The sequence below is a fragment of the Streptomyces sp. NPDC059866 genome, from assembly GCF_042731325.1.
Classification (GTDB): Bacteria; Actinomycetota; Actinomycetes; order Streptomycetales; family Streptomycetaceae; genus Streptomyces; species Streptomyces flavusporus.
In genome coordinates, this window is record NZ_JBHWJT010000045.1 from 1 (window position 1) to 49701 (window position 49701).

Genomic DNA, 49701 nt, shown 5'->3' on the forward strand with positions numbered 1-49701 from the left:
CACCACCGGCGAAGGTCACGCATTCGACGCAAGAACTCTCGTTCCCCGCCGGGGAGTGGGCCTGCCGCCGCCCGGAGGCTCACTCATGCGTACCAGAACACGCTCAAGTGCCGTCCATCGCCACCTGTTCACAACCCCCGCAGAGCGGCGAGGGATCGCCCTCGACGAGGACGAGATCACTCTGGTCACCGCCGGCTGGAAGACGGCGGAACAGCTGGACGCGGACGGCCTCGCTGTCCTGATCCTGCGCGGCCCCTGCCACGCCGGCACCAGGTCGGTCTACGGCCCCGTCTCATTCGTCACCGGCTCGGGAGGGTCGTGAGCCGCCCGCGCCCCGGCCCGATCGGCTGGCCACCCGACCGGCCATCCGGCGCACCGACACGCTCGGTCACACCAGCCGGCCTCACCACCAGTGATCCGGGAGAAGCCCGTTGACCTGCATACGACTCGCCGACCTCGACGCCGACAAACTCATGCCCATCACCCGCGGCACCACCTCCTGGAACGCACGCGTCACCGCGATCCGGAAGATCTCCCCGGACATCCTCGCGCCGCAGGAAGTGATCGCCGACGAGAGCACCACCAGCCGCGACTCCTGGGAGCGCCAGGCCGCCGTGCTGATTCAGAACCTGGCCGAACGGTGCGGTCTGACCAGCAAGGTGAATGTCACCGACGGGCACCCTTACGGCACCGCCATGGCCGCGAACCGGCACCGCCCCTGGTGGACGGCGCTCATGTGGAACCCGGGCACCGTCCACCTCGTCGACGGCTCCTACCGGCCCTTCGGCGCGCCCGACTTCTGGCACGGATGCGCCACGGCCCGCTTCGACATCGGCTCCCGGGAGCCGATCCTCGTGGCCGGCTACGGGGCGCCCGTCGCGCGGGTACCGGTCGGCGAAGTCCTCGTCGTACCACAGCCCGTCCAGCCGGTCTCTCACCCACATCGCCGTCGTACTGCCCGGGTTGCTCGCCCGCGCGACCTGCGCAGTCAGAGACGGACCTGCTCACCGCAACGGGGGCGGAGGGACAACGGGCACCTCGACGACTGCATCGGCCATTGGAACGACCCGAACTGCGCCAGCAGGTGAAGGCGTGCCCGTGGGGAGGTCCGGTCGGCTGGGGGAAGGATCCCCTCCGCACAGCCGACCGGACGCTGCGAGCTGTCGCGTCGTCACTTGCGCGGTGGTGTGACCGGCGGCTTCTTCACCGAAACCTTTTTGGCGGCCGGACCGACGTCATGCCATCGCCCATCCGACCTGCACTCGTACTTGCGGCCATCACTCTTGATGACGGCGCCCTCGCTGTAGTTCTTATTTCCCCACGTGCAGGTCGCCGCGCCCGGCTCACCATCGGGTTGCGGCGGCAGGGCTTGTGCGGCTGTGGCCGGTCCGGCAAGAACACCGGCAGCGGTGGCGAGGCCGAGGACCGCCAGAAGCGTCCACCGACCGGCGGAGGTCTTGGTCGTGGTCATGAGGGAGGTCTGATCGGGTGGAAGGCATTGGCTCAAGGCTCTCCACGTGATCAGCCGCGGACCAGCCCCGGGAATTCGGGGCTTGACGTCAGGCGCCGGCTGTGGAAAAGGACGGGCTTCGGCTCCTGGCGTACCAACTCGGCAAGTTGCAGCAGGGTACGGTCAGCCGCACCGGTGGTCGCCGGCGCTTCTGCACGATCGGCCGCCACTGCAACCGCACAGTCCAACGGGTGCAGCCGAGTTGATGGCGATTCTTGAGAACGGCTCTGGTTGTGGCTGAGCAGAAGGCCGCTGAGCACAGCAGTCCCGCAACGAATGACCGTCTCAGCCCCGCGCTTGGAAGGGTGGACAAGCTCAGCGAATGCGGCGCTTGGCGAGGCGGCGGGCGAGACGCGGGAGGGCTGTGCCTACCAGGAGGGCGGCGAGGGGGAGAACGACGTCCGCCCATGGATCCCGGAGAGGCTTGTACGTCGCGGTGCCCTCCTTGATTTCGATGAACCCGATGGGCCGGGCCCCCGCTCCGCCGCCGCCTCCTCCGCCCTCGCCGGTCTTGTCCTTGCCGACTTCGCGTCCCGCGCCGCCGCCGAAGCCGAAGCCGACCTCGGCGACCGGTATGACGGTGATGCCCTCGCTGACCACGGGCTCGCCGTAGACGGCGGTCACCGAGGCCCGGCCGCCGAGTTTGTCGGCCAGGCGTTCCAGGAGGGTGACCGAGGCGTGGGCTGCGGTCATGTCCGCCAGCGGGACGGACTGTGGCGTGTCGTCCGAGGTGGTCATCGAGTGCCTTCCTGGTAGGGGCGTTCGGCGGTGCCGAGGATGAGGGTGCCGGCCGATGAGGGCATCCGGGTGGCAGGAAAGAGGAACCGGTCGACAGTGGTGACGGTGAAGCCGGCGGCGGTGATGGCCGTCTGGGTGTCACGGCCGGTGTGGCAGCCGCCCATCAGCCGGGGCCAGACGGTGGCATCGAGCCCGCGCTGGACGCGCCGCGCTGCGGGCGAGTCGGCCTGGACGTGCTCGAAGAACCGCAACTGGCCGCCCGGCCGCAGAACCCGGTGGAGTTCGGCGAGAGCGGTGTGCGGATCGGCCACGGAGCAGAGGGTCATGCTTACGATCGCAGCATCGAAGGAGGCGTCGGAAAAGGGCAGTTGCTCGGCTCGGCCGTCGTGTGTCTCCACCGGGACGGGGCGGTGGGGGCCTGTTGTTCGGCCAGAGCACGCAGGCGGGGTTCCGGTTCGACGGCGAGGACCCGTTTCATCTCGGGCGGGTAGTGGGGGAAGTTCAGTCCGTTGCCTGCGCCGACCTCGATGACCTCGCCGGACAGGCCGGCCGGCAACCGACGGCGGTGTTCGGTGACGCCGGCCTTCTCCAGGACCGGGGCGGCCGGCTTGGCGTAGAAGCGGGCGAAGACCGGGTGCTTGATGCGCTGGGTCATGGTGACCGTCTCCCTCTGCGGCAGCATCCCTGCGACGTCGCTGGGGCTACTCTGATATGCGGAGGGGTCGGCGCGCGACCCTCGTCCACCTCACGGACAGGGGCCGCGAGGTCACCGCCGGGCTCCGCGGGGGACGCGACGACCTGGCCGCCGTACTGTTCGCGGACATGCCTCCAGGGCAGCTCGATGACTTCGCCATTTCCCTGGCTCAGGTGATCGAGCGGCTCAAGGCCGTTGATCCCACCCGGCAGAGGTGATGGCCTGGGCAAGCCCGCAAGCCGTCGGAAGGCGTGGGGGGGCGGACGTCAGTTTTCGGCTCCCGTGCCACGGCGCGTCGGACGAGTGACACTGCGTCGGCGGTGAGGCGGAGGGCATACACCGACCGGTCGCCGGGGACGGGGCCGAGGTGGTCGTGGCCGGTCATCGGCCTCGGAGAGGTGCAGGTCCCCATGTTGGTGTGCCGAGTTCCCAACATTCCAAGTCGTCCCGCTCCACCAGGACGCGCGGCTCGTCGGCCGAAGGTGGCCGACGCCGTCCTGCACCGGCCCATGGCGCCGGTCGGCGGTCTCGGACCCCGGACTGGCGCTCAGTCATCCGCCACTGAGTCGTCACCCCCGTACGGGTGGCGGGATCCTCCGAGCGGGTCACCCGCATCACCGTGAGCTCGCACCGCTGCCTCACATGGGTTGGTCAGATAGCCCGATTTCTCGCCGGTCACGAGCGCAGCGATGAGTTTTCCCGGCCCGGAGAGTCTCACCACCGTTATCGGCAACACAGGAGGAACACGTGGCTCAGCTACTGCGAGTCCAGAACTTCAGCGTCTCGAGTGACGGGATCGGTGCAGGTGAGGACCAGAGCTTCGAGAGGCCGTTCGGCCACGCCTCTCCCGAGAGGCTGTTCGCCTGGGCCGGCGCCACGGCGAGCTGGCCCATGCGCACCGACCCCGGGGGGAGCCGGGGCCTCGACGACTACTTCACGCGGGACTACGCACGCAACATCGGCGCCGAGATCATGGGCCGCAACAAGTTCGGGCCCCAGCGCGGGCCCTGGCACGACCATGAGTGGCGCGGCTGGTGGGGTGACGAGCCCCCGTTCCGCACCCCGGTGTTCGTCATGACCCACCACAAGCGTCCTTCGTTCACGCTCTCCGACACCACGTTCCACTTCGTCGACGGCGACCCGGCCACGGTCCTCGAGCAGGCGCGGGAGGCGGCGCAGGGCAAGGACGTCCGACTCGGCGGCGGGGTGACCACGATCCGGCAGTTCCTGGACGCCGACCTCGTCGACACCATGCACGTGGCGGTCTCACCGGTGAAGCTCGGGTCCGGACTACGGCTCTGGGAGTCACCCGATGAGCTGCTCGACCGGTTCCACCTGGATGTCGTGCCCAGCCCGAGCGGCGTGACGCACCACCTGTTCTGGCGAAATTGAATTCTCCCCTCCCTGAAGGGGAGGGGAGTCCTGGCTCAGGCCGCCTCCTGGAGCAGCGCTCCAGGAGGTCTTCCGCCCTCGGCACCAGCCGGGTTGAGACCAGCCCGGACGAGCATCACGCGTGCGGAGTTCTTGTCCCGTGGGGAGGCGGTTCCGCACGCGGTGCAGGTGTAGGTGCGCTCACCCAGCGGCTGGGGGTCCCCCCACGCCCTTAAGGCAGTGGGGGAGCGTGCTTGGCTCTCGCATCGCAGTGCGCGCAGTCCATCGTGGTGTGCGCGGGGTGGACGAGGCGGACGTCCCGTCCGTGCTTGCGGCCCATCTCGATCAGGGCCTTCTTGGTGGCGCCGATGGCGGCGTCGGCGGCCTTGCGGGCCATGGTGATCCGGGCGAGGAACCTCGGACGGAAGTCCTCCACCGCGAGGGCGTCGTGGTCGCGCACGACCTTCTTGGCCCACTTGCGGCCGGTGTCCGCACGCTGCCAGGCGCCCTTCTGGTGCGCCTTCGCCCGCAGTCTCTTCGCCGCGCGGTAGCCGTTCGATCCGGCCTGTCCCTTCGCCGGTTTGCGGCGGGCCATCGTCCGGTCGTACCGGGTCAGCCTCGCCTGGGCCTTCCTGCCGTGTTCGGCGGGGGGAGGTCGTGGGCGTCGGATGTGGTGGTGGCGGTCTCCTGCACGCCCCAGTCGACACCGATCACGCGGCCGGTCTCCGGCAGCGGCTGCACCTCGGCGGGCACGACGAACGAGCAGTACCAGTGCCCCAGGCTGTCCTGGTACACGCGTACCGAGGACGGCTCAGCCGGCAGGTCCCGCGACCACACCACCGTCACCGCGACGCCCCCGGCCAGGTGCAGGCGGCCATCCCTGCGGCGGAAGCCGCGCCGGGTGTAGTTCAGGGTCGGCAGCGCCTCACGCTTGGTCTTCCGCGTCGGCATCCCGGCCCGGCGTGCCAGACGACACGCGCAGCCGGTAGGTGTACCGGACGTGCCCGGCCTCCGCGGCCGCCCTCACCTGCGTCATCTCGCCCCCCTTCACGGTCCCGGCCGGGACGCCATGGCATCCCGAACCCCGAAGGACCATACGTACGACGGCCGCACACACGTGCCTCGATCCCGCAGCCGCCACCCCAACCAGCGACTACATGCACGTGCGTTCGCATCACCTCGGCGGTGCCGACAGCGGTGAGGGCGCTCCGCGCCCTGAACCGGATGCGGCGACGTTCCGCGTCGCGACACCCGGACGCGATTCCGCCCGGCGTGAACGCCGGGGCATCCTCGCAACAACAGGTGAACTCGGCACCGCCACAAGGCCGCGCCGAGGAAGACGGGGTGGCCGTGGCGCGAGCGGGGCCGGGAGAGCGAGAGCGTGGCGACTCGTCTGTACGACTGACTGTCCCGATTGAGGTGGGACAAACCGCAAGAAGCGTTTTGGCCTGCGGTGAAGCGGCTCGTGTGCGGGCCTCCGGGACGGCCCCGAACGCGGGTGTACGAGACGGGAACTGAGACCGCGGGAGTCGCTTGCCGACGCTGCCGTCACGTTCACCGATCGTCCTGGCTGGCGCAGGTCACACCCCGGCGAGAGGGCTGTCCAAGTCACAGGGCAGGATCACCGAACTGCTCGAGCAGAACGTCGACAGGTGTGTGGCCCGTGGCGGCGGATGCGCCGTCGTCCGTACTCTGTTCCGCCCAGATGACCTTGCCCCGGGGTGTGTACCGCGTTCCCCAGCGCTGTGCGAACTGCGCCACGAGGAACAGCCCCCGCCCGCCTTCGTCCATGGTCGTCGCCCGCCGCAGGCGCGGCGAGGTGCTGCTGCCGTCCGACACTTCGCAGATCAGACAGCCCCCGTACAGAAGCCGCACCGTGACGGGCGGCGATCCGTACCGGATCGCGTTGGTGAGCAACTCGCTGACGATCAGCTCCGTGGTGAATCCGATGTCCTCCAGACGCCACTCCCGCAACTTCTCCGCGCAGTGCGCCCGCGCCGAGGGCACCACCGCAGGGTCCGACGGCACGTCCCACTGGGCCACGCACGAGGGCGGGAACAGCCGGGTACGTGCCACGAGCAGCGCGATGTCGTCGGAGGCATGCGCCGGCGTCAACGCATCGATCACCGCCTGACACGTCTCCTCCGCAGTACGCCCCCCGGCCCCGTCCAACGCCCGATGCAGCGTATCCAGCCCGACGTCCGGGTCGCGGGTGCGGTCCGACACCAAGCCGTTGGTGTACAGCACCAGTTGTGACCCTTCGGGCAGGTACAACTCGGCGGTCTCGAAGGGGTGGCCTCCCAGGCCGAGCGGGACCGATGCCGGCGCGTCGGAAAAGGTGACGGTCCCGTCCGGACTCACCACCACCGGGTCGGGGTGGCCTGCACGGGCCATCGTGCATTTCCCCGCTGTCGGGTCGTAGATCGCGTACAGACACGTCGTACCCGTCACGCCCTCGCCCTCGTGTCCCTCCGTGGCATTTCCGGTGCTCTCCTCGTTGTCCATGCGTACGACCAGGTCGTCCAGGTGCCCGAGCACCTCCTCCACGGGGAGGTCGAGGGTGGAGAAGTTGTGCACCGCGGTGCGCAGTCGTCCCATCGTCGCCGCGGCGTGCAGTCCGTGACCGACGACGTCGCCCATCGCCAGCGCCACTCGAGCGCCCGGCAGCGGGATGACGTCGAACCAGTCGCCACCCACCCCCGCCTCCGCCGGCAGATATCGCCAGGCCACCTCCAGTGCGTCCTGGTCCGGCTGCCCCCGCGGCAGCAGACTGCGCTGCAGCGTCACCGCCATCGCGTGTTCCCGGGTGAACCGCCGGGCGTTGTCGAGGGCCACCGCTGCCCGCGCGGCCAACTCCTCCGCGAAGGACACGTCCTCCGGTTCGAACGGCGGGGAGTCACCCGCCCGGTAGAAGCTCGCCACGCCCAGGGGCACACCCCGCGCCCGCAGCGGCACGGTGACCAGCGCGTGCAACCCGCGCTCCAGAGCCTCTCGAGCGCGATCCGGATCCTGCTCCTGCCAACCGTGAGCCTGCTGCAGGTCCGCCTCCAGTACGCCCCGTCCCTGCGGCAGCGTCCGCATCTGCGGGGTCCCCGGCAGGTATGTGATCACTTCGCCGAGGTGATACGCCGGCACCATCCGGTGCTCGCCGCTGGTCGCCACACGCCGAAGATTCCGCCATCCCTCGGCCGTCGGCTCTGATCCTTGCAACACCGAATCCAGCAGATCCACCGTGACGACGTCTGCGAACTGCGGCACGGCCACTTCGGCCAGCTCCTGGGCCGTACGCGTTACATCCAGCGTCGTCCCGATCCGCACCCCGGCCCCGTACAGCAGCTTCAGTCGCTCCCGCGCGGCCTCGGCCCGCCCCGAGACTGCAGCCAGCTCGGTCGTGTCCCGCAACGTCACCACGCTGCCTCCCTGGACAGCGTGCGGGAACGTGGGCCGCTTGTTCACCGCCAGCAAGCGGTCCTCCGCGAGATGCACCTCATCGGTCACCACCTCGGACGACATGATCAAGCGCCCGATCTGCTCCGGCAGCCCCAGCTCCCGCACATGGCGCCCCTGCGCCGCCGCCGGAAGGCCCAGCAGTCGCTGTGCCTCGTCGTTGGCCAGGACCAGTCGGCCGTCGGCGTCAGTGATCAGCACCCCTTCCCGCACAGCGTGCAGGACGGCCTCGTGGTGTTCGTACATCCGCGCCAGCTCCGCCGGCGCCAGACCGCGCGTCTGCCGCTGCAGCCGCCGGGACACAAGTGTCGTACCGGTCGTGGCCAGCACGAGCGCCGCCGCCCCGGCACCGAGGATGATCGGCAGCTGTGGCATCCACAGTCTCGCCACGTTCCTGACCGTGATCCCTGCGGAGACCAGGCCGACGACCGTGCCGCGGGAGTCGGTCACCGGCACCACAGCCTGCACGGCCGTGCCCTTGCCTGCGGGCAGAGGCGGGCCTCCGGCCTGCTCGATGACGGTACGCCCTTCCAGGGCCGGTTCGAAGGTGCCGACGAACTTCTTCCCGATCTCCTCCGGGTAGGGGTACGTATAACGAATTCCCTCTGTGCTCACGGCAACGATGAAATCCACGCCCGCTCGCTTCCGTGCCTCTTCGGCTCGCGGCTGCAGCACCGCGGACGGGTCCTGGCTGCGGAACGCCTGGACAACACCGGGGGCACTCGCGAATGTCTGGGCCGCGACGACCGACTCCCTGCGCCCCTGCTGCAGAGCGTCGTTTGCCGCCTGGAGCAGCATGGCAGCCACGGCAGTCACGACCAACAGCACCACGATCGCGACCTGGAGAAGGAACACCTGCCCGGCTGTGCTGTGCGGGTTCAGCAGGGAAGCGTGACGGTCGTGCGAACGTCCGGGGGGCGGATGACGCGGCGGAGTCGGATATCGCCTGATCGATGCCCGCATATACCTTTCATATCACCGCCGTGCGGGCCTGGACCGACGCAACCGACACCGTTGGCGGGCCCTGGTCCTGCCGGACATGCTGGAACAGAACTGCGCCCGTGCCACTGGGCCCGGGCTTGAACCGGCACCGGGCTTGAACCGTCTGGCGCAACGCCGGCGGGTGCCGCCGGCCGCAGCCGTGGCGCTCCGGCCGGTGTTCCGGAACGACAGGCATTCCGGGGCGTCCGGACCCCCGGAGCCCGGCGGTGGGGTCCTCCCGCCCTTTCGGCTCAGCCCGGCACCCCCTGACACGCGGATCGAACGGTGAGCGGTTCACCCCCATGTCCCCATGCGGGACGGAGAGCCACGAGACCTGGCGGGAGGACGACGGCGCGGCCGGCTCGAGGCGCTGTGCAGCCGGTGAGACCGCACATGGGTACGGCGCAACGCCCGGCTCCTGGAGGTGGACGAGGAGCGATGTGCCGGCCGGGTTCGGGTGAGAGTGCTGACCACGAGAGGGAGACCCGGGGAGATCGTGGACGAGTATGCGGCATCCTCATCCACCTGTCGGCCCCGCGCGGCTGACCGGCCGACGGCGACGGTCACCCAAGTGGCCTCGTCCGCAGGCACGGGGCCCGGCTGGGAATGCAGGCGATGACCGGCCCGGTGATCACGCCGACCACGTGAATTTCATGACCCACTCCCGCTGCACGGTTGGCGCCGCTGCGACGAGCTCGCGAGCGTCGGGCGCGTAAGGGCGTACCGGAAGCGAGCCCAGGCCCCCGACGATCAGGAGTGGGGCCACCTACGCGGAGAGCTCGGGAGCCCCTGCGGGCCGGCAGCGCACGGCGAGCGCGGCGATGTCGTCGTCGAGTCTTCCGCCACTGTAGTGGAGCAGGTCCCGGTGGAGCCGGTCCAGCAGCTCACGGGGCGGCGCCGGGCTGTGCTGCCGCATCCAGTCCGGCAGCGGGAAGAACTCGCCGGCGCGATCCCGGGTCTCCGAAACCCCGTCGGTGTAGAGCAGAATCTGGTCACCCGGAACGAAGGCGACGGTGTCGACGCAGTAGTCGCCTCCGACGAGCGCCGCGAGATTGAGGGGTGCCGAGGGGACGGTCGGCTCGAGGACCTGGACCTCCCCGCGCTGCACCAGCAGCGGTGGTGGGTGCCCGCAGTTGAGAACTCTGATGTGCCCGCCGCTGTACGGGATCTCGGCGATCAGAGCGGTGGCGAAGTGCTCCGGCTGATCGTGGGCGGGGGTCGCCATGCTGTAGCGGGCGATGCTGGTCTCCAGGCGACGGATGATGCCCTTCAGCTCGGGCTGGTCGTATGCGTTCTCCCTGAAGCAGTTGATCACCACCGAGGCCGCTCCCACCGCCGACAGGCCCTTGCCGCGCACATCGCCGATGAGCAGCCGAAGCCCGTACGGCGTGTCGGCCGCCTCGTAGAAGTCTCCTCCGATCCGGGCCTGCTCTTGGGCCGCCAGATACAGCGACTCGATTTCGACGTCACGGATCCGGCGCGGCAGCGGGCGCATCAGCACTTTCTGGGCTGCGTCCGCGACGAGCCGGACCTGGAAGAGCGTCTCCTCCCGTTGGAGTCGGAGATGGCTTGCATACGCGGCCGCCAAGGTGACGGCAACGATTGCAGCAGCCGTGTACGGCGTCCCCAGGTCGGAGTAGAAGAAGCTGAGCCCGATCATGACCAGTAGGCAGACCGCCCCCAGCAGGACCGTCGGGATTACCGACCACATCGCGGCGGCGAGGGCGGGTGCCGCGGGCAGCAGGCGACTGAAGGCGATCTCCCTCGGCGTGGAGAAGGCCAGGCCGGCAATGACGACGGTAAGGATCACCGGTGACATCAGTACGGCTTTCCCCTGGCCACCGTGGGGAGGGTGGCGGCGCCGCAGCCGTCCCGACTTGATCACAAAATGCATCTTATCGGGATTAAATGGGCACCTGCTGTGCTGCAGCAAGCACTCATGCACGACTGTCAGCCGCCTTGAACCGTCCCCAACAGGCCAGGCGACGACCCACGAGCCGCAAACGTTTCTCGCACAGGGCAACCGAGGGCTGGGATCGGTTGCGCCTCCGGCGCCGTCAGGACGCCGGAGGCGCGGCCCGGCAGGGCACAGGCCCCAACGTCACTGCGGCCTCCTGCATGTCGCACTCCTCCGGCAGCCGAGGCTCCATGCACCGTAACCGGTGCGAGCACCGCAGCCACAGGGCAACGACAGCCCGCCACGGCTGTGCGCATGGGCGGCGTCATACGCCGGGCCGATGCAGCGCCGGCCGCGAGGCGCCCGCCGGGACGCGAGGCGGACCGGGACGACCGGATAACTGCGGGTAGTCAGCGCTCACTGACCCACTCAGGTGAGGCCCTTCGTCCTCACCGTGGGCGGGGACGTCATGGCTGCGAAGGCAACCGTTCCTAAGCCCGAACGACTGCTGGACAGGGCGCGATCGTCGCCGTCATGTTCGACGGCGCGGGGACAGCAAAGCGCCTCAAGCGCGACGGCATCGGCACGTCGCTGCTGCCGGAGCGGCTAGGCCGCCTGACCTCCTCGGCAGATCCGACGGTTGGGCCGCGCCGAGCGGCTGATGCACCGCGCAACCGGTGACTGATGCCGCTCTGCCCGAGCACCGCGGCCTGCCCCTACCAGGGTCGCCGGCCCCACTGGTCGTCCAGCACGACCCGACCGCACCATTTACACATGCACGATATGAAGACCAATGAACGGACCAGCCAGGTTCCGGACATCACCAAGACAAGCAAGGCGCGATACCTGAGCGCAGCTGCCGCAGCAGCTGTGGCCCTCGCCTGCGGTGCAGCGCTCTCGCCGTCGGCGTCGGCCGCGGCGCCGGCCGAGAAGCACCGTGTGGAGACCTTCGAGCTGGTCGGCAAGCAGACCTCGGCCGGAGAAGTCGACCTGGGCAAGCCTGGAGTCAGCGTGGGTGATCAGCGGATTGTGCACGAGGATCTCTACCGTGACGGCAAGAAGGTGGGCGATCACAGCGCGGTCTGCACCTTCACCCAGGTCAGTCCGGCCGCCCTCCAGTGCCTGGGCACCTTCGCACTCCCCGAGGGACAGTTCACCGCGCAGTCACTGCTGCACCTGCCCGCTCCGCCCTCCGTCGACGTCAGCATCACCGGCGGATCCGGCGACTACCGCACCGCTCAGGGCTTTGTCCGCACCGTCCCCGCGGGCGAGACCGAACGACACTTCACCGTCCACCTGCAGCACTGACGAGTCCCCTGCCGGAGCGCGCCGACGGACGGACCAGCCGGCACGGCCCTGACCGAAGCCCCGGCTGCATCACGCAAGGCATGCCAGGCCGACCGCCCGGCTTCGGCAACACCCCGGAACGGAGATCATCTGCCGGGACAGAGCGAGCGCCTGCACGGAAGCGGTGCGCACCGCCGCCCCGGAAGCGGTCCAGGTTGCGCTGCCTCGTCCCGCCCGAGGGCGAGGAGCATGAGGAAGCGATGGAGCCGTCAGCCGGCCTCCCGCCGGGTTTCCAGGAGGGCCCCGACCTCGTCGACGTCGTCACCGGCCGGGAGGTCCGCCTCGCCTGTGGCGACTTCCGTTTCCTGGGTGAGTGCCTGCAGTTTGGTGCGTGCCCTGTCGAGGAAGTACGCGTACTTCTCCCGGATCTCGCCGCTCGGCTCCCGTCCGGACTCCCAGCCGCCGATCATGGAGGGACTCACCCCGAGGGCCTGCGCCACCTGTGTGCGCGACAGATTCAATCCCTCGCAAGCGCGCGCCGTTCCTCGACGGGCGACAGCGGGACCTCTTGCCTGACGCCGGCCAACACAGCGGCCCGGGCCGGCCCGGCCATCAGATCCAGCACGTCGATCTCGAAGTACGCGGCCACCGCACCGCAGTCGTCCAAGCTCCACGCGGCGCCTCCAGCTCGACGGCGACTCATCTGCGTCTGGCTCACTCCCAAAGCCGCTGCGAGGTCGGTCTGCGACTCGCCCGTAGCGTGCAGGAGTGCCGCCACCGACGATCGGACACACTCGGCCAAGGTCATCCGCATGCTGCAGCATCTACCACGTCAGTCACATTGATTATGCGAGATGCGTATAGCTTGAACCAAGGCGCACGCCGTGACTTCGACGCCGCCTCGGCGTGTGGGCTCCTACGGACAACCGTCACGAGCGAGCTGACGGGGTCGAAGTCGAAGAGGTCATCCCGCTTCTCCAACTGCACGGCACGTCCGGGAGTTGAAGGCTCCTCACACGGCTGGAACTCCATGAACACCCACATGAACAATGATCACCCATGTGAACAGCACTCGGGATTGGACCAGACCAAACTCTTGACAGGGGCTTTCCGTCACTTCTTAAATCACGTAGTGAACTAAGCGCTCGATCCCCACCCCGGCAGACGTAGTACCGCTCACGTTTCTGCAGGTCCTTCACGCGCGATCTGTCATATACATGCCATTACTCGCATTCTCTTAGGGCAGCACCGCCCGCGCCAGCCCGGCCGCAGCCATCGACCTGCGGTGCCGCCCGCCGAAATGGACGGTGACCCGATGACCACAAGGCTTCTACGCCAATCCGCGGTACGCAGTGCGCTGGACACAGCGGCTGCCACCGGCCAGATCACCGGTGTCGGCGGCAAGGGCGTGGACGTCGCGGGCGCCGCCACAGCCAACGGCACGGCCATACAGCTGTACGACCACAACGGCACCGCCGCCCGCGACATCGTCAACCCGCAGGCCGACGGCGCCTGGACGCGACAGTGACCGTCGACGACTTCCGCACCATTCTCGGCTACGCCCAACAGCGCCACCCGGCGCGGCTGACCTTCCGGTCGGCCAACCGCGACCGGCCGTGCACCGGCGGCGGGGCCGACACCTGCTCGGGAGTCTCCCATCGGCCATGGGACTTCACGCGGGTCTTCGCCCAGTACAACGGCTGACGCCCCCTCTTTCGGCCTCTCCTTCCTGCCCCCACACATGCCGCTTCGTCGGCACAGGAGACGACATGCTCAGACCCGCGCGCCCCCTCATCGGCGGCCGGCACGGCTCAGCCGCGACCCATGACCACGGCCGGTGGACCGCTGTCCTCGTGGCCGTCACCATGGCCGTCTCGATCCTCACCACCGCACAGCCCACCCAGGCAACCACCACCCCTACGGCGGCAACATCGCCGGACTCCGCCACAGCAGCCCTGCCCACGGGCTGGTCCACAGTCGTGAACAGCGGCAGCGGAAAGTGCCTGGACGCCCGAGCGGCCGGCACCGTGAACGGCACGGCGGTGCAGCAGTACACCTGTAACAACAGCACCGCACAGCAGTGGAGCTTCACACCGACCAGCGACGGCTTCGTGCGGATCGACAACCGCAATGACGCCCAGCAGGTGGTGGATGTGAGCAACGTGTCCACGGCTGACAACGCGGCCGTGCACCTGTGGACGTACGGCGGCGGCAACAACCAGCAGTGGCAGCCCGTCGACGAGGGCGGCGGCGCCTACCACTTCGTCAACCGGCACAGCGGCAAGTGCCTCGACGTCCCGTCCGCCTCGACGGCCGACAGCGTCCAGCTGGTGCAGTACACCTGCAACGGAACGGCCGCCCAGCGCTTCCACGTCGCGCCCGTGAGCACCGCGCCCGGGGACGTCGACCTCGGCCCCAACGTGGTCGTCTTCGATCCGTCGATGCCGTCCTCGACGATCCAGAGCCGACTGGACTCCATCTTCCAGCAGCAGGAGACGAACCAGTTCGGCTCCCAGCGCTACGCCGTGATGTTCAAGCCCGGCACGTACAGCAACGACGTCAACGTCGGCTTCTACACACAGGTCCTGGGCCTGGGCCAGTCACCCGACTCCGTCACCATCAACGGCGCCGTGCACGTGGAGGCAGACTGGTTCCCGCCGCAGAACGCCACCCACAACTTCTGGCGCGGCGCCGAGAACCTGTCGGTGAACCCCACGGGCGGCACCGACCGATGGGCGGTCTCCCAGGCCTCCGGATACCGGCGCATGCATGTCCGCGGCAACCTGGAACTCAGTGACGGCGGCTGGTCCAGCGGCGGGTTCATGGCCGACAGCAAGATCGACGGCCAGGTCCGCTCCGGCACCCAGCAGCAGTGGCTGACCCGCAACTCCCAGCTCGGCAGCTGGACCGGTTCCAACTGGAACATGGTCTTCGTGGGCAGCCAGGGCGTGCCCGGCACCAGCTTCCCCAACCCGCCCTACACCACGGTGAACCAGACCCCCACCGTGCGGGAAAAGCCGTTCCTCTACGTGGACAACGCAGGCGCCTACAAGGTATTCGTCCCTTCCCTGCGGACCAACTCCTCGGCCACCACCTGGGCGAACGGAACCGCCGCAGGCACCTCGCTCGGCATGGACCAGTTCTTCGTCGTCAAACCGGGCGCGAGCGCCGCACAGATCAACGCCGCTCTCGCCGAAGGCAAGAACCTGCTGGTCACCCCCGGCGTCTACCATCTCAACCAGACCCTGCAGGTCACCCGTCCCGACACCGTCGTCCTCGGACTCGGCCTCGCCACATTCATCCCGGACAACGGCATCACCGCCATGACGGTCGCCGACGTCGACGGGGTGAAGATCGCGGGCATCCTCTTCGACGCAGGCACCACCAACTCGCCCACGCTCATGGAGGTCGGCCCGGCCGACGCCGCCGCCGGCCACGCGGCGAACCCCACCTCCCTGCACGACGTCTACTTCCGGGTCGGCGGAGCCGCCGTGGGCAAGGCGACCACCAGCCTCGTCGTCAACAGCGACCACGTCATCGGCGACCACCTGTGGATCTGGCGCGGCGACCACGGCAGCGGCATCGGCTGGAACACCAACACCGCCGACACCGGACTCGTCGTCAACGGCGACAACGTCACCATGTACGGCCTGTTCGTCGAGCACTACCAGAAACACCAGACCATCTGGAACGGCAACGGCGGACGCACGTACTTCTACCAGAACGAAATGCCCTACGACCCGCCGAACCAGGCCGCCTGGATGAACGGCTCCACGCAGGGCTACGCCGCCTACAAGGTCGCCAACTCCGTCACCAGCCACCAGGCCTACGGACTCGGCAGCTACTGCTACTTCAACGTCAACCCGTCCGTCACCGCCGAGCACGCCTTCGAAGTGCCCAACAACCCGAACGTGCGCTTCCAGAACATGGTGACCGTCTCACTCGGCGGCACCGGGACCATCCGGCACGTCATCAACGACCGAGGCGGCCCGTCCAACTCCTCCACCAACGTGGCCAACCTGGTGAACTACCCCTGAGGCGGCTCACAACACGGCTGCTGATGCTGCTGGCGCTGGTGCTGGGGCCGACCGCCCCGGCCCACGCCGGGCCCCCTTCCGTCGCGACCCAGGGCTCCCTTCAAGGTCATCGCCTTCTACAACGGCACCTGGGACGCCGCGCACATCGACTTCGTCAAGGAAGCCAACGAGTGGTTCCCGCGGCCCGCCGCAGCGAACAACTTCACCTGCACAGCGGCAACCGACTGGGACCTGCTCGCAAACGGCGAGGTCAACAACTACCAGGTCGTCCTGTTCCTGGACGACGCACCGCACACCACGGCCCAACGCGCCGGCTTCGAACGCTACATGCGGGCGCGTCGATGCGGTCCCTGGAGCGCAAGTACGGCGTGACCCACCGGACCGTCCGCAAGGCGGCGAACTCCGATCCTGCGCGGCGACGGCTGATGCCGTCACTTGCCGGTGTGCCCGGTCGCCGATGCCCGTAGGTTCTCGATGGCGTTGTCCAGCGCCGCCTCGAGGTGGCTCGTGTCGCCCGTGGACATCATGATCGCCACGCCTCCCTGGATTCCGGCCAGCAACGCCGCGGCCGCCCGGTCCACGTCGAAGGCCGACGACACCAGGCCGCCCGCCTGAAGGGCGCGCATACCGCGGGCGAGTTGCTCCTGCCACTGACGCATCAGCTCCGTCACGATGGCCCGTGAGCCGGGGCGGGACCGTCCGACCTGCAGGAACAGGGACCCCAGGGGGCATTCATCCCCCTGTCGTTCATAGCGTTCCACCACGGCGTCCCGCCACCGGTACCAGGACTCCCATGAGTCGAGACTCCCCAGGTGCGGCTGCTGATCCGCCAGGACGCGATCCGCCTCGAACTGGGCCACCGCCAGCAGCAGTTCGTCCTTGCCGTCAGGAAAGTAGTGGAAGAGCTGACTCTTGCTCGTGCCGGTACGGCCGCGGATGTCGTCGAGCGTCGTGGAGACGACGCCTTGCTCTCGCAGCACCTCGGCCGCGCCCTCGACGATGCGGGCCCGAGTGGCCCGGCCCTTGGCGGTCGGCGCGTCCGGCATCATGCCTCCTACCTCAGTGGACTGGCGAGTCCATTTTACATACGGAACCCGGCCGACTCGCTCATTCTGGACTTGCCGGTCCATTTTTGGCGACGCACAGTGGATCGCGCGGCTCGGGCACCGGGCCGCCGTCCGAAGCCGGTCGGCTGCCCCGACCGCGCAGTGCCAGACAAGGGATCACCCATGAGTGAAAGACTGCGGAACAAATCGGCCCTGGTCACGGGGTCGACCAGCAATATCGGGCAGGCGATCGCCGAGGCATTCGCCGCCGAGGGGGCGCACGTCATCGTGTCCGGGCGCAACCGGGAACGAGGCGCGAAGGTGGTCGAGGGCATCCGGGCCTCCGGTGGGCGGGCCGACTTCCTGGTGGCGGACCTCGACGGCAGCATGCAAGCCTCCCAGAACCTCGCCGAACGGGCCCGCGAGACCTTGAGCGGACGGATCGACATCCTGGTGAACAACGCCGGCATCTACCCGGCCGCCGCGACCACCACGACCGACGAGAAGACGTTCGACCAGGTCTACGCGGTGAACGTGAAGGCACCCTTCTTCCTGACCGCTGCCGTCGTCCCCGTCATGACCGAGGCCGGTGGCGGGGTGATCATCAACCTCGGCTCCTGGATCGCCCGCCTCGGCGTCCCGGTCGGCGCGCTCTACAGCTCCACCAAGGGAGCCATGGAGACGCTCACCCGGGCATGGGCCGCCGAGTTCGGGCCCATGGGCGTGCGAGTGAACGCCATCTCGCCGGGTGTGATCCTGCCCCCGGCGCCGGAGGGAAGCGAACCCCATCCGGGCCAGGTCATGATGAACGGGACCCCGGCCGGCGGCGTCGGCACCCCGGACGCCGTCGCGCACGCGGCCGTCTGGCTGGCCAGTGACGAGTCCGCCTTCGTACACGGAACCGTGGTGGACGTCGACGGCGGCCGCACGGGCGCCGCGGTCATCGCCGCGTAGCGCTCACCGCTGCTGGCGGGCAGCATTGGGCGGCGGGCGGGCCGAAGGAGCCGGTGACCGCGTGCGGGCCCTCCCCCAGCACCCGTCGCCGCCGCCCGGATGCCGCACCGAAGGAGGGGATCGACAACGGCGGCTTGAACGATAAAATCGGCCGACTTGGGGGCACGGGGGTCCGAGGACGCGGCCGACCGTCCGCCCCCGTGTACGGTTCATGGTTCGACCGAGACCATCCAGGGAGTGAGCGTGGCACTCGACTCCGGGCGCGGGCGCCCTGCCGCGGGAGGCTCCGCCACGATCTCGGACGTCGCTCAGGCGGCCGGGGTCTCCCGCCAGACGGTGTCCAACGTGCTCAACGCACCCCACCGCGTACGCCCTGTGACCCGCGAGCGGGTGGAGCAGGTCATCGCCGAGCTCGGCTACCACCCGAACCGGGTGGCCCGCTCGCTGCGGGCCAGCTCGCCCGGGATGGTCGGGTACCGGATCCAGCCGGTGTCCACCGAGTCCGTGGCCGCCATCAACGACCGCTTCCTGCACGCGCTCGTCGAGGCGGGTCAGGCCGGGAACCACCATGTGCTGCTGTTCACGGCAGCCGACACGGACGCGGAGAGCGACCACTGCACCGCGCTGTGGCGCACCGGTGCCGTGAGCGGTGTGGTGCTCTACGACATCGAGCCGCACGATCAGCGGCCGGAGCGGCTGATCGCCGCCGGCGTTCCCTTCGCCGCCTTCGGACGCACCACTGCCGGCACCGACCGCTACAGCTGGGTCGACATCGACAACGCGGCCGGAACGGAGGCCGCCGTCGACCATTTGGTGGCGGCGGGCCACCGGCGGATCGGGTTCCTCGGCTGGCCGGAGGGGACGAGCGTCGGCGACGCCAGGGCGCGCGGCTGGCTCGCGGCCATGGACCGGCACGGCCTGCTGGCGCAGAGCCACCGGCTGGACGTACGCGGGCCGGACGCGATGTCGACGGGGACATGTCTCATGGCCGAGCTGCTGGACCGACCGGAGCCGCCGAGTGCGGTCGTCGCGGCGACGGACACGCTGGCGGTGGGCGCGCTCCAGGCCCTGCGTGACCGCGGGCTGCGAGCGGGCGAGGACGTGGCCGTGGTGGGCTTCGACGACACGGCGGCGGCGGCGGCGCTGGGGTTGTCGAGCGTGCGGCAGCCGATCGAGGAGGTGGGCCGCTTGATCATGGCCGAACTTCTCCGTGCTACCAGCGGCCCCTCGGATCTGGACCCCCTCCAGCGCCTCCTGGAGCCGGAGTTGGTGCTGCGGGCCAGCGGGTGACCACGGGGATCAGCGGATCCCGCGGTATCCACTGCACGGTATCCACTGCAGATCGTCGATCCAGCGAGTGGACCTCGAAGCCCACGGCAGGCGGCATTTCGACGACGTCTACCGGGCCGGGGCGGGTGGCCGGGTGGGGATCGTGATCTCGCCCCCGCTCGGCACCCGGTACCGGCGGCCGCAGGACCCGACCGGCAACGGGTCACCCTCTCGCAGCCGGACAGCTGTGGCGTCCGGGCGGATGTCGACGTCGAAGCTCCGCCCCCGCCACCGCAGGCCCTGCAGCGTGATGCCGTCCAGCTCCTGGGGCAGGATCGGCGCCAATTCGACCCGGTCCGGCCGCCACCGTAGCCCCGAGTAGCCGTACAGGAACACCTGAAGGAAGCCGCCGTGGCCGGTGAGGAAGGTGAAGGCGCCTCCCGTACGGCCCTCCGCGAACTGGTCGAAGGGGTCTCGGAGGAACGGCTCGACGCTGCGCCGCGTGTGCTCGAACGCCGCCTTCGCGTCGCCGAGGTGGGCATGGACGATCGAGTGGACCGAGTCCGTCATCGACGGCCCGTTGTCGTGCGTGCGCGCGCGGTAGTACGCCAGGTCGGCCCGCGTGACCTCGTCGGGCTGCGGGTTCTCCCACGGGTAGGCCAGCATCGCGACGTCGGCCTGCTTGATCAGCTGCCCGGCGTACCCGGCGAACTCCGGGTGGACGCCGAGCCGTTCGTCGAAGAGGACGACGAGTCCGTCGGCGACCTCGGCCCACCGCGGGTCGGCCGGTTCGCCGAGCACCGCGGCCGCCTCGGCGGCGAAGCCCAGCGAGGCGCGGGCGGCCACGTTGGTGTAGACGGAGTCGTCGTTCGGCTCGTCGGCGTACTCGTCGGGCGGGATCACGCCGTTGATGTGGTACGAGCCGTCCGTTCCGGCCACCGCGCGGCTCGCCCAGAAGTCCGCCACCCCGCGCAGCACCGGCCAGCCCTTCTCGCGCAGCCACCGCTCGTCGCCCGTGGCCAGCCAGAACTGCCAGAAGGCGAGGGCGACATCGGAGCTGACGTGCTGCTCGTAGCGGCCGAAGGGGGCCCACGCGGGCGTGTCCTCGCCGCCGTGCAGGCCGCTCTCCCAGGGGAACCGCGCGCCCTCCTGGCCGCACTCGGCGGCATAGGCGCGGGCCGCGTCCAGCCGGTCGACCCGGTAGTCGAGCACGCTGCCGGCGATGCGGGGGTGCTGGGCGAGCAGGCTCGGCCAGATCCAGGTCTCGGTGTCCCAGAAGACGTGACCGTTGTAGCCGTCGCTGGAGAGCCCGGCCGGGGACGGCGACCACGGGGAGCCTTCGCGCACGCTGGTGAGCAGGTAGAACTTGGCGGCCCGCACCTGCCGTTGGAGCCGTGCGTCGCCGCGTACGACGATGTCGCCCTCCCATTCGCGTTGCCAGGCACGGAAGTTGTCCCTCGCAAGCCGCCCGTATCCGGCCCGGGCGGCTTCCTCGGCGGCGGTGCGCGCCAGGGCGAGGGGGTTGTCCGCGTCGTGGCCGGTGGCGATGCCCACGTACTTGGTGAAGGTGTACGAGTGGCCCGCGACCACGTCCACGACCACCCGCCGGTCAACCGACCCGTCGTCCTCGGACTCCGTGTACGGGTGGGCCGCCGGGCCCTGCAGCAGGGACACCAGGGCAGCGGGGATGCCGCTGCCCTCGGCGGCCGTCGTCAGCCAGATCCGCCCCTCTCCGGCCCCGGTCCGGGTGTTCCGCACCCGGGTCGCGGCCCGGCCGTCGAGCGCGTCGGTCACTTCGAGCCGCCCGTCCCAGTGTGGCCGCACGGTCACGGCCACCGCGGCGACGTGCGGCCTGGAGCGGTCGGTGAGCACCTCGTAGCGCACGTCGGTGACCCGCCCGGCCGGGGAGGTCCAGCGGGCCTCGGTGCTGATGACGCCGGTCCGCAGGTCGAGGGTCTGCCGGTAGTGCGCGATGCCGCGGGCGGCCGCGGCCGGGGCGGGGCTGCCGACCGCGGCCCAGTCCCCCTCCACCCACTGCTCCCCGCCCACCGGGTGCTCGCTGCTTCGCTCCCAAGCCGGCGGGAGGAAGGCGTCGTTGAACGTTCCGCTGTCGTCGCCGACATCGAGCGTCGACCATGCGGGCAGCCCGGCCTTGCGTGACCACTCCCCCGCGTGCCCGGTGTAGAGGCCGACCACGTGGAACTGGGCAGGGACCGGGGCCTCGGCAAATCCGTTTCCGGCGGCCGGGACGCGGGCGGCCAGGTAGCCGTTGCCGGTGAAGGTGGGGTGGTAGCCGGTGAGTGCGGCGAGGGGGTGGTCCCCCCGGCGGGAAGCCGGGGAAGGGTCGTCGGTGGTCAGCACCCACGCGTCGGGGGAGGCTGCCCTGCTCGGGTTCGTCACTTACTTCAGGCCTCCCGCGGTGAGTCCGTCGACGATCCGGCGCTGGAAGAACAGCACCGCCACGACCAGCGGGAGCGTCACGACGACACCGGCCGCCATCTGCGTACCGAACGGCTGGTCGTACTTGTACTGGCCGGTGAAGAGGGAGACGATCACGTTCGCTGTCATCATCTGCCGGTCGTTCACGACGCTGACGGCAATGAGGAATTCGTTCCAGGCGCAGATGAAGACCAGGATCGCCGTGGTGAAGATGCCGGGCGCGGCGAGCGGGAGCACGACCTTGCGGAACGCCTGCGCGGGGGTGCAACCGTCGACCTGCGCGGCCTTCTCCAGCTCGGCCGGCATCTGGCGGAAGAACGCGGTGAGATTCCACACGGCCAGCGGCAGAGCGAAACTCATGCTGGGCACGATCATCGCCTGATAGGTGTTGATCCAGCCCGCGTCCGTGAAGAGCCGGAGCAGCGGTACCACCAGAGTGATCGGCGGGAACATGGACGCGGCGATGATCAGGGTGAGGATCAGGGTCTTGCCGCGGAAGTGGAGCCGCGCAAGCGCGTAGCCGGCGAAGATCGCGACGACAAGGGTGAGAGCGGTGGTGACCCCGGCGACGACGAGGCTGTTGAGCAGCGCGCGGCCGAAGCCGTTGCGCGCGTCGAAGGCCGCCGCGTAGTTGTCGAACGAGACCGGCCCCGGGAGCGGGGAGTTGGAGAACTGGTCGGAGGGCCTGCGCAGGCTGGAGACCACCATCCAGTAGAAGGGTACGAGACAGTAGACGACGATGGCGGCGATGCCGATCCGGCGGGCCAGGGAACCGGTGCGGAATCGGCCGATGGTCGTGATCGTGGTCGGGGTCGTGCTCATTGCGAACTCCTCGTGCCCCGGCCGATCAGGTCGGCGCCGAACAGCTTGACGAACGCGAAGGCGACCGCCGCGATGTAGAGGAACAGCACGGTGGCGTAGGCGGCCGCGGTGCCGAACCGCAGGTTGCTCATTTCCTCGAAGGCGACCATCGACAGGGTCTCGACGGAGTGCTTGCGCGGGCCGACGAGCACGTACACCAGGTCGAACATACGCAGGACGTCCAGGAGCCGGAACAGCACCGCGACCACCAGCGCCGGGCGGACCAGCGGCAGCGTGATCCGCCAGAAGGCACGCCACGGCGAGGCCCCGTCCACCCTGGCCGCCTCGTAGAGCTCGCCCGGGATGATCTGGAGCCCGGCGAGGACGAGGAGCCCGATGAACGGCGCGGTCTTCCACGTGTCGGCGATCACCACGGAGAGCCAGGCCTGGAAACCCTCGCTGCTCCACAGCACCTTGGCGCCCAGCAGCTCGTTGGCGACGCCCTGGCTGTTGAAGATCCACTTCCAGAGCAGGCCCGAGATCGCCGTGGGGATCGCCCAGGGCACCAGGATCGCGGCACGTACCAACGCCCGTCCGCGGAAGGCACGGTGCATCACCAGCGCCATCGCGACGCCGATCAGCACCTCGATGGCGACCGAGACGAGGGCGAAGGAGGTGGTGTTCCACCAGGGCCGCAGGAAGCGGTCCCCGGTGAACACGGCTTCGTAATTGTCCAGACCGTAGGAGGTGGTGGTCACCTTGAAGCCGGTCTGGGAGTCGATGGATTCGCTGGAGACGACGAACGACAGCCGGAAGGCCGCGAGCACCGGGTAGCCGACGACCAGGCCGAGCACGAGCAGGGTGGGAGAAAGCAGGGCGGCGGCCAGCCTGCCGGTCCCGGCCCTGCGCGAGGTGCGCGGGGGCCGGGACCCGGTGTCGCGGCGGGCCCTTCCCTGGGAGATGACGGACACCAGGAGACCTCTTCCGCCGGCTTACTTCTTCTCGGCGATCGCCGCGGACAAGTCCCGCTGCATGTCGGCGAGTGCGGCGTCGACCGACTTCGATCCGCTCAGCGCCGCTGCCGCGCCCTCCTGGATGGCGGCGGTGGCGTCGCCGTACTGCACGACCACGGGCCGGGGCACGGCACTGCTCAGGGACGCCTTGAGGGTGGCCAGGTAGGGGAACTGCCGGCGCAGGGCGGGGTCGTCGTACAGGCCGGCGTACGGCGGGGCGGCCGAGGTGACCTTCAGGTTGGTGCGGGCGTTGGCCTCGCTGGAGAAGAACTTGATGAACTCGAGCGCGGTGGCCTTGTTCTTGGCGAACTTGCTCACCGCCAGGTCGAGTCCGCCGAGGGAGGACTTGCCCGGGCCGTCCAGGCCGGGCAGCGGCGCCACCCCGAACTTTCCGGCGACCTTGCTGGAGCCGTCCTCGGCGTCGGCCAGTGCCCACTGGTACGGCCATTGCCGGTGGAAGAGCAGCTTGCCCGCCTGGAAGGCGCGGCGGCCGTCCTCCTCCTGGTAGGTCGAGGACTCCTTGGGGAAGGTGCCGTCCTTGAAGCCGTCGGCGAGGAACTGCAGGCCCTTCTTGGCCTCTTCGGTGTCGACGGTGGCGTTGCCCTCGGCGTCGACGACGGTGCCGCCCGCCGAGGCCACGGCCTCGGAGAAGTTGACGGTCAGGCCCTCGTACTTGTCGAATTGGCCCGCGTAGCAGTCGACACCCCTGCCCTCGGGCAGCTCGGCGACGTCGGCGCAGGCGTCCTTCATCTCGTCCCAGGTGGTGGGCGGCTGCACGCCCGCCTTGTCCAGCAGGTCCTTGCGGTAGAAAAGGAGGCCCGCGTTGGTGTTGAACGGGATGGCGTACTGCTTGCCGAAGTACTCGCCGGTCTTGACGACGGCGGGGAGCATCTTGTCGAGCGGGAACTCCTTGGCGGGCAGTGCGTCGATCCACTGGTTGGCTGCGAACTCGGCGACCCAGATGGGGTCCAGGTTGAGCACGGTGTAGGCGTCCGACTCGGTCTGCGCGTTCTGGATGAACTGCTGCCGCTGTTGGTCCGCGCTCTCGGGCAGCTCGACGAGGGTGACCTTCTCGTCCGGGTGCTCGCTGTTCCAGCGGTCGAGCTGGCCCTGGATGGTGCCGGTCGTGTCCTTGCCGGTGGCGAGGGTGATCGGGCCGCGCCCGGAGAACTCCCCCGGGCTGCCGGCCGACGGCTCGGAGGAGTCCCCGCCGCACCCGGCGAGAGTGGCGGCGAGCAATGCGGCGGAAGCCGCGACGGCCCAGGCGGACCGCCGCCTCACCGTCCCCGCCTTGGTGGCGGCCGGGATGCCGGCCTCTCTGCGGCTCATCTGCGACGAACTCACCGTGCTCCTCCTCGCGATCCTGCGCATGCCTCCGAACGGCCCCGCGGCAGGCGCCCCGCCCCCGCGGTCCGCCACCGGGCCGATTTGATCGTTCAACATGCGCCCCGCGAAGCGTCGCGTCAACCCTTGGGAGCCAAGGTGATTGGATCGTTCATATCGCGCGACCGGTCCGCATCCGGAAGCTCCCGCCGCGCGGCACGCGTAGGGCACTTCCCTGCCGGAGAGCTACGCCCATCGACGAGCGGTGCCGCCCGGGTTGACGCCGGCCGCGGACAGGCACGGTGACCTTGCGGCGGGGGCTGCGGCGCGGTGGGCCGAGCCCGTACTCGTACTCGATGAAGTCGTCCTCGAAGACCTCGTCGTCGAGCTCATCGTCGGCCCATTTGCGCTCGATCTCAACCCAGTTACCGCTTCGACCGTCAATCCGAAGCGGCGCGGTAATTCTGCCGGTGTTACTGAGACCGCCGCGGAAACGCTCGCCGTCGCCCGTCTTGACCAGTCCGGTGATCTCGCAGTGGCCGTTCTTGAACGACTCCGGGACAGGGTCGGCGGGAACGACGGCCACGTTCTCGTAGGCTGCGTGGAGGAATTCGCGATAGCTGCGCCGGACGTTGCACTCGGGATCGGACAGCCACTTGATCAGAATTTCGGGCTGGACGGTCAGTCCCGCTCGTTCGAGGGCCTCGTAGCCTCGCTGGGTTTTGGTGAGCCGGCTGAGCTGGGCGTGCCAGTGCTTTGCATGGTAGGTGGAAAGGCGTCGCAGGGGCTGAACGCCGTGGTCGCGGAGCAACTGGTTGAGGGCTGCGCCGAGAGAGTTTTCCGTGCCTGTGACCATCAGCTCTGCGGATCAAGCCCAACTCCCCCACCGAACCGAAACAGCTCAACTTCCGCGCTGGACACGGCCATCAGCACCGATCCGCCTCATAGTATGAGCCGTTGCACCTGCAATGCCACCGAGTGGCCGATGCGGCACTCCGCCTGGCCGATAAACCTGCGGCGGCGGTCATCGCCCATGTGGCCCAGGATATGCCTCCGATCGGGTGACATGATCGCGTGGGGCATGAGATCGCAGGCCATAGTGGGGCAGAAAGTCATTGCAAGTATGCGCTGATCCAGTTGGCTGGACCGGAATCGGGTCAGCACGCAGATCGAGAACAACCAGGAGCCACAGCGTGCCCAAGCATTCCGAGTCCCCACCCAGCACCTCGCCGGTGGATTTCTATGAGAACGAGGTGCCGGTCCAGCGCAGGCGGCCGGGGAACGTGGTGGTGAAGTGGCTGACCACCACCGATCACAAGACCATCGGCACCCTGTACATCAGCACAGCTTTCGGCTTCTTCGCCTTCGGCGGGATCCTGGCGCTGTTCATCCGCGCCGAACTGGCGCGCCCGGGCCTGCAGATCATGTCGAACGAGCAGTACAACCAGGCGTTCACGATGCACGGCCTGATCATGCTGCTGATGTTCGCGACGCCGCTGTTCGCCGGCTTCACGAACTGGATCATGCCGCTGCAGATCGGCGCCCCGGACGTGGCGTTCCCACGGCTGAACATGTTCGCCTACTGGCTCTACCTCTTCGGCTCGCTGATCGCGGTGGCCGGCTTCCTGACGCCGAACGGCGCCGCGGACTTCGGCTGGTTCATGTACACCCCGCTCTCGGACGCCGAGCACTCGACCAATGTCGGCGCGGACATGGCCATCATGGGCCTGGCGTTCTCCGGCTTCGGCACGATCCTGGGTGCGGTCAACTTCATCACCACGATCATCTGCATGCGCGCACCCGGCATGACGATGTTCCGCATGTCGATCTTCTGCTGGAACGCGCTGCTGACCAGTGTCCTGGTCCTGCTGGCCTTCCCGGTCCTGGCCGCGGCCCTGTTCGCGCTGGAGGCGGACCGCAAGTTCGGCTCGCACGTCTTCGACGCGGCCAACGGCGGATCGCTGCTCTGGCAGCACCTCTTCTGGTTCTTCGGCCATCCAGAGGTGTACATCATCGCGCTGCCGTTCTTCGGCATCATCAGTGAGATCATCCCGGTCTTCTCCCGCAAGCCGATGTTCGGCTACACGGGTCTGATCGCGGCGACCATCGCGATCACGGGTCTGTCCGTGACGGTGTGGGCCCACCACATGTTCGTCACCGGCGGTGTGCTCCTGCCGTTCTTCGCCTTCATGAGCTTCCTCATCGCCGTCCCGACCGGCGTGAAGTTCTTCAACTGGATCGGCACGATGTGGAAGGGCTCGCTGTCCTTCGAGACACCGATGCTCTGGGCGACCGGCTTCCTGGTGACGTTCCTCTTCGGTGGTCTGACCGGTGTCATCCTGGCCTCGCCGCCGCTGGACTTCCACGTCTCCGACTCCTACTTCGTCGTCGCGCACTTCCACTACGTCGTCTTCGGCACCGTGGTCTTCGCGATGTTCGCCGGATTCCACTACTGGTGGCCGAAGTTCTCCGGCCGACTGCTGGACGAGCGGCTCGGCAAGATCACCTTCTGGACGCTGTTCATCGGCTTCCACGGCACGTTCCTGGTCCAGCACTGGCTGGCTGCCGAGGGCATGCCGCGCCGGTACGCCGACTACCTGGCCGCCGACGGCTTCACCGCCCTGAACACGATCTCGACGATCGCCTCGTTCGTGCTGGGTCTGTCGGTCCTGCCGTTCCTCTACAACGTGTGGAAGACGGCCAGGTACGGCAAGCCGGTCGGCGTCGACGACCCCTGGGGCTACGGCCGCTCCCTGGAGTGGGCGACCTCCTGCCCGCCGCCGCGCCACAACTTCACGACGCTGCCGCGGATCCGCAGCGAATCCCCGGCGTTCGACCTGCACCACCCCGACATCGCCCAACTCGAGCACACCGGCGTGGGTGCGCGGAGCGAGAGCGGCCCGGGGAAGGAACTGCGGTGAACTGTCCGCCCCCTGACGATCACGTCCGGGGCGGGCTGCGCCGGCTCGACGGCTACCTCTACTGGCAGGCCCAACTGGCCGAAGCGCGCAGAGAAGCCACGGCTTTCTGCGACAGGCTGCCCTGGCTCACCACCGACGAGCGCCGCGCTCTCGAAGAGGAGTACGCCCGCGCCCACATGGACATGACCAAGGCCGCCCTCCGCCGCATCGCCGACCGGTGCATCGAACTGCGCGCCGAATACGAGGCCCGCTACCAGCACCTGCGCCGGCGGACCGTCGCACTCACCCTCGGCGCGACGTCCTGCATCCTCACAGGGTGGGAACTCCTACGTCACTGACCAGCCGGGGCTGTGACCACAACGCTCCAGCGTGATCTTCAACATGTCCGACAGATGCGCTCGAACGGCACCTCCACCGGTTGCGGGCGAGTATGCCGACCGGTAACTGCTTGCCATTGTCCGGCAGCACCTCGAGGGGACCCCATAGCGGCGCATTGGCGCGGTGAACGCCGAGCACACCGCGCGGGCACCAGGCACCGCGACCACGGAGGCGATCACCACGAGCCGGTGGTGATCGTTGATGCCGGGTGACCGCCTTGCACTCTCGCCCGTGAGCCGGCGGCACTCCGCCAACCAGGTCCAGCTGCACAAGTGCATGCGACGTCTACGTCGAACTACAGGAAGGCCCTCGTACCCCACCGTAATGCGCCCTGACCGAGACCGGTCGCCTGCGGCTGATCCGTCATGTGGTCGAGGACGACGGGACCCTGCATCGGCCTGGCGAACGCTTCAAGGTCTCGCCGACCACGGCCCAGCGCTGGGCCGACCGCTCCAGCCGTTTGCGCACCAGCCCGCACCGGATGCCCACCCGCACCGAACGCCGCAACGCCCACACCGGCCGACTCGTCGTGCGCTCACTGAGCGCCTACGATCACTGACGCCGTGAATCGATGATCTGGGTGTCAGTCGCACGTCTATGGGGGTCTCAGCCGACTGGTCAGTGGATTTATGACTCGTCCGGTCGTTTGCCGGGTGTGTGAGCGGTCAGCCGATTCTTGGCCACCTGCTGACGCACGGATTCCGCCTCTGCGTACACGAGGGCAAGGTCGGTCGGCTGGGCGACCTGTCGCTCGGCATCGGTGACAACGATGCGGGCTTGTTCTTCGATCGCCGTGCACCGCTCGGCACCGTCAGCGACCGCGGCGGCGCAGTTGTGCAACAGCCGAAGCAGCGCATGGACGACGGTCGGTTCGCGAGCCCCGTAGCGTCGGATGAGCCCGCACATCACGGCGAGGTATTCCGGAAACCGCCGCCCGGGAATGATCACGACGGCGCCGCTGTCGTCTCGAACGACGTGGTTTCCCAGTGGGCGCTGCGCCAGCTCGTAAAAAATCACGGACAGGTGATCGATGGCCTGAACCGCTGTGTACGGATCGTTGACCGCCGGCGACAGCGCCTTACATGCGACGTCGACCAGTTGCCGTATGCCGAACGCGGCGTCCTGTTCCAGGGTGCGCTCGAATCCGACACGGACCCCGGCGTCCATCGCTCGCGAGAACCTCTGAGGGTCGGGAGCGGGATCGCTCGGTGAGCCACGCCAGATCCACGCCAGCGTCGTTCCCGCGACGACGTGTTCGCCGACCCGGGGCCGCAGCCGCAGACAGACCTCGTGCTCGGCCGCGACAGGCAGCAGCAGGTGAGGACACACCACCTGCACGTACCCGGACCGCTGGGCGGCGATGGGCACGGCCCACTCGGGTACTTCCACGAGCTCCTCGCCGCCGGCGAATACCCCGTCGCGGACCACCTGGACGGTGTTGCGCTCCACCCTGCTCATGATCGCGTCGACCTGGATGGAGTGCAGGAGATGGTCGGCGAAGAACACCAACAGGCCGAGGCTGACGAAGAGCAGTACGATCGCGCCGCTCACCGCGAGCCGGGGAAAGCTGGCGGAGCGGCCCCCTCCCGAGACGCCGACCGTGTACAGACCAGCCGCGCTGTAGGCGAAGGTCGCCACGAAGACACTGAGCACGACCTGGTTGGGCCGATCGCGAAGAAAGTTGCGCAGCAGCCGGGGCGAGAACTGGGTGGACGACAACTGCAGCGCGACCACGGTCAGGCCCAGCAGCAGCGCGATGACCGTGACCATCGTCCCGGCGATCCCGATCAGCAACGTCCGGGCATCGTCTGCGGTCCCCTGGAATGCCAGCGGCGATCCGGAACCGGTCTTGACCAGGGACAGCAGTGACCCAGCGACCAGTGCGCCCAGCACGGACAGCATGGGAAGCACCCACAGCGACCCGCGAACGTACTCCGCCAGCGCATCACGTCGGATCATGTTCGACTCCCGCACGTCGATACGTGGCCAACCTGGGCCGACACGGGGCACGTCTCCCCGTGCGGCGCAGCCAACGCTGACCACGGCCCGGCATGGCCCAGTATCCGATGAGTTCGTGGACTGTCCAAGTGATCGCGCCCGGAAGGCCGGCCAGCAGCGCCCACCGGCCGGCTCCGCGCTTCGCGGGACCAGGCCGGTCGGGTTTTACGGCTGCCGTCAGCCCTGGCGGGCCTTCAAGCGCGGGTTCTTCTTGTTGACGACGAAGACCACGCCCCGCCGCCGGACCACCTGGGCCCCCGGTTTGGACTTCAGCGAGCGCAAGGACTTGCGCACCTTCATGGCTCCGCTCCTTTCCTTGTGCGGATACGGGCTCACGGTCAGCGCTGGGCTGCCGCCGTACGGCCGTAGCGGCGCTCAAAGCGTTCCACCCGGCCGGCGGTGTCCACGACCCGCGAGGCCCCGGTGTAGAACGGGTGGCTCGCCGAGGAGATCTCGACATCGACCAGCGGGTAGGTGTTGCCGTCCTCCCACTCGATCGTCCCTGCCGAGGTGGCCGTGGAGCGGGTCAGAAACGCGATGTCTGCGGCGCGGTCACGGAAGACGACCGCACGGGATTCGGGATGGATGCCAGACCTCATGGGGATTGTTTCCCTTCTCATGGTGTCGTCCGCCCGGGGCGGAGGCGTGGTTCAGCGTTCCTCGCGGAAGGGGACGTGCGCCCCGGCCACCGGGTCGTACTTGCGCAGGACCAGCCGGTCGGGGTCGTTGCCGCGGTTCTTGCGCGTCACGTAAGTGATGCCGGTCCCCGCCGTCGACCTCAGCGTCACGACGGGACGCACGGTGTTGCGTGCCATGGGGTCCTCCTTTCGCCCCGGCATTGACTGGTGCATGCCAGGACCTGTGCGCTGGAACAACGGCTCCTGCCGGCGCATTCCCGGGCGCCGGCAGAGCGTCCGGCGTGGAGGAGTCCGGTCAGGGCGATGCCCATCCAGGCAGTGAGGTGGACGAAGGCGACCGTCGTGGAAACAGCGGGCCAGAGAATGCCGACGACGCCGCCGGCAGCCAGGTTGTCACGGACTGGACGGTGGCGAGCATCCCGAAGGCTGAGCCACGCGACTCCTTGAGGACGAGGGCCGGGCCGTCTTCGACCGCGCCGATTCCGACGCCTGCCAGGAGGCACGGGAGCGCGAGCAGGGCGGTCGTTTCGAGGGTGAACAGCCCATGGGCGAGGGCGAACACGGCAACGCCCCCGGCCAGCATCAGCTGGTCAGAGATCGGTCACGAGCAGCCGGTAACCGACGTCGATGGTTTCGAGCGTAAGCAGCTCGGCGTGACGGGTTTGCCAGCGGCCGGTCGTCAGGTCGTCCGCCAGCCGGGTCAGGCCGGCCGCGATGGCGTCTTCGCCGGTCTGGGCCAGCATGGAGATCCCCGCACGCACCTGCCGGTCGAGGTAGGCGTGGGGGCGGCGCCAGTATGCGGCGCCGAATCCGTCCGTGCAGTCGTGAGGGACGCGGACCGGTTCCTGACGCGCACCACCGAGCAGGTCGACCAGCTGGTCAGTGGAGACGGTGCGGGTCTCATCAAAGGCGGACGCCTCCGGGAGGTACTCCCGTACGAGCCAGAACTGCTCGCGGAAGATGTGCTGTTCCCACGTCAGGATGACGATGCGGCGCCGGGCAACCCTGCGCAGTTCTCTGATTCCGGCCGCCAGGTCGGACCAGTGGTGGATGGTCAGCAGTGCCATGACGGCGTCGGCGGCGTTGTCACGCAGCGGGAGGTCTTCTGCGACCGCCTGCACGGCGGGCGCGGATCCCGGCGGGCGCTGGGCAAGCATGACCCGGCTGGGTTCGACCGCGAGGACCGTCTGCGGCGGTTCGTAAGAGCCGGTGCCCGCTCCGACGTTGATCACGTCGGTGACGTTTCCGAGCGCAGCGTGGATCTGCGCGGCGATCCGCCGATCAGGCTGTCGTGTCCGGGCATACGTTGCGCCGAGCATGTCGTAGGTGGCCATGCCGGTCAGTATGCGCGGCGGGCACGGTCCCGGGCTTCGCCTTTGGGAAGTCGCGTCTCCCTCACATGCCACACCGTCCCGGGCCCCGCCTGGCGACAGCACTCGCACTCGCGATACCTCCGAGGACAGCAGATGATGCAGTCGGCCGTGCGCGGCGTGGAGCAGTTCTTTGTGGACGACCGGATGGCGCGCAGGCGCGCACGACGGGCGAGGAGCTGCCTGGATGCGGAATCATGAAGTATGCGCCCGGATGACTGGCACATCACCGAAGACCTCGACGAGTTTCTCGCCCGTGCCGGAGACTTCCTGCGCGCGCGCCCGGCTCTGCACACCATGCAGCTGACGGTGACCGAGACACTGCGAACACGCGGGGCGGACGCGTACGGCGCCGAAGCCCCCGTCTTCGGCCGCCTGGAGCGAGCGGGCGAGGTCTGTGCCACCTTCTTCTTCCGCATCCCACCCGGCCGCCTGAACCTCACCCCCCTTACCCCCGAGCATGCCGACACGCTCGCCGCCCGCCTGGCCGGCCTCGGCCACTCCCTCCCCGGCGTCAGCGCGGAGCACGACACCGCCACCGCTTTCGCCGAGGCCTGGCAGCGGCACACAGACGCAACGCCGACACTCCGCGAGCGGCACCGCCTGTACCGCCTCGGCACGCTCACCCCGCCGGAGCCGCTCCCAGAGGGCCGGGGCCGACTCGCGGGCGAGCAGGACCGCAGGCAACTCAGGTGCTGGTTCCGCGAGTTCGCCGCCGCCATCGGAGAAATCCCCTCCGCAGACGCCGACGCCTTGGCCGACACACGCTTCGCCGACAGACGCGTCACCCTCTGGGAGACCCCGGACGGCACTCCCGTCTCCATGGCGGGCGTGACCGAGATGAGCGCCGGCCAGATCCGGGTGGCCCCCGTCTACACCCCGGCCCACCTACGCGGTCGCGGCTACGCCAGCGCTGTGACCGTCGAGGTGAGCCGGGCCGCACTGGCCGCAGGCGCGACGGAGGTCGTGCTGTTCGCGGACTTGGCCAACCCCACCAGCAACAGCCTCTACCAGCGAATCGGGTATCTCCCGGTCACCGACTTCGCCGTGTACGACTTCTCGTGTGACGCGCCGGAAGTCAGGTAAGAACTCTGGAGCGTTCCGCGACGGGCACAGCGAACACACGGGCCTCCCGGTCAGAGCCGAGGACGTCGAGCGCCTGGCCCCGCCTACCCGCGGTAGGTTTCCAGCAGCCGCAGCCAGACTTCGCTGATCGTCGGAAAGGCGGGGACGGCGTGCCAGAGCCGTTCGACGGGCACCTCGCTGGTGACCGCGATGGTTGCCGAGTGCAGCAGCTCTGCGACCCCGGGGCCGACGAAGGTGACCCCGGCCACGGTGCCGCGGTCGAGGTCGACCAGCATACGAGCCTTACCGCGATATCCCTTCGCGTACTGGACCGCGCCGGCGACGCGGCCGATGTCGTAGTCCACCACCCTGATCCGGCGCCCGGTGCGCTCGGCTTCCCGCGTGGTCAGGCCGACTGACGCAACTTCCGGATCGGTGAACACCACTTGCGGTACAGCGACACTGTCAGCGGTCGGGGCGTGCGGGCCCCAGCGGCTGTCGTCCACCGGTTCCCCGTGGGCACGGGCTCCGATCACGGCGCCCGCGATGCGGGCCTGGTACTTGCCTTGATGGGTCATCAGGACGCGGTGGTTGACATCGCCGACCGCGTAGAGCCATCCGTCGTCGATGGCGCTGACCCGGAAGGTGTCGTCGACGGTCAGCCAGTCGCCTGGCGTGAGGCCGATGGTCTCCAGGCCGATGTCGTCGGTGCGCGGGGTTCGTCCGGTCGCGAACAGGATCTCGTCGGCGGCCAGTTGCTCGCCGTCTGCCAGGGTGAGGCGTACCTCTCCGTCGGCGCCTTCCTCCCGCGTCACGGACGTGACGGAGGCCCCGAACCGCACATCGACGCCGGCCTCACGCAATGCGTCCGCGACCATCTCCCCGGCGAACGGCTCCATCCGCGTCAGCAATCCGCGGCTGCCTCGGACCAGCATGGTCACCTGGGCGCCGAGCGCGCGCCAGGCAGTGGCCATTTCGACGGCCACCACTCCACCGCCGACCACGGCGAGACGACCAGGTACCCGGTCGGCGCCGGTCGCCTCACGATTGGTCCAGGGGCGAATCTCGTCCAGTTGGGGAAGGTCCGGCAGTGCCGTGCCGGTGCCGGTGCAGACGGCGACCGCGTGGCGGGCGGTGAGCCGTACCGTGTCGCCGTCGGGGGTGCTCACCACGACCTGGCGGGGGCCGTCGAGGCGGCCCTGGCCGCGTACGAGGTGGACGGAGACCGAGTTCAGCCAGTCGACCTGGTCGTCGTCCTGCCAGTGGTGCACGATGTCGTCGCGGTGTGCGAGGACCGCGGCCACGTCCAGTGGTCCGGCGACCGCCTGTTTCAGCCCCGGCACACGGCGTGCGTCGGCGCGTGTCAGCACCGGCCGCAGCAGTGCCTTGCTGGGCTCGCATGCCCAGAACGAACACTCGCCGCCGATCAGCTCGCTCTCCACGATGATGGTACTGAGCCCCGCAGCGCTGGTCCTGTCGGCCACGTTCTCGCCGACGGGGCCGGCGCCGATGACGACGACGTCGTAGGTGCGGAGGGTGTCGCTCATTGCTGCTCCTGTGTCTCTCGGGCTTCGCGGGCTTACGTCCTGGGGGAGGTCGCGCGTAGTGGTCCGGATTCGCCTCTGCGCGGCCGGCGGTGTACGGCAGTTGCGGTGGGCCTGGGGGACTGGTGGCTGCCGGACCGGGGAGGGCTACGGCTGCACCTGAGGGGGATAGGGCAGATCGACGTCTGGTCACGGGCCGGGAAGCCGGGTCGTTTTCAGGTCCATTTTCGTCATCACTCTCAGTGAAACCGCGAGTCACAGTGATGATGCCTGATGTGTCTCAAGGCAGGGCGACGCCGCGCTCCGCTCCGGGCAAAGACCGGCCCATGGAGGCTCGCGGCCGGCGGAGGGACCCGCCGGTGCTCACGCCGGCTGAGTGGCGTGGTCACCACGCCTCCCCACGCCTCTACCTCCTCACTGCTGCGGCCGTACGGTCCGGGTGCGGCTGAAAGGCGTTCCGCCGGATGCCCCCTACGTCTGTTTGAGCGGTGGACGGACACGGTACGGACAGCTCCACCGCTCACACGCAAGGACAGTTCTCATGGACCTGAAGCTCGAAGTCATTGTGCTGCCCGTCTCCGACACCGACCGGGCCAAGGCCTTCTACGAGAAGCTGGGATTCCGCCTGGACCTCGACACGGGGGCCGGTGGCGACTTCCGGGGCGTGCACTTCACGCCACCCGGCTCCGGGTGCTCGATCATGTTCGGCGAGGGGATGACCTCCGTCGCCCCCGGCTCGGTACAGGGGCTGTACCTCATCGTCTCCGACATCGAGGCGGCCCGCGCGGAGCTGGTCGACCGGGGTATCGATGTGAGCGACATTTTCCACGATGCCGGCGGAGTGCTGTTCCACGGCCACGAGGGCGGAGACGTCACCCATCGGCTGGCGGGCCAGGAGCGCTTGCCCGGCCGGCATCCCGAGGGCGCCTCCTACTCCTCCTTCGCCACCTTCAGCGACCCGGACCGCAACGGCTGGGTCCTGCAGGAGATCACAGAGCGATTCCCCGGCCGCTGAGGGCGCGTCACCGAGCGAACAAGGCCCCGCTGCAGGTGAAGGGCCGGGGCCCTGGGCTCGGCGTGTCGCAGCGCCATTTCGCCCAGGCGTGAAGTGATACCCACGATCTGGGCCCCCGGCGGCAGGGATGAGAGAAGCCCCGGCCGACGACGCCGAGTCGCCAGGCGGGGCTGCATGGAGCCCGGGCGCGGCGGAGGGCGGACGCGCACAGCACTGCGCAGCCCCGACCACGGCTGCCCCGCGTCGGCGAGGCCGCGCCCCAGGACCCCAAGGCCCCGCACAGCGTTCTCAGCGCGCAGTCGCTGAAGTTCTTCCGTGAACTGCGGTGGGGTGGTCAACGAGGCGGTGAGTTCGATGGAGTGCCGCTTTCCGACGCGAAATTCGGCCTTGGGGCCGACGAGCAGCAGGCATCCGTCGGAGGAGGAAGTCCTCTTCGGTGAGGAAGCACAGGATGGGGCGGCGGATCGATCGAACTGGGCGAGGCCGTTCCGTTGGACCACCAACGTGTATTGAATCGCCGAGAGTTGTGACGGCACGCTCAAGGTCAACGGAAGCGCGGCCACATGGCCCGTTGGCGTGCCGACGGTCCCCTAACACGCCCGGCAGGAGCGTCACCTGGAGCACATGACACAACTCGACGGGAACAATCGGCTTCACTCATCCGTATTATCGCTGTTCAAGACGCCGGGCAGCAGGTGCGGCCCTTTACCGCACCGTCAGACGAACCTGCGCGTGTACGGCGTGGGTTCTGCGACTCGTCAGCGGGCCCCGTGCCAACTCGTCGGCCGGTCAACCGGCAGAAAGGTCAGCATCATGTCCGAGAACACCGCCGCCAGTGACCTGGCAGCGCAGTACGCCGCCCAGGTGAGCAGTGACCTGGAACGCAACCTCAAGGAGCAGGAGCGTATCGGTACGGAAATCGCCGTCCTGCAGGATCAGTTGACCACGTTGCAGCGTGACCACACCGTGCTGGTCAGCATGCAGCAGGCACTCGGCATCACCCCCTCCCCCGCCCAGGCCCCCCAGCCCGCCCGGCCTGCCCCCACGCCCACGGCTGCGGTGCCCGCCCCCCGGAAGAAGACCGACTCCGGCGCGGGCAACGCGACACGAGGGAAGAAGGCCACCGCCACCTCCGGCCGGGCGAAGGCCGGCAAGCCGGCCACGGGCACGGCGGGCAAGGCCCCAGTCACGGCCGTGAAGCAGGCGCAGCCGACGCTGATCGACCTGGTGCGCGGCCATCTCGGTGAGCAGAGGGAACCGCGCTCCGCCGCGGAGATCGCCACCGCGCTCGGCCAGGCCCATCCCGAACGGCGCATCAAAGCCACCGTCGTGCGCACCACGTTGGAGAACCTGGTCGCCAAGGGCTACGCCCAGCGCAGCAAGCAGGGCGCCTCCGTCTTCTACACCGCCTCCGACACACCCGACCAGACCTCCAAGGACCCGTCCGGCAAGCAGTCCGCGGACCGGCCTGAGGCACAGCCCGATCACGGTGCATGAGGCGTGGGGGTTGTGCGGCGCACCCGAGCGTTGGTGCGCCACGGCCGTGCAGGGTGTGCGGGGTACCGCTGGTGGTCGTCGGGCATCCCGGAGACAGCCCCTGCGGCGGACGCTGGGCCGACCGGGATTCCGCACGGCCGCATCGACACGGGCCCTCGACCCGGGCAACGCTGTAGGGGCACTGCAGACCCCCTTGGGCCAGCCGGTCGGGCAGTCACCGTCGAGTTCGGCGACCCAGGCCCTGTCGCGGATCTCGCCGTCCGGCTCGACGGCTGGCCTCCAGGCCGATGCCGGGATCTTCAGAACGGCCTGGTGGATGGCATCGGTGATGGTCATACCGACCGAGTAGGTCAGCCACCGGCCACGGGCGGACAGCCCGTCGACGAACTCGTGGATCCCCGCCCGAGTCGGTACGGATGGGCGTCCGCCGTCCCCGTCGGTACTTCTTCGGCAGCTCCTTCAGGGCGAGCCGGGAGGCTTCGATATGGTCCGCGGCGGTATTGCTGCCCGCGTTCCCGGGCCTGAGCAGGGCGGCAACCGGCTTCCCGGATCCGCCCCGGCCGTGGTCGACGAACCCCGTCAGCGGATGGTGGCCGAAGGTCTTCTTCCAGGTCGCGGCCGCATCCTGCTTCTCGGAATGCGCGATCACGAGCACTCCGTCCAGGTCCACGACCACCTGCCCGGCCGCGTCCGGTGCAGCGTCACCGGCCAACATCCATACATCTTCACGGACTTGAGTGCGAGCCTGCCGCAGCGCGGTCAGCGCACGCTTCCCGCCCGCTGCCGGCGTGTCGACCAGCCGGGACACCGTCGGATCGGAGGCCACCGGCCCGAACACGGCCGGTTCCGCCCGCAGCATGCCAACGTCGGCCAGGCAGTCCCCGCCCAGCGCGACCGCGAGGGCGACGTCCAGGAGGACCTTCCCCGGGTCGTGGACGGCCCGCTGTTTGCGCCACGGGGCGAGCGCGGCGGATATCGCCTGGTCAAGGCCGGTCTTGCGGATCGTTTCCACCAGCAGCACGGACCCGGCCTGGGAGACCACCCCGCGGCTGCCGCCCTCGACACGGACATGCGGGTACGACCCGATACGCTTCTTCACCTGGGAAGTGCTTCTTTCCTCGCAGCCAACAGGACCCTCAGCAAGTCCTATCGTTGCAGGTCAGGAGCACTTCCCGCGTTTTCGATCAAGCATCGGACAGTCCGCTTCGTGAAAGCGCGAGGTTAGCTTGTCAGTCCCCTTGACCAGCGAGGCTATTACTGCATGAGCAGGAGTTGACCGAAGGCTCGCTCCAGGCGGGGCACGGTCGGCGCCACAGGGATCTGCAGCAGTGCGGAGGGCAGCATCAGCAGGCCCGCGGCGGTGATGCTGAAGCCGAATCCACGTGTGGCGCCTTCTGCCCGTGGGCGGGCAGTTGGGCGAGCGGGGGCGCGAGAAGGAAGAAGATCAGTGCCGCGGCGTGGAAGAGCGCGGCGGCCGAGTGAGTCAGCAGCATCGACCGCTGGAGGAGGACACTCGGTTCGAGCAGCGGGCGCCGAGTGCGCTGTTCGGCCACGCCGGGGCGGCCAGGAAAACGGCCGCGGCAAGGAAGAGGCCGGGCACCGGGGCGGAAGCCACCCTGCGTGCGAGCCCTGGGTGATGGCGAGCAGCAGGGCCACCAAACCGAGGGAGAGCAGGAGTGTTCCGAGCACGTCCTGAGATCCGTCCCGGCGCGATGCGTCGTCCGGTATCCATCGGGCCACCAGCACGAGGGCGACCGCGATGACGCCGGCGAAGCCTTCGGCCACGCCGAGCGGGCCGAGCACCTCGAAGCCCGACACATCGCTGCTCAGGGCCTTCTGGCCCTGGAAGAGGCCGACGGACAGCTCCCTCGTGGCACACCTGCCCTTCACCGCACACTTCCAGCCGCCGACAGCCTCGCCGCCACACACCGACCGGCAACGGCGGTCTGTTGTGATCACCAAACGACCTTGACTTCAAGCGCGGTTGAGGAATGAGACTGCAGTGGACTCGACCCACTGGAGGGGGACCTCAAGTTGCATGCGATACGACTGCTCGCCTACGGCCCTGCGGACAACCTGACCTTCGAGGAGTCGGCCGACCCTGCACCTGGTCCCGGACAACTCCTGATCGAGGTACACGCTGCCGGCGTCCAGGTCGCCGACAACGCCCTCTTCCGTGGTGAGTCCGTCGGGTGGCATCAGCCCCCTGCCCTGCCCCACGTCCCCGGCTCCGAGGTCGCCGGTGACGTGATCGCCGCCGGCGCGGGCGTGGACGAGACCTGGGTGGGGCGCCGCGTCGTCGCCTCCCTGGAAGGGGGAGGAGGTTACGCCGAACTCGCGGTGGCGGATGCCGCAGCTGCTCACCCAGTGCCCGACGGCCTGGACGACGCGGCGGCCGTCGCGATGCTCACGACCGGCGCCTCGGCGCTCGGCATCCTGCGCGTTGCCGCGCTCACGCCGGACGACACCGTGCTCGTGATGTCGGCCGCCGGAGGCATGGGCGCGTTGTTCGTCCAAGCCGCGCTCCGGGCGAGCGCCACGGTCGTCGGAGCCGCCGGCGGCGAGGCGAAGACCCGCCTGGTGAGCGGTCTCGGTGCGGACACCGTCGTCGACTACACCGCCGACGGCTGGGCCGAACGCCTGCGCCGTGCGGCCGACGTCAGCGTCGTCCTCGACGGCGTCGGCGGCGCTCTGGGCCGCCAGGCCCTGGACACCCTCGCCCCCGGCGGACGGCACATCCTGCACGGCTGGGCCGGCGGCACGCCCACCGAGATCACCACCAGCGACCTCATCCAGCGGCAGATCACCGCTACCTGGGCCATCGGCCCTCGCATGATCCCGGTCGACGGCTGGAGCGCACTGGAGAAGAAGGCCCTGGAGGAAGCTGCGGCCACTCGCCTCACGCCCCTGGTGACACGCTTCCCCTTGAAGGACGCCACAGCCGCCCACCGCGCGCTCGGTGAACGCCGCACGCACGGCAAGGTCGTCCTCGAACCGAGATGACGCAGGCCGGCTGCGACCACCTACGGGTATCAGGCCGCACGCTCCCTCACCCGCCGCCGCTTCCTCGCCACCGCTGAGTACGGGGGGACCTGTGGACGCCGTTTACTTGGTGAGTCAGCGTCACCTCCCCGACGGGCCGTCACTTGCGCCGTCGGTAACATTTCGAACGAAAAGATCAGAGCCCCAAGTCGGGGCAAGGGCGGCCGCTCTGACGGACGCTGGAGATGCCAGGCGTAGGGGCGCACGTGGAACGTGTGAACTGAGGTGACCCCGATGGCGGACGAGAGCGTGTTGCACCCGAGCCTGATCGTCCCGGTCGGGCACGTCGAGCCCGTGCCGCGGCGCATCCGGGGGCTGATCGGCGGCCGGGTCGTCTTCGACACCCGGCGTGCCCGGTACGTGTGGGAGTGGCCCGCCTATCCCCAGTTCAGCATCCCGCTCGAGGACATGGTCGAGGGTGTGCTGACCGACGACGACCACGCCGGACTGCTGGGCGCCGGGCCCGCGCGGCGCCACTCCCTGCACGTCGGGTCCGAGGTCCGCGAGGGTGCGGCGTGGGTCTGGGACGAGGGCGCCCCGGTGCCGCTGCACGGCACCGTCCGTTTCGAGTGGGACGCGCTGGAATCCTGGCTGGAGGAGGACGAGCCGGTCTTCGTGCATCCGAGGAGCCCCTACTCCCGGGTGGACGCTCTGCGCTCGTCCAGCAGCGTCCGTGTGGAGCTGGACGGGGTCGTGCTGGCGGACGCGCCGAACTGCGTGAAGCTGTTCGAGACCGGCCTGCCGACCCGCTACTACCTCGACCGCATGCACATCGACTGGACCCGGCTGCGCCACTCCGACACGGTGACCCGCTGCGCGTACAAGGGGACGACGAGCGGCTACTGGTCGTTCGACAGCGACGTCGCCACCCACGAGGACATTCTCTGGGCGTACGACTTCCCGACGATCCACGCCAACCGCATCGCGGGCATGGTCGCGTTCTACAACGAGCACGTCGACCTGTACGTCGACGGCACGCTGCTGCGGCGGCCCACCGACCTCCTGCGCACGGAAGTGACCGGTCGTACTGGCTGAAGTCGAACATGCCCGATCTGCCTGAGCCAGTTCCAGGTGGACGCCCGAGCGGGCAGGGGCACGCAGCCCGGGGATCTGCTCGTCGGATGTCACCGCCGGGCAGCGCGGGTCGGGGCACTTGAACCGGCGCACCGCCCGCTGTCCGGTGCAGCTGCCGTGCGAGCATGAGTGGCCATGATCAAGACGCAGCCGCTTGCCAAGGAGCCGACGTGAGACAGAGCGTTGCACTGGCGGGGCCCCTGGGGGCTCTGGCGCTGCTGACTGCGTGCGGGAGCTTCGCGGGTGGCACCCATCCTTGCACCCTGATGGACACGCCCGCCGGGATCCGGGTCGAGGTCCACCCGGATCTGGCGAGCCGGGTGACCGGCGCGACCCTGACGGCCTGCTGGGACAGCACATGCCGGAAGCGCACGCTGCAGCTGCGGCAGACGCGGTCGGACGAACCGGCCACCCCAGGGAATCCCGTGATGACCACGGAATCCGCCACCGCCGCAGAAGACCCGGCGGCGGTGCCCGACGTCCCCGACCGCTTTGTCTGGCCTGGTTTCGCGGACATACGTGACCTGCCAGGAAAGGCGGTACGCGTCACGCTGGTGTTCAAGAACGAGCGGGGCGCCACCGTGTTCGACCGACAGATCACCGTCACCCCGCAGCCCACGTATCCCAACGGCCGAAAGTGCCCGCCGGGCGGCCACCAGGCGCACCTGAGGGTCACGGGTGAGGGCTCGCTGATCCCACGCTGACCGTCCGCTCCCCGAGGGAGTCAGGCCGGCGAGGGGCTGGTGGCGGCCCGCGTCTTCCCGATGTGAACAGCAGCCGCTGTCCGGCCCAGCTCCAGCAATCCAAGGTGTCGCCGCTCCGGTCCCCTGACCGCCCGACCGGGTCAGGAGCCCGGAATGATGCGGGCTCCTGTGCCGCTGACACGGACGCGCGGGTCCCCCGTGCGCAGGGTCACGGTGAGTTCGCCGGGGCGGCCCAGGTCCTCGCCCTGGTGCAGGGTGAGGACGGCGTCCTCGGGGACCAGGCCGAGCTCGCGGACGTAGGCACCGAACGCGGCGGCTGCGGCGCCGGTCGCCGGGTCCTCGACGACACCGCCCACGGGGAACGGGTCACGGACGTGGAAGACGGTGGCCGACTCCCGCCACACCAGCTGCAGCGTCGTCAGATCCAAGCGGTGCATCAGGGCTTCGAGGCGCGTGAAGTCGTACGCGAGATCCGCCAGGCGGGCGCGCGTCGCCGCCGCGAGGACGAGATGGCGGGCGCCGGCGAAGGCGATGCGGGGTGGGAAGGCCGGGTCGAGATCGGCGGCCGGCCATCCGAGCGCGGCGAGCGCCTCCGCAAGGTCAGCGCCGGCGATCTCCTCGATGTGCGGCTCGACACTGGTGAGCGTGGCCCGCAGCGTCCCGCCCTCGTCGGTCACCTCGACCGGCACGATGCCGGCGCGCGTTGCGAACACCAGCTCCCCGGGGCCCATCCGCTCGGCGAGCGCGACGGCAGTCGCGACGGTGGCGTGCCCGCAGAACGGCACCTCGGCCTTGGGGCTGAAGTAACGGATGCGGTAGGCCCGTTGCTCCGGTCCGCCGAGGCCCTGCGGGGGTGCAGTCAGGAACGCGGACTCCGAGTACCCGAGGTCGGCGGCGATGGCCAGCATGTCGCCCTCGTCCAGGGCGGCGGCGTCCAGAACGATGCCGGCGGGGTTCCCGCCGTCGGGGGCGCTGGAGAAGGCGGTGTATCGCAGCACCTCGGGCCGCGGAGCATTCGTCGTCATGCTCCTGGCAACGCGCGGCCAGGCCGCGCCTGTTCCCGGACCAGGGGTGGAACGCTCCCGTCGTGGATCATGCGCGCCCCCCCGGCAACGTCCGCGACCATGAACACGCCTGCCCAGCGCTCCGAGGCTCACATCACCGGGGCTCGCGAGCACCCTCATGACCAGACGACTCACCCGGCGGTCACTGCCGGGGGGCCTGCGTGGGTACTGCCCGCGGGCCGCTGCTTGACCTGCGCAGACACAGGCGAAGCCGTGGCCCTGCACCGGCGTCCTGATCCCCGTCCGGTGAGCCCGGGCGCTGGATGGCCCGTAGATTGGAAGGGCAGGTAGTCGCGCTCGCAGGCCACGGAGAGCGCGTGATGACAGCGGACATCGATTTCACGGCGTTCTTCGACGCCACACCAAGCCCGTACCTGGTGCTGGACACGGACCTGGTGATCAGCTACGTCAACCCGGCATACCTGCAGAGCACCGGACGGACCAGGAAAGAACTGATCGGGCAGTACTTCTTCGACGCCCTGCCGGAAAACCCCGCCGCCCCCGACGAACATGCCGAACGGAACCTGAAGACGTCACTGCGCCGGGTCCTGGACACCGGGAAGCCGGAAACCCTGGTGCTGCAGCGCTACGACATCCCCTCCCCCGCCCAGCCGGGCGGGTTCGAGGAGCGATGGTGGTCCGAGATCCACACCCCGATTCCCGGGCCGGAAGGCACAGTGAAGTGGATCGTCCAACGAGCCGAGGACGTCACCGCTTTCGTCCGCTCGCGCCGGGCTCGCGAGCTCACCAGTGAGTTCACCGAGCGGGAGAAGGGCATGACAGCCGAGCTGTACGTGCGGGCCCGCGAGCTGCACCGGCTGAACCAGGAACTGCGCCAGGCCCACGCCCGCGAACGCCAGGTCGCCGTCACCCTGCAGGAGGCCATGCTCTACGTCCCCGACCTGCACCAGCACAACGACAACATCGCCGTGCGGTACCTGCCCGCGACCACCTCACTCAACGTGTGCGGCGACTGGTACGACGTCGTCGACCTGCCGCCCGACCGCTACGCGGCGGCGGTCGGAGATGTCACCGGCCACGGCCTGCATGCCGCGGCCGTCATGGGCATGCTCCGCAGCGCCCTGAGCGCAGCCATCCGGGCCATCCCCAGTCCCGCCCAGGCCCTGGAGGTCCTGGGCCTGTACGCCCGCTCCCTGGAAGGCGCAACGGCCGCAACCGCGGTCAAGGTACTCATCGATCCCCGCAGCAGACTGATCATCTACAGCAACGCCGGACACCCCCCGCCCGTCCTGCTCCACCCCGACGGGACCTTCGAGCTGCTGGACAAGGCCACCGATCCGCCACTCGGCACCCGCGAGCACCATGTCCCCCGCCCCCAGGCCGGCCTGTCCTACACCCGGGGGGACACCCTCGTGCTGTACACCGACGGTCTCATCGAGCGCCGCGACGAGGACATCGACGCCGGCCTGGCACGGCTGACCACAGCCCTGGCTCAGGACAGCACCCTCGCCCCCGACCAGCTCGCCGACACGCTGCTGGCCCGCCTCGACGTGGCCGGCGGCGCCCCTGACGACATCGCCCTCATCATCATCCGCCTGTAGCTCTGCGCGGCCTCCGACAGCACACGGCGCTGCCTGCGTCAGGGATCTGGACATCGACGCCCTGCACTGACTCTGGGCACGGCGAAACGCCCTCGGCGCGATCGCGAAGACTGCGAAGCCACGAAGGATGCCCGGCTGCACCACTCGGCGGGACATGGCTCTTGCCCGCTCCATCAGCATCGTCCGGCACCCTGACCCGGCACCGTGGTCGGGCAGGGCCCTGTGCAGTGCGCAGCAGAGCGGAGCTGGATGGCGGGGCCATCAGGGTGGTCACAGGCCGTGTCGGGCAGCCGACTCAGGCCCGGCTGGGAATGCTGGACCGGGAGCGGCGCCCTTCCCAGCGACAAGGAGCACGGCATGCCCACTGACCCGGTCGGACGATTCCTGGCGGCTTTGGACCCGGACCACCGCAAGGCCGTCAGCGCCAAACCGCGCGAGGAACAGGAACAGCTCGCGGCAGCCTGGGAACGGGAGCTGGAAGCCGACACCGAGCTCGACACCCTCGACGAGTTGTCCCCGCCGGCGGCAGAAGCCGAGGCGGCCCGTCGCGTCCTGGACCGCGGAACCGACTAGACATCTTCAAAGGCGCGGGTTACGTGGGTCGTGACGGCTGTCGTCAGCCGCGCTGTGCAAGCTCGATGCGGGTCAACTGCGGGTGTTGGAGGCAGTGTTGGATGCGGGCCCGTCCGCCGTCGGCTGGCCTGATCAGTGCTGGACTTCAGCGAGGATCGCCGAGGTCGTGCGTCGCCGGTTCGGCGTCGAGTACACCCTGGCCGGGCTGGTGACCGGTTGCTCAGGCCGGATAGGGGTTGTAGCAGTCCAGGGCGGGGTGGTACAGCACCTGCCAGGTGCGCGCATCGATGACGCCGCTCTCCGGCAGGCCATGGCACCCCTGGATCCACTCGATCTTCTTCAGCATGACAGAGTCGAAGACCCCGTCGAGAGCCAGTTTGGGCGGCTGGCCTCCCCACATGTTGCTCAGGCATTCCGCCTGCTTCACCGCCACCGCAGTGTCACCGTACGCAAGCGTGGGCCGATACGTCGATGAAACGTGGGAGCACTCGCCGGGGACGGCTGCGGCGACCTGTGGCACAGCCGGACCCAGCGATGCGGCTGTGCACAGCGCGGCAGTGACCAGTCTTCGCTGTCTCATGCCGATCCTTCCGGCCCGGCCGCTCGCTGGGCGTCTGGGGTCGATGAGTACGCCCTATTCTCCCCGCCTTCAGCAAGGGCCGCGAGTTACAACCCGGCACGGCCGAAGGTCCGTGGCGCGGCCGAAGCCAAAACCGAGCGGCGGGTCGCGCTATGCAAGGAAGCGCTCTTGGACGCCGTTGCCCGTGCCGAAACGTATGTGCTCTCGCAGCTGCAGGCTTGAAGTCCTTGCCGTCGTCGTTCCCGGACACGGCGACAGGCCCGGCACCTGCTTCCGCCCAGGCCAGCTGCTTGCCGACCTCGACGGCCTGAAAACGGTCGGCGGGCCCGTACACCTGATACCGCTCGCCGCCGGGCCCGCACTTCGCTCTGAGGGCCGGACCACACCAGGGTCCCACAGCCGTGCCAGAAACAGGGGTCGGCCACAGTCAAGAGGGGGTGGCTACCGGCCGCATCCTTGCCCGCCACTGAGGTTTTCGACCCAGGGTGACGGTGATCTCGCTGGTGGGTGTATCCCGGTGTCATGTGGTATCCCGATGGGGGTGACCTGACCGCGAAGCAGCGGGCCTGTCGGGGGCAAGTGCGGTTCGAGACCGCCGAGTTATTCGCGCAAGGAGTGGCGCCGCCGCAGGTCGCGCGGTGGTTACGGGTCTCCCGAAAGTCCGCCTGTGCCTGGCATGCCCGCTGGCGGGAGTGGCCGGCCACGGAGTTGGAGAAGTGGCCGGCCGCGCACGGCCGGGTGGAGGACCAGCGGTGGACGCCGGACCGCATCGCCTCCGGGGCGATGTGCGCCGCCGCCCAGCGGACCACCGCCGCCGCACTCGACGTAGTCCCAGGTGGAGGAGGAGATGAACTGCTGCAGCTGCTGGTGGTCCACGCCCAGGCGCTCAGCCATCGGCTGCATCGACTTGCGTTTGCCATCCAGCATCAGCCCGCGCACATACAGCTCGCCCTTGGCTCGCCGGTCCCGCCGCGCGAGCGAGCCGAGCATCTCTGCCGCGAACGCTTCCGAGCAAGGGCGGACCTCGCACTCTGCTCAGGTGTCACACCTGATCCGAGATCACACGCCACATGACAGACGGCAGTTGGGTACCTGCCGAAGCCCTACCACTAACTCCTAATTTAGGAATTATTATTGACGCGCGCTGGTAACCGCTGCAAGATCCCGGAGACAAACCGCAGGCGCGCGGGCATTGACTGGTTTGAAGACCGACCGCCACCCCCTCCACGAGGGACCGGCACCTCGGACTCACGACCAGGACGGGTCGGCACGCCTGATCGATCGGACAAAGGATCCGACGTGAAACGACATCTCACCGTCCTACTCGCCCTCCTGACCGGCTTGCTGGTCATGCCGGCACCCGCCCACGCCGGCCCAGCGGCCGGCACTGTCGCCATCACGGCGCCAGCACCCCAGCAGGTGCTGAGCCCGACGCCGTACATGGGCTGGAACACCTACTACGCGCTCGGTGGCGATCCGACCGAGGCCGAGGTCAAGTCAATAGCCGACTTCCTGGTCAGCAGCGGCCTGCGCGACGCCGGCTACGAGTACGTCTGGATCGACGGCAACTGGGCGGCGCCGACCCCACGCAGCTCGGCCGGCGACCTGGTGGCCAACCCCGACCAGTTTCCGAACGGCCTGAAGCCGCTGGTCGACTACATCCACGCCAAGGGCCTGAAGGCCGGCATCTACACCGACGCCGGCCCGTACATCCCGGGCAAGTGCGGACTCGGCAGCCACGGCTACTACCAGCGCGACGCGGACCAGTTCGCCGCCTGGGAGTTCGACGCGGTCAAGGTGGACTACCTCTGCGGGATCGCCGCGGACCTCGACCCGAAGACCGTGTTCACCGAGTTCGCGCAGGCGTTGCGGAACAACGCCGGCGGGCGCCCCATGATCTTCAACCTCTGCAACCCGGTGACCTCCCCGGACTGGGGCAACTACCCGGAGGAGCAGCAGTCGACGTACTCCTGGACCTATGCGCCGGCGATCGCGCAGTCCTGGCGGACGTACACGGATGTGGGTTTCGTCGGCGAGATCAAGTTCAAGGACGTGCTGCGGAACTACGACGCGAACGCGCGGCACCCCGAGGTCGCCGGGCCGGGGCACTTCAACGACCCGGACTACCTCGGACCTGAGCTGGGGATGACCGACGAGGAGTTCCGTACCCAGATGACGCTCTGGTCGGTGGCGGCCGCGCCGCTGATGATCGGCAGCGACGTCCGTAAGCTCAGCCGGACCTCGCTCGGCATTCTCGCGGACCGCGATGTACTCGCGATCAACCAGGACACCGCCGGCGTCCAGGCCGTCCGCGTCGGCCCCGCCGGTACGACGGAGACCTGGGTGAAGCGGCTGGCCAACGGTGACCGTGCCGTGGTGCTGCTGAACCGGGGCGACAGCCCGACGACTCTGACCACGAAGGCGCGGTCGGTCGGGTTGTCCGGGGATCGGTTCACCCTGAAGAACGCCTGGACCAACCAGGTCACCGAGAGCGCCGGCACCATCAGTGCCGCCGTCCCGGCCCACGGCGCGGCCCTGTTCCGGGTCGGCCCGGCCGTCGGCAAGCCCGGTGTTCCGCACGTCGTGGCCGGCCTGCCGCAGGTGACGCAGGTCGGTGGCGACGCGGTGCCGGCCGGGATCGCCCCGGTGGTCGCCGGCGGCGACCAGGCCCGGGTCGAGGTCACCGTCCGTAACGACGGTGCGCAGCCGGTCTTCGCGCCGCGGGTTGAGCTGACGGTGCCCGCCGGCTGGACGGCCCGTCCGCTCGGCACAGCGCCGAAGCTGCTGGACACCGACAGTTCCGAGACCTTTGCCTTCACGGTGACCCTGCCGGCCACCGCCGAGCCGGGCAGCACCGCGCTGACCGCCACCACGTCGTACAAGGTGATCGACAAGGGACAGTTGCGGCAGGAGACGGCCACGGCGGTAGTTGTCGCACCGGCGGCGCCGGACGGCGACGTCGTACTGTCGCACCACAAGTGGATCAGCGCCACCAGCGGGTGGATGAGCCCGACGGTCGACCTGAGCGTCGGTGGCTGGTCACCGATCAGCATGCTCGGCCAGGTCTACCCGACCGGTATCGGGGTCGCCTCGCCCTCCGAGGTCCGCTACTACCTGGGCGACCAGTGCAGCCGGCTGACCGCGACCGTCGGCATCGACGATGCGGTGCGCAACGTCGGCCCCGAGGGCGGCACGTCGACCTTCAAGGTGATCGGTGACGGGCGGGTGCTGTTCGACAGCGGTGTGCTGACCCGCGACGATGTCCGCGAGGCCGACATCGACCTGACCGGCGTCCGGGTGCTCGACCTGGTGGTCGGCGACGCCGGCGACGGCGGCTACAACGACCGCGCCAACTGGGCCGGTCTGAACGCCACCTGCTGATTCGGCTCGGCCGCACCCAGGTGACACCTCACCTGGGTGCGGCCGATTCACCAGGACTTTGAGACGCCGTGGCGCGGTTACGCGCGACGGCGTCGTGATGTCGGGCCGGCCCGGATGGGGAGCGGACGGCGTCAGCGCGCCGCAGCACAACGAGTTCGGCGTCGTGCTCGGCGGTCCACTGCACGGGCAGGCCGACGGCGGTGAGGTGGCTGCCGGAGTAGCGCTGTTCGCCGTCGCGTTCGAGGCGTTCGATGGCGGTCAGGACGCGGAGGCGTTTGTCGATGCTGTCGCAGCGGCGGGCCTGTGCCAGCGGAGTCGGGTTGCCATTGGGATTCATCGTGGAGTTGTCCGGGGTTGTGAACAGGTGGCGATCGACGGCACTTGAGCACGTTTTGGTACGCATGAGTGAGCCTCCGGGCGGCGGCAGGCCCACTCCCCGGCGGGGAACGAGAGTTCTTGCGTCGAATGCGTGACCTTCGCCGGTGGTG

42 protein-coding genes and 8 pseudogenes are annotated in these 49701 nt (G+C 69.2%); 23 read left to right on the plus strand and 27 right to left on the minus strand.

Annotated elements, in window-relative coordinates; genetic code table 11:
* Positions 1-85 precede the first annotated feature (85 nt).
* Together ACFV7R_RS40525 and ACFV7R_RS40530 are read left to right on the plus strand one after the other, a co-directional pair.
* Complete coding sequence (locus tag ACFV7R_RS40525; protein WP_385273752.1) at positions 86-322, plus strand: hypothetical protein; 237 nt, start codon at positions 86-88, stop codon at positions 320-322.
* Between the two features lie 109 nt (positions 323-431).
* The gene (locus ACFV7R_RS40530; protein WP_385273755.1) at positions 432-1088 is read left to right on the plus strand and encodes a hypothetical protein; all 657 of its coding nucleotides are present in this window, start codon (positions 432-434) and stop codon (positions 1086-1088) included.
* Between the two features lie 83 nt (positions 1089-1171).
* Here the strand turns inward: ACFV7R_RS40530 and ACFV7R_RS40535 are convergent, their stop codons facing one another.
* The 4 genes from ACFV7R_RS40535 to ACFV7R_RS40550 all read right to left on the minus strand — a co-directional run bounded on the left by ACFV7R_RS40535 (position 1172) and on the right by ACFV7R_RS40550 (position 2903).
* A complete protein-coding gene (locus tag ACFV7R_RS40535) occupies positions 1172-1471 on the minus strand; it encodes a DUF1496 domain-containing protein (protein WP_385273758.1) in 300 nt (99 codons plus the stop codon).
* 354 nt (positions 1472-1825) lie between these two features.
* Positions 1826-2248 (minus strand): spore germination protein GerW family protein, encoded by a 423-nt coding sequence (locus ACFV7R_RS40540; protein WP_385273761.1) that lies wholly within the window; start codon positions 2246-2248, stop codon positions 1826-1828.
* The gene (locus ACFV7R_RS40545; protein ID WP_385273764.1) at positions 2245-2646 is read right to left on the minus strand and encodes a class I SAM-dependent methyltransferase; all 402 of its coding nucleotides are present in this window, start codon (positions 2644-2646) and stop codon (positions 2245-2247) included. Before ACFV7R_RS40545 ends, ACFV7R_RS40540 begins: the two co-directional genes overlap by 4 nt.
* On the minus strand, positions 2577-2903 hold the full coding sequence (locus ACFV7R_RS40550) for a hypothetical protein (RefSeq protein WP_385273767.1): 327 nt from the start codon (positions 2901-2903) through the stop codon (positions 2577-2579). The genes ACFV7R_RS40545 and ACFV7R_RS40550 overlap by 70 nt, the downstream gene beginning before the upstream one ends.
* Before the next feature lie 786 nt (positions 2904-3689).
* Between ACFV7R_RS40550 and ACFV7R_RS40555 the strand changes: the two genes are divergently transcribed.
* Positions 3690-4334: a dihydrofolate reductase family protein gene (locus ACFV7R_RS40555; RefSeq protein WP_385273770.1), complete on the plus strand. Its 645-nt coding sequence runs from the start codon at positions 3690-3692 to the stop codon at positions 4332-4334.
* Positions 4335-4369: 35 nt separating this feature from the next.
* Here ACFV7R_RS40555 and ACFV7R_RS40560 read toward each other — a convergent pair.
* The 3 genes and pseudogenes from ACFV7R_RS40560 to ACFV7R_RS40570 all read right to left on the minus strand — a co-directional run.
* A pseudogene (locus ACFV7R_RS40560) lies at positions 4370-5279 on the minus strand (RNA-guided endonuclease InsQ/TnpB family protein); the annotation flags it as partial.
* A gap of 642 nt (positions 5280-5921) precedes the next feature.
* Entirely contained in the window at positions 5922-8615 is a 2694-nt protein-coding gene (locus ACFV7R_RS40565) for a SpoIIE family protein phosphatase (protein WP_385273773.1), read from the minus strand.
* 892 nt (positions 8616-9507) lie between these two features.
* Positions 9508-10626 carry a PP2C family protein-serine/threonine phosphatase gene (locus tag ACFV7R_RS40570; protein WP_385273776.1) on the minus strand — a complete coding sequence of 373 codons (1119 nt, stop codon included), beginning with the start codon at positions 10624-10626 and terminating at the stop codon, positions 9508-9510.
* A gap of 786 nt (positions 10627-11412) precedes the next feature.
* On the opposite strand from ACFV7R_RS40570, the gene ACFV7R_RS40575 reads away from it, so the two are divergent.
* The gene (locus ACFV7R_RS40575) at positions 11413-11946 is read left to right on the plus strand and encodes a hypothetical protein (protein ID WP_385273779.1); all 534 of its coding nucleotides are present in this window, start codon (positions 11413-11415) and stop codon (positions 11944-11946) included.
* A gap of 248 nt (positions 11947-12194) precedes the next feature.
* Here the strand turns inward: ACFV7R_RS40575 and ACFV7R_RS40580 are convergent, their stop codons facing one another.
* Both ACFV7R_RS40580 and ACFV7R_RS40585 read right to left on the minus strand, forming a co-directional pair.
* Entirely contained in the window at positions 12195-12407 is a 213-nt protein-coding gene (locus ACFV7R_RS40580; protein ID WP_385273782.1) for a hypothetical protein, read from the minus strand.
* A gap of 35 nt (positions 12408-12442) precedes the next feature.
* Entirely contained in the window at positions 12443-12739 is a 297-nt protein-coding gene (locus ACFV7R_RS40585) for a helix-turn-helix domain-containing protein (protein WP_385273784.1), read from the minus strand.
* Between the two features lie 501 nt (positions 12740-13240).
* Between ACFV7R_RS40585 and ACFV7R_RS40590 the strand changes: the two genes are divergently transcribed.
* The 3 genes and pseudogenes from ACFV7R_RS40590 (at position 13241) to ACFV7R_RS40600 (ending at position 15962) form a co-directional block, all read left to right on the plus strand.
* Positions 13241-13453, plus strand: coding sequence for a hypothetical protein (locus ACFV7R_RS40590; RefSeq protein WP_385273787.1), 213 nt, complete (start codon positions 13241-13243; stop codon positions 13451-13453).
* Positions 13447-13629: pseudogene (locus ACFV7R_RS40595) on the plus strand (chitinase); the annotation flags it as partial. The gene ACFV7R_RS40590 and the pseudogene ACFV7R_RS40595, both read left to right, overlap by 7 nt.
* Before the next feature lie 65 nt (positions 13630-13694).
* Positions 13695-15962: an RICIN domain-containing protein gene (locus ACFV7R_RS40600; protein WP_385273789.1), complete on the plus strand. Its 2268-nt coding sequence runs from the start codon at positions 13695-13697 to the stop codon at positions 15960-15962.
* A gap of 431 nt (positions 15963-16393) precedes the next feature.
* On the opposite strand, the gene ACFV7R_RS40605 is transcribed toward ACFV7R_RS40600, so the two are convergent.
* Entirely contained in the window at positions 16394-17008 is a 615-nt protein-coding gene (locus ACFV7R_RS40605; protein ID WP_385273869.1) for a TetR/AcrR family transcriptional regulator, read from the minus strand.
* Positions 17009-17191: 183 nt separating this feature from the next.
* On the opposite strand from ACFV7R_RS40605, the gene ACFV7R_RS40610 reads away from it, so the two are divergent.
* Positions 17192-17962 carry an SDR family NAD(P)-dependent oxidoreductase gene (locus tag ACFV7R_RS40610; RefSeq protein ID WP_385273792.1) on the plus strand — a complete coding sequence of 257 codons (771 nt, stop codon included), beginning with the start codon at positions 17192-17194 and terminating at the stop codon, positions 17960-17962.
* A 243-nt stretch (positions 17963-18205) separates the two neighbouring features.
* A complete protein-coding gene (locus tag ACFV7R_RS40615) occupies positions 18206-19252 on the plus strand; it encodes a LacI family DNA-binding transcriptional regulator (RefSeq protein ID WP_385273795.1) in 1047 nt (348 codons plus the stop codon).
* 108 nt (positions 19253-19360) lie between these two features.
* Here ACFV7R_RS40615 and ACFV7R_RS40620 read toward each other — a convergent pair whose 3' ends face one another.
* The 5 genes from ACFV7R_RS40620 to ACFV7R_RS40640 form a co-directional block, all read right to left on the minus strand.
* Positions 19361-21631, minus strand: a complete 2271-nt coding sequence (locus ACFV7R_RS40620; RefSeq protein ID WP_385273798.1) for a glycosyl hydrolase family 65 protein — start codon at positions 21629-21631, stop codon at positions 19361-19363.
* Positions 21632-22492: a carbohydrate ABC transporter permease gene (locus ACFV7R_RS40625; protein ID WP_385273801.1), complete on the minus strand. Its 861-nt coding sequence runs from the start codon at positions 22490-22492 to the stop codon at positions 21632-21634.
* Positions 22489-23442: a carbohydrate ABC transporter permease gene (locus tag ACFV7R_RS40630; RefSeq protein WP_385273804.1), complete on the minus strand. Its 954-nt coding sequence runs from the start codon at positions 23440-23442 to the stop codon at positions 22489-22491. The genes ACFV7R_RS40625 and ACFV7R_RS40630 overlap by 4 nt, the downstream gene beginning before the upstream one ends.
* A 21-nt stretch (positions 23443-23463) precedes the next feature.
* Positions 23464-24813 carry an ABC transporter substrate-binding protein gene (locus ACFV7R_RS40635; protein ID WP_385273807.1) on the minus strand — a complete coding sequence of 450 codons (1350 nt, stop codon included), beginning with the start codon at positions 24811-24813 and terminating at the stop codon, positions 23464-23466.
* A 166-nt stretch (positions 24814-24979) separates the two neighbouring features.
* A complete protein-coding gene (locus ACFV7R_RS40640) occupies positions 24980-25663 on the minus strand; it encodes a hypothetical protein (RefSeq protein ID WP_385273810.1) in 684 nt (227 codons plus the stop codon).
* Positions 25664-26000: 337 nt separating this feature from the next.
* Between ACFV7R_RS40640 and ctaD the strand changes: the two genes are divergently transcribed.
* Positions 26001-27728, plus strand: coding sequence for a cytochrome c oxidase subunit I (gene ctaD, locus ACFV7R_RS40645; protein WP_385273813.1), 1728 nt, complete (start codon positions 26001-26003; stop codon positions 27726-27728).
* Complete coding sequence (locus tag ACFV7R_RS40650; protein ID WP_385273815.1) at positions 27725-28066, plus strand: hypothetical protein; 342 nt, start codon at positions 27725-27727, stop codon at positions 28064-28066. Before ctaD ends, ACFV7R_RS40650 begins: the two co-directional genes overlap by 4 nt.
* Before the next feature lie 47 nt (positions 28067-28113).
* Here the strand turns inward: ACFV7R_RS40650 and ACFV7R_RS40655 are convergent.
* Positions 28114-28379 (minus strand): annotated as a pseudogene (locus ACFV7R_RS40655) (IS481 family transposase); the annotation flags it as partial.
* On the opposite strand from ACFV7R_RS40655, the pseudogene ACFV7R_RS40660 reads away from it, so the two are divergent.
* Positions 28379-28611 (plus strand): annotated as a pseudogene (locus ACFV7R_RS40660) (IS481 family transposase); the annotation flags it as partial. The pseudogenes ACFV7R_RS40655 and ACFV7R_RS40660 sit on opposite strands and share 1 nt — an antisense overlap.
* 122 nt (positions 28612-28733) lie before the next feature.
* On the opposite strand, the gene ACFV7R_RS40665 reads toward ACFV7R_RS40660, so the two are convergent.
* The 5 genes from ACFV7R_RS40665 to ACFV7R_RS40685 all read right to left on the minus strand — a co-directional run bounded on the left by ACFV7R_RS40665 (position 28734) and on the right by ACFV7R_RS40685 (position 32076).
* Complete coding sequence (locus ACFV7R_RS40665) at positions 28734-30065, minus strand: DUF2254 domain-containing protein (protein ID WP_385273818.1); 1332 nt, start codon at positions 30063-30065, stop codon at positions 28734-28736.
* Between the two features lie 216 nt (positions 30066-30281).
* On the minus strand, positions 30282-30404 hold the full coding sequence (gene ykgO, locus ACFV7R_RS40670) for a type B 50S ribosomal protein L36 (protein ID WP_037617513.1): 123 nt from the start codon (positions 30402-30404) through the stop codon (positions 30282-30284).
* Positions 30405-30442: 38 nt separating this feature from the next.
* On the minus strand, positions 30443-30703 hold the full coding sequence (locus ACFV7R_RS40675) for a type B 50S ribosomal protein L31 (protein ID WP_385273822.1): 261 nt from the start codon (positions 30701-30703) through the stop codon (positions 30443-30445).
* A 51-nt stretch (positions 30704-30754) separates the two neighbouring features.
* The gene (gene rpmG, locus ACFV7R_RS40680) at positions 30755-30919 is read right to left on the minus strand and encodes a 50S ribosomal protein L33 (protein WP_385273825.1); all 165 of its coding nucleotides are present in this window, start codon (positions 30917-30919) and stop codon (positions 30755-30757) included.
* Positions 30920-31332: 413 nt separating this feature from the next.
* Positions 31333-32076: a methyltransferase domain-containing protein gene (locus ACFV7R_RS40685; protein ID WP_385273828.1), complete on the minus strand. Its 744-nt coding sequence runs from the start codon at positions 32074-32076 to the stop codon at positions 31333-31335.
* A 240-nt stretch (positions 32077-32316) separates the two neighbouring features.
* On the opposite strand from ACFV7R_RS40685, the gene ACFV7R_RS40690 reads away from it, so the two are divergent.
* Positions 32317-33198 carry a GNAT family N-acetyltransferase gene (locus ACFV7R_RS40690; protein ID WP_385273831.1) on the plus strand — a complete coding sequence of 294 codons (882 nt, stop codon included), beginning with the start codon at positions 32317-32319 and terminating at the stop codon, positions 33196-33198.
* An 83-nt stretch (positions 33199-33281) separates the two neighbouring features.
* Here ACFV7R_RS40690 and ACFV7R_RS40695 read toward each other — a convergent pair whose 3' ends face one another.
* On the minus strand, positions 33282-34724 hold the full coding sequence (locus ACFV7R_RS40695; protein ID WP_385273834.1) for a dihydrolipoyl dehydrogenase family protein: 1443 nt from the start codon (positions 34722-34724) through the stop codon (positions 33282-33284).
* A gap of 538 nt (positions 34725-35262) precedes the next feature.
* Between ACFV7R_RS40695 and ACFV7R_RS40700 the strand changes: the two genes are divergently transcribed.
* On the plus strand, positions 35263-35736 hold the full coding sequence (locus ACFV7R_RS40700) for a VOC family protein (RefSeq protein ID WP_385273837.1): 474 nt from the start codon (positions 35263-35265) through the stop codon (positions 35734-35736).
* Positions 35737-36549: 813 nt separating this feature from the next.
* The gene (locus ACFV7R_RS40705; protein WP_385273840.1) at positions 36550-37233 is read left to right on the plus strand and encodes a BlaI/MecI/CopY family transcriptional regulator; all 684 of its coding nucleotides are present in this window, start codon (positions 36550-36552) and stop codon (positions 37231-37233) included.
* Positions 37234-37368: 135 nt separating this feature from the next.
* Here ACFV7R_RS40705 and ACFV7R_RS40710 read toward each other — a convergent pair.
* A pseudogene (locus ACFV7R_RS40710) lies at positions 37369-38332 on the minus strand (transposase); the annotation flags it as partial.
* Positions 38333-39267: 935 nt separating this feature from the next.
* Here ACFV7R_RS40710 and ACFV7R_RS40715 point away from each other — a divergent pair.
* The 3 genes from ACFV7R_RS40715 to ACFV7R_RS40725 all read left to right on the plus strand — a co-directional run bounded on the left by ACFV7R_RS40715 (position 39268) and on the right by ACFV7R_RS40725 (position 42053).
* Entirely contained in the window at positions 39268-40236 is a 969-nt protein-coding gene (locus tag ACFV7R_RS40715) for a zinc-binding dehydrogenase (protein WP_385273843.1), read from the plus strand.
* Positions 40237-40509: 273 nt separating this feature from the next.
* The gene (locus ACFV7R_RS40720; RefSeq protein ID WP_385273846.1) at positions 40510-41310 is read left to right on the plus strand and encodes a DUF427 domain-containing protein; all 801 of its coding nucleotides are present in this window, start codon (positions 40510-40512) and stop codon (positions 41308-41310) included.
* Between the two features lie 209 nt (positions 41311-41519).
* Positions 41520-42053 carry a hypothetical protein gene (locus tag ACFV7R_RS40725; RefSeq protein WP_385273849.1) on the plus strand — a complete coding sequence of 178 codons (534 nt, stop codon included), beginning with the start codon at positions 41520-41522 and terminating at the stop codon, positions 42051-42053.
* A 140-nt stretch (positions 42054-42193) separates the two neighbouring features.
* On the opposite strand, the gene ACFV7R_RS40730 is transcribed toward ACFV7R_RS40725, so the two are convergent.
* On the minus strand, positions 42194-43078 hold the full coding sequence (locus ACFV7R_RS40730) for a PhzF family phenazine biosynthesis isomerase (protein ID WP_385273851.1): 885 nt from the start codon (positions 43076-43078) through the stop codon (positions 42194-42196).
* Between the two features lie 359 nt (positions 43079-43437).
* On the opposite strand from ACFV7R_RS40730, the gene ACFV7R_RS40735 reads away from it, so the two are divergent.
* The 3 genes and pseudogenes from ACFV7R_RS40735 to ACFV7R_RS40745 all read left to right on the plus strand — a co-directional run.
* Positions 43438-44679 carry a PP2C family protein-serine/threonine phosphatase gene (locus ACFV7R_RS40735; RefSeq protein WP_385273854.1) on the plus strand — a complete coding sequence of 414 codons (1242 nt, stop codon included), beginning with the start codon at positions 43438-43440 and terminating at the stop codon, positions 44677-44679.
* A gap of 357 nt (positions 44680-45036) precedes the next feature.
* Complete coding sequence (locus tag ACFV7R_RS40740) at positions 45037-45252, plus strand: hypothetical protein (RefSeq protein WP_385273857.1); 216 nt, start codon at positions 45037-45039, stop codon at positions 45250-45252.
* 94 nt (positions 45253-45346) lie between these two features.
* Positions 45347-45448, plus strand: a pseudogene (locus ACFV7R_RS40745) (winged helix-turn-helix domain-containing protein); the annotation flags it as partial.
* A gap of 24 nt (positions 45449-45472) precedes the next feature.
* On the opposite strand, the gene ACFV7R_RS40750 reads toward ACFV7R_RS40745, so the two are convergent.
* On the minus strand, positions 45473-45685 hold the full coding sequence (locus ACFV7R_RS40750) for a peptidoglycan-binding domain-containing protein (protein WP_385273860.1): 213 nt from the start codon (positions 45683-45685) through the stop codon (positions 45473-45475).
* Positions 45686-46354: 669 nt separating this feature from the next.
* Here ACFV7R_RS40750 and ACFV7R_RS40755 point away from each other — a divergent pair.
* A pseudogene (locus ACFV7R_RS40755) lies at positions 46355-46513 on the plus strand (DNA-binding protein); the annotation flags it as partial.
* A 141-nt stretch (positions 46514-46654) separates the two neighbouring features.
* On the opposite strand, the pseudogene ACFV7R_RS40760 reads toward ACFV7R_RS40755, so the two are convergent.
* Positions 46655-46822 (minus strand): annotated as a pseudogene (locus tag ACFV7R_RS40760) (transposase); the annotation flags it as partial.
* A 309-nt stretch (positions 46823-47131) separates the two neighbouring features.
* On the opposite strand from ACFV7R_RS40760, the gene ACFV7R_RS40765 reads away from it, so the two are divergent.
* Positions 47132-49213: an NPCBM/NEW2 domain-containing protein gene (locus ACFV7R_RS40765; RefSeq protein ID WP_385273863.1), complete on the plus strand. Its 2082-nt coding sequence runs from the start codon at positions 47132-47134 to the stop codon at positions 49211-49213.
* Positions 49214-49241: 28 nt separating this feature from the next.
* On the opposite strand, the gene ACFV7R_RS40770 is transcribed toward ACFV7R_RS40765, so the two are convergent.
* Positions 49242-49550: a hypothetical protein gene (locus ACFV7R_RS40770; RefSeq protein ID WP_385273866.1), complete on the minus strand. Its 309-nt coding sequence runs from the start codon at positions 49548-49550 to the stop codon at positions 49242-49244.
* Positions 49551-49701: the final 151 nt, after the last annotated feature.

What these genes read in the sequence shown, in the direction of transcription:
- ACFV7R_RS40625 (WP_385273801.1), bottom strand. Translation starts at nt 22,492, where the DNA reads ATGAGCACGACCCCGACCACGATCACGACCATCGGCCGATTCCGCACC.
- ACFV7R_RS40770 (WP_385273866.1), bottom strand. Translation starts at nt 49,550, where the DNA reads ATGAATCCCAATGGCAACCCGACTCCGCTGGCACAGGCCCGCCGCTGC.
- ACFV7R_RS40590 (WP_385273787.1), top strand. Translation starts at nt 13,241, where the DNA reads ATGACCACAAGGCTTCTACGCCAATCCGCGGTACGCAGTGCGCTGGAC.
- ACFV7R_RS40730 (WP_385273851.1), bottom strand. Translation starts at nt 43,078, where the DNA reads ATGACGACGAATGCTCCGCGGCCCGAGGTGCTGCGATACACCGCCTTC.
- ACFV7R_RS40720 (WP_385273846.1), top strand. Translation starts at nt 40,510, where the DNA reads ATGGCGGACGAGAGCGTGTTGCACCCGAGCCTGATCGTCCCGGTCGGG.
- ACFV7R_RS40575 (WP_385273779.1), top strand. Translation starts at nt 11,413, where the DNA reads ATGCACGATATGAAGACCAATGAACGGACCAGCCAGGTTCCGGACATC.
- ACFV7R_RS40690 (WP_385273831.1), top strand. Translation starts at nt 32,317, where the DNA reads ATGCGCCCGGATGACTGGCACATCACCGAAGACCTCGACGAGTTTCTC.
- ACFV7R_RS40605 (WP_385273869.1), bottom strand. Translation starts at nt 17,008, where the DNA reads ATGCCGGACGCGCCGACCGCCAAGGGCCGGGCCACTCGGGCCCGCATC.
- ACFV7R_RS40700 (WP_385273837.1), top strand. Translation starts at nt 35,263, where the DNA reads ATGGACCTGAAGCTCGAAGTCATTGTGCTGCCCGTCTCCGACACCGAC.
- ACFV7R_RS40585 (WP_385273784.1), bottom strand. Translation starts at nt 12,739, where the DNA reads ATGCGGATGACCTTGGCCGAGTGTGTCCGATCGTCGGTGGCGGCACTC.
- ACFV7R_RS40665 (WP_385273818.1), bottom strand. Translation starts at nt 30,065, where the DNA reads ATGATCCGACGTGATGCGCTGGCGGAGTACGTTCGCGGGTCGCTGTGG.
- ykgO (WP_037617513.1), bottom strand. Translation starts at nt 30,404, where the DNA reads ATGAAGGTGCGCAAGTCCTTGCGCTCGCTGAAGTCCAAACCGGGGGCC.
- ACFV7R_RS40735 (WP_385273854.1), top strand. Translation starts at nt 43,438, where the DNA reads ATGACAGCGGACATCGATTTCACGGCGTTCTTCGACGCCACACCAAGC.
- ACFV7R_RS40540 (WP_385273761.1), bottom strand. Translation starts at nt 2,248, where the DNA reads ATGACCACCTCGGACGACACGCCACAGTCCGTCCCGCTGGCGGACATG.
- ACFV7R_RS40635 (WP_385273807.1), bottom strand. Translation starts at nt 24,813, where the DNA reads ATGAGCCGCAGAGAGGCCGGCATCCCGGCCGCCACCAAGGCGGGGACG.
- ACFV7R_RS40535 (WP_385273758.1), bottom strand. Translation starts at nt 1,471, where the DNA reads ATGACCACGACCAAGACCTCCGCCGGTCGGTGGACGCTTCTGGCGGTC.
- ACFV7R_RS40550 (WP_385273767.1), bottom strand. Translation starts at nt 2,903, where the DNA reads ATGACCCAGCGCATCAAGCACCCGGTCTTCGCCCGCTTCTACGCCAAG.
- ACFV7R_RS40705 (WP_385273840.1), top strand. Translation starts at nt 36,550, where the DNA reads ATGTCCGAGAACACCGCCGCCAGTGACCTGGCAGCGCAGTACGCCGCC.
- ACFV7R_RS40600 (WP_385273789.1), top strand. Translation starts at nt 13,695, where the DNA reads ATGCTCAGACCCGCGCGCCCCCTCATCGGCGGCCGGCACGGCTCAGCC.
- ACFV7R_RS40525 (WP_385273752.1), top strand. Translation starts at nt 86, where the DNA reads ATGCGTACCAGAACACGCTCAAGTGCCGTCCATCGCCACCTGTTCACA.
- ACFV7R_RS40695 (WP_385273834.1), bottom strand. Translation starts at nt 34,724, where the DNA reads ATGAGCGACACCCTCCGCACCTACGACGTCGTCGTCATCGGCGCCGGC.
- ACFV7R_RS40640 (WP_385273810.1), bottom strand. Translation starts at nt 25,663, where the DNA reads ATGGTCACAGGCACGGAAAACTCTCTCGGCGCAGCCCTCAACCAGTTG.
- ACFV7R_RS40740 (WP_385273857.1), top strand. Translation starts at nt 45,037, where the DNA reads ATGCCCACTGACCCGGTCGGACGATTCCTGGCGGCTTTGGACCCGGAC.
- ACFV7R_RS40610 (WP_385273792.1), top strand. Translation starts at nt 17,192, where the DNA reads ATGAGTGAAAGACTGCGGAACAAATCGGCCCTGGTCACGGGGTCGACC.
- ACFV7R_RS40675 (WP_385273822.1), bottom strand. Translation starts at nt 30,703, where the DNA reads ATGAGGTCTGGCATCCATCCCGAATCCCGTGCGGTCGTCTTCCGTGAC.
- rpmG (WP_385273825.1), bottom strand. Translation starts at nt 30,919, where the DNA reads ATGGCACGCAACACCGTGCGTCCCGTCGTGACGCTGAGGTCGACGGCG.
- ACFV7R_RS40685 (WP_385273828.1), bottom strand. Translation starts at nt 32,076, where the DNA reads ATGGCCACCTACGACATGCTCGGCGCAACGTATGCCCGGACACGACAG.